Source organism: Nocardia sp. NPDC059691, assembly GCF_042733915.1.
Taxonomy (GTDB): Bacteria; Actinomycetota; Actinomycetes; order Mycobacteriales; family Mycobacteriaceae; genus Nocardia; species Nocardia sichangensis.
The window spans coordinates 113461-169767 of record NZ_JBHWFB010000012.1 but is presented as its reverse complement, the minus strand read 5'-3'; the positions used below and the strand labels follow the sequence as shown (position 1 = coordinate 169767).

Annotated in this window: 55 protein-coding genes and 4 tRNA genes (2 of these 59 cut by a window edge); 39 read left to right on the top strand and 20 right to left on the bottom strand. The window is 67.5% G+C overall.

Features of this window, described 5'->3' with window-relative positions; all coding sequences use genetic code 11:
- On the bottom strand, positions 1-698 hold the 5' portion of the coding sequence (locus ACFV2O_RS25770; RefSeq protein WP_355071999.1) for an ABC transporter permease. The gene continues 136 nt to the left of window position 1, outside the view; only the first 698 of its 834 coding nucleotides appear in the window; its start codon is at positions 696-698; its stop codon lies off the left edge, out of view.
- 70 nt (positions 699-768) lie between these two features.
- The gene (locus ACFV2O_RS25765; protein WP_355072000.1) at positions 769-1761 is read right to left on the bottom strand and encodes an ATP-binding cassette domain-containing protein; all 993 of its coding nucleotides are present in this window, start codon (positions 1759-1761) and stop codon (positions 769-771) included.
- Between the two features lie 77 nt (positions 1762-1838).
- Here ACFV2O_RS25765 and ACFV2O_RS25760 point away from each other — a divergent pair, with 77 nt between their 5' ends.
- Positions 1839-2123, top strand: coding sequence for a nuclear transport factor 2 family protein (locus ACFV2O_RS25760; protein ID WP_379253991.1), 285 nt, complete (start codon positions 1839-1841; stop codon positions 2121-2123).
- Between the two features lie 48 nt (positions 2124-2171).
- On the opposite strand, the gene menE is transcribed toward ACFV2O_RS25760, so the two are convergent.
- The 3 genes from menE to ACFV2O_RS25745 form a co-directional block, all read right to left on the bottom strand.
- Positions 2172-3332 carry an o-succinylbenzoate--CoA ligase gene (gene menE, locus ACFV2O_RS25755; RefSeq protein ID WP_355072003.1) on the bottom strand — a complete coding sequence of 387 codons (1161 nt, stop codon included), beginning with the start codon at positions 3330-3332 and terminating at the stop codon, positions 2172-2174.
- Positions 3333-3669: 337 nt separating this feature from the next.
- A complete protein-coding gene (locus ACFV2O_RS25750) occupies positions 3670-4062 on the bottom strand; it encodes a VOC family protein (RefSeq protein WP_355072004.1) in 393 nt (130 codons plus the stop codon).
- 1 nt (position 4063) lies between these two features.
- Positions 4064-4957: a 1,4-dihydroxy-2-naphthoyl-CoA synthase gene (locus tag ACFV2O_RS25745; RefSeq protein WP_379253990.1), complete on the bottom strand. Its 894-nt coding sequence runs from the start codon at positions 4955-4957 to the stop codon at positions 4064-4066.
- A 187-nt stretch (positions 4958-5144) separates the two neighbouring features.
- On the opposite strand from ACFV2O_RS25745, the gene ACFV2O_RS25740 reads away from it, so the two are divergent.
- The 3 genes from ACFV2O_RS25740 to menD all read left to right on the top strand — a co-directional run bounded on the left by ACFV2O_RS25740 (position 5145) and on the right by menD (position 8128).
- On the top strand, positions 5145-5801 hold the full coding sequence (locus ACFV2O_RS25740; protein WP_379253989.1) for a PaaI family thioesterase: 657 nt from the start codon (positions 5145-5147) through the stop codon (positions 5799-5801).
- A 74-nt stretch (positions 5802-5875) separates the two neighbouring features.
- Positions 5876-6322 carry a DUF6918 family protein gene (locus ACFV2O_RS25735; RefSeq protein WP_355072006.1) on the top strand — a complete coding sequence of 149 codons (447 nt, stop codon included), beginning with the start codon at positions 5876-5878 and terminating at the stop codon, positions 6320-6322.
- A 162-nt stretch (positions 6323-6484) separates the two neighbouring features.
- Complete coding sequence (menD, locus tag ACFV2O_RS25730; protein ID WP_379253988.1) at positions 6485-8128, top strand: 2-succinyl-5-enolpyruvyl-6-hydroxy-3-cyclohexene-1-carboxylic-acid synthase; 1644 nt, start codon at positions 6485-6487, stop codon at positions 8126-8128.
- 5 nt (positions 8129-8133) lie between these two features.
- Here the strand turns inward: menD and ACFV2O_RS25725 are convergent, their stop codons facing one another.
- Both ACFV2O_RS25725 and ACFV2O_RS25720 read right to left on the bottom strand, forming a co-directional pair.
- The gene (locus ACFV2O_RS25725) at positions 8134-8358 is read right to left on the bottom strand and encodes a hypothetical protein (RefSeq protein WP_355072009.1); all 225 of its coding nucleotides are present in this window, start codon (positions 8356-8358) and stop codon (positions 8134-8136) included.
- 129 nt (positions 8359-8487) lie between these two features.
- Positions 8488-8736, bottom strand: a complete 249-nt coding sequence (locus ACFV2O_RS25720) for a hypothetical protein (RefSeq protein WP_379253987.1) — start codon at positions 8734-8736, stop codon at positions 8488-8490.
- A gap of 126 nt (positions 8737-8862) precedes the next feature.
- On the opposite strand from ACFV2O_RS25720, the gene ACFV2O_RS25715 reads away from it, so the two are divergent.
- Positions 8863-9465 (top strand): TIGR03086 family metal-binding protein, encoded by a 603-nt coding sequence (locus ACFV2O_RS25715; protein ID WP_379253986.1) that lies wholly within the window; start codon positions 8863-8865, stop codon positions 9463-9465.
- Here ACFV2O_RS25715 and ACFV2O_RS25710 read toward each other — a convergent pair.
- On the bottom strand, positions 9462-10082 hold the full coding sequence (locus ACFV2O_RS25710; protein WP_379253985.1) for a TetR/AcrR family transcriptional regulator C-terminal ligand-binding domain-containing protein: 621 nt from the start codon (positions 10080-10082) through the stop codon (positions 9462-9464). The two genes, ACFV2O_RS25715 and ACFV2O_RS25710, sit on opposite strands and share 4 nt — an antisense overlap.
- 113 nt (positions 10083-10195) lie before the next feature.
- On the opposite strand from ACFV2O_RS25710, the gene ACFV2O_RS25705 reads away from it, so the two are divergent.
- Positions 10196-11230 (top strand): aldo/keto reductase, encoded by a 1035-nt coding sequence (locus ACFV2O_RS25705; RefSeq protein ID WP_379254090.1) that lies wholly within the window; start codon positions 10196-10198, stop codon positions 11228-11230.
- A gap of 21 nt (positions 11231-11251) precedes the next feature.
- Here ACFV2O_RS25705 and ACFV2O_RS25700 read toward each other — a convergent pair whose 3' ends face one another.
- The 5 genes from ACFV2O_RS25700 to ACFV2O_RS25680 all read right to left on the bottom strand — a co-directional run bounded on the left by ACFV2O_RS25700 (position 11252) and on the right by ACFV2O_RS25680 (position 18527).
- Positions 11252-11602: a hypothetical protein gene (locus ACFV2O_RS25700; protein WP_379253984.1), complete on the bottom strand. Its 351-nt coding sequence runs from the start codon at positions 11600-11602 to the stop codon at positions 11252-11254.
- A 136-nt stretch (positions 11603-11738) separates the two neighbouring features.
- A complete protein-coding gene (locus tag ACFV2O_RS25695) occupies positions 11739-15920 on the bottom strand; it encodes a molybdopterin-dependent oxidoreductase (protein ID WP_379253983.1) in 4182 nt (1393 codons plus the stop codon).
- A gap of 102 nt (positions 15921-16022) precedes the next feature.
- Entirely contained in the window at positions 16023-16727 is a 705-nt protein-coding gene (locus ACFV2O_RS25690; RefSeq protein ID WP_355072019.1) for a demethylmenaquinone methyltransferase, read from the bottom strand.
- A 74-nt stretch (positions 16728-16801) separates the two neighbouring features.
- Positions 16802-17944 carry a glycosyltransferase family 4 protein gene (locus tag ACFV2O_RS25685; RefSeq protein WP_379253982.1) on the bottom strand — a complete coding sequence of 381 codons (1143 nt, stop codon included), beginning with the start codon at positions 17942-17944 and terminating at the stop codon, positions 16802-16804.
- Positions 17945-18053: 109 nt separating this feature from the next.
- Positions 18054-18527, bottom strand: a complete 474-nt coding sequence (locus ACFV2O_RS25680; RefSeq protein ID WP_356962523.1) for a DUF3592 domain-containing protein — start codon at positions 18525-18527, stop codon at positions 18054-18056.
- A 39-nt stretch (positions 18528-18566) separates the two neighbouring features.
- Between ACFV2O_RS25680 and ACFV2O_RS25675 the strand changes: the two genes are divergently transcribed.
- Positions 18567-19073: a DUF2505 domain-containing protein gene (locus tag ACFV2O_RS25675; protein ID WP_355072025.1), complete on the top strand. Its 507-nt coding sequence runs from the start codon at positions 18567-18569 to the stop codon at positions 19071-19073.
- Positions 19074-19116: 43 nt separating this feature from the next.
- Here ACFV2O_RS25675 and ACFV2O_RS25670 read toward each other — a convergent pair whose 3' ends face one another.
- The 3 genes from ACFV2O_RS25670 to ACFV2O_RS25660 are packed head-to-tail and all read right to left on the bottom strand — an operon-like array spanning position 19117 to position 21326.
- The gene (locus ACFV2O_RS25670; protein ID WP_379253981.1) at positions 19117-19554 is read right to left on the bottom strand and encodes a VOC family protein; all 438 of its coding nucleotides are present in this window, start codon (positions 19552-19554) and stop codon (positions 19117-19119) included.
- Between the two features lie 58 nt (positions 19555-19612).
- Complete coding sequence (locus ACFV2O_RS25665) at positions 19613-20041, bottom strand: AraC family transcriptional regulator (protein ID WP_355072027.1); 429 nt, start codon at positions 20039-20041, stop codon at positions 19613-19615.
- A 16-nt stretch (positions 20042-20057) separates the two neighbouring features.
- Positions 20058-21326, bottom strand: coding sequence for a geranylgeranyl reductase family protein (locus ACFV2O_RS25660; RefSeq protein ID WP_379253980.1), 1269 nt, complete (start codon positions 21324-21326; stop codon positions 20058-20060).
- 223 nt (positions 21327-21549) lie between these two features.
- On the opposite strand from ACFV2O_RS25660, the gene ACFV2O_RS25655 reads away from it, so the two are divergent.
- Both ACFV2O_RS25655 and htpX read left to right on the top strand, forming a co-directional pair.
- Complete coding sequence (locus tag ACFV2O_RS25655) at positions 21550-22590, top strand: polyprenyl synthetase family protein (RefSeq protein ID WP_355072144.1); 1041 nt, start codon at positions 21550-21552, stop codon at positions 22588-22590.
- Between the two features lie 158 nt (positions 22591-22748).
- Positions 22749-23630 (top strand): zinc metalloprotease HtpX, encoded by an 882-nt coding sequence (gene htpX, locus ACFV2O_RS25650; RefSeq protein WP_355072031.1) that lies wholly within the window; start codon positions 22749-22751, stop codon positions 23628-23630.
- Between the two features lie 11 nt (positions 23631-23641).
- On the opposite strand, the gene ACFV2O_RS25645 is transcribed toward htpX, so the two are convergent.
- Positions 23642-24106, bottom strand: a complete 465-nt coding sequence (locus ACFV2O_RS25645) for a MarR family winged helix-turn-helix transcriptional regulator (protein WP_356962518.1) — start codon at positions 24104-24106, stop codon at positions 23642-23644.
- A gap of 69 nt (positions 24107-24175) precedes the next feature.
- Positions 24176-24667: a YajQ family cyclic di-GMP-binding protein gene (locus ACFV2O_RS25640; protein WP_039802015.1), complete on the bottom strand. Its 492-nt coding sequence runs from the start codon at positions 24665-24667 to the stop codon at positions 24176-24178.
- A 174-nt stretch (positions 24668-24841) separates the two neighbouring features.
- On the opposite strand from ACFV2O_RS25640, the gene ACFV2O_RS25635 reads away from it, so the two are divergent.
- The 27 genes from ACFV2O_RS25635 to ACFV2O_RS25505 all read left to right on the top strand — a co-directional run bounded on the left by ACFV2O_RS25635 (position 24842) and on the right by ACFV2O_RS25505 (position 52549).
- Positions 24842-24924, top strand: a tRNA-Tyr gene (locus tag ACFV2O_RS25635).
- 550 nt (positions 24925-25474) lie between these two features.
- Positions 25475-25547 (top strand) — tRNA-Thr (locus ACFV2O_RS25630).
- Positions 25548-25624: 77 nt separating this feature from the next.
- A tRNA-Met gene (locus tag ACFV2O_RS25625) sits at positions 25625-25700 on the top strand.
- A gap of 41 nt (positions 25701-25741) precedes the next feature.
- On the top strand, positions 25742-25912 hold the full coding sequence (rpmG, locus tag ACFV2O_RS25620; protein ID WP_011211653.1) for a 50S ribosomal protein L33: 171 nt from the start codon (positions 25742-25744) through the stop codon (positions 25910-25912).
- Positions 25913-26093: 181 nt separating this feature from the next.
- The gene (locus tag ACFV2O_RS25615) at positions 26094-27158 is read left to right on the top strand and encodes a fused (3R)-hydroxyacyl-ACP dehydratase subunits HadA/HadB (RefSeq protein ID WP_356963462.1); all 1065 of its coding nucleotides are present in this window, start codon (positions 26094-26096) and stop codon (positions 27156-27158) included.
- Between the two features lie 222 nt (positions 27159-27380).
- A tRNA-Trp gene (locus ACFV2O_RS25610) sits at positions 27381-27453 on the top strand.
- Positions 27454-27561: 108 nt separating this feature from the next.
- Entirely contained in the window at positions 27562-27960 is a 399-nt protein-coding gene (secE, locus tag ACFV2O_RS25605; protein WP_379253979.1) for a preprotein translocase subunit SecE, read from the top strand.
- A gap of 90 nt (positions 27961-28050) precedes the next feature.
- A complete protein-coding gene (gene nusG / locus ACFV2O_RS25600) occupies positions 28051-28866 on the top strand; it encodes a transcription termination/antitermination protein NusG (RefSeq protein ID WP_379253978.1) in 816 nt (271 codons plus the stop codon).
- A 97-nt stretch (positions 28867-28963) separates the two neighbouring features.
- Positions 28964-29398, top strand: coding sequence for a 50S ribosomal protein L11 (gene rplK / locus ACFV2O_RS25595; RefSeq protein ID WP_043733097.1), 435 nt, complete (start codon positions 28964-28966; stop codon positions 29396-29398).
- 75 nt (positions 29399-29473) lie between these two features.
- The gene (gene rplA / locus ACFV2O_RS25590; RefSeq protein ID WP_067810457.1) at positions 29474-30187 is read left to right on the top strand and encodes a 50S ribosomal protein L1; all 714 of its coding nucleotides are present in this window, start codon (positions 29474-29476) and stop codon (positions 30185-30187) included.
- Positions 30188-30283: 96 nt separating this feature from the next.
- On the top strand, positions 30284-30823 hold the full coding sequence (locus tag ACFV2O_RS25585; RefSeq protein WP_379253977.1) for an NADPH-dependent FMN reductase: 540 nt from the start codon (positions 30284-30286) through the stop codon (positions 30821-30823).
- A 434-nt stretch (positions 30824-31257) separates the two neighbouring features.
- Complete coding sequence (gene rplJ / locus ACFV2O_RS25580; protein ID WP_355072042.1) at positions 31258-31797, top strand: 50S ribosomal protein L10; 540 nt, start codon at positions 31258-31260, stop codon at positions 31795-31797.
- Positions 31798-31853: 56 nt separating this feature from the next.
- Positions 31854-32234: a 50S ribosomal protein L7/L12 gene (rplL, locus tag ACFV2O_RS25575; RefSeq protein ID WP_040696004.1), complete on the top strand. Its 381-nt coding sequence runs from the start codon at positions 31854-31856 to the stop codon at positions 32232-32234.
- Positions 32235-32470: 236 nt separating this feature from the next.
- The gene (locus ACFV2O_RS25570; RefSeq protein ID WP_355072045.1) at positions 32471-33547 is read left to right on the top strand and encodes an ATP-binding cassette domain-containing protein; all 1077 of its coding nucleotides are present in this window, start codon (positions 32471-32473) and stop codon (positions 33545-33547) included.
- 11 nt (positions 33548-33558) lie between these two features.
- Entirely contained in the window at positions 33559-34353 is a 795-nt protein-coding gene (locus ACFV2O_RS25565) for an ABC transporter permease (RefSeq protein ID WP_355072047.1), read from the top strand.
- 3 nt (positions 34354-34356) lie between these two features.
- Positions 34357-35220, top strand: a complete 864-nt coding sequence (locus ACFV2O_RS25560; protein WP_355072049.1) for an ABC transporter permease — start codon at positions 34357-34359, stop codon at positions 35218-35220.
- Positions 35217-36566: an MCE family protein gene (locus tag ACFV2O_RS25555; protein ID WP_379253976.1), complete on the top strand. Its 1350-nt coding sequence runs from the start codon at positions 35217-35219 to the stop codon at positions 36564-36566. The genes ACFV2O_RS25560 and ACFV2O_RS25555 overlap by 4 nt, the downstream gene beginning before the upstream one ends.
- Entirely contained in the window at positions 36563-37639 is a 1077-nt protein-coding gene (locus ACFV2O_RS25550) for an MCE family protein (RefSeq protein ID WP_355072053.1), read from the top strand. Before ACFV2O_RS25555 ends, ACFV2O_RS25550 begins: the two co-directional genes overlap by 4 nt.
- Positions 37639-38649: an MCE family protein gene (locus ACFV2O_RS25545; RefSeq protein ID WP_355072054.1), complete on the top strand. Its 1011-nt coding sequence runs from the start codon at positions 37639-37641 to the stop codon at positions 38647-38649. Before ACFV2O_RS25550 ends, ACFV2O_RS25545 begins: the two co-directional genes overlap by 1 nt.
- 37 nt (positions 38650-38686) lie before the next feature.
- A complete protein-coding gene (locus ACFV2O_RS25540; protein WP_355072148.1) occupies positions 38687-39919 on the top strand; it encodes an MCE family protein in 1233 nt (410 codons plus the stop codon).
- Positions 39916-41154: an MCE family protein gene (locus tag ACFV2O_RS25535; RefSeq protein ID WP_379253975.1), complete on the top strand. Its 1239-nt coding sequence runs from the start codon at positions 39916-39918 to the stop codon at positions 41152-41154. Before ACFV2O_RS25540 ends, ACFV2O_RS25535 begins: the two co-directional genes overlap by 4 nt.
- The gene (locus ACFV2O_RS25530) at positions 41151-42392 is read left to right on the top strand and encodes an MlaD family protein (RefSeq protein WP_355072058.1); all 1242 of its coding nucleotides are present in this window, start codon (positions 41151-41153) and stop codon (positions 42390-42392) included. The genes ACFV2O_RS25535 and ACFV2O_RS25530 overlap by 4 nt, the downstream gene beginning before the upstream one ends.
- A gap of 103 nt (positions 42393-42495) precedes the next feature.
- Complete coding sequence (locus ACFV2O_RS25525) at positions 42496-43236, top strand: hypothetical protein (RefSeq protein WP_356970016.1); 741 nt, start codon at positions 42496-42498, stop codon at positions 43234-43236.
- Positions 43237-43246: 10 nt separating this feature from the next.
- Complete coding sequence (locus tag ACFV2O_RS25520) at positions 43247-43975, top strand: hypothetical protein (RefSeq protein WP_379253974.1); 729 nt, start codon at positions 43247-43249, stop codon at positions 43973-43975.
- A 408-nt stretch (positions 43976-44383) separates the two neighbouring features.
- Positions 44384-47890 (top strand): DNA-directed RNA polymerase subunit beta, encoded by a 3507-nt coding sequence (locus ACFV2O_RS25515; RefSeq protein ID WP_379253973.1) that lies wholly within the window; start codon positions 44384-44386, stop codon positions 47888-47890.
- 102 nt (positions 47891-47992) lie between these two features.
- Entirely contained in the window at positions 47993-51946 is a 3954-nt protein-coding gene (locus tag ACFV2O_RS25510; RefSeq protein ID WP_379253972.1) for a DNA-directed RNA polymerase subunit beta', read from the top strand.
- Between the two features lie 78 nt (positions 51947-52024).
- Entirely contained in the window at positions 52025-52549 is a 525-nt protein-coding gene (locus ACFV2O_RS25505) for a DUF4442 domain-containing protein (RefSeq protein WP_355080069.1), read from the top strand.
- 241 nt (positions 52550-52790) lie between these two features.
- Here the strand turns inward: ACFV2O_RS25505 and ACFV2O_RS25500 are convergent, their stop codons facing one another.
- Complete coding sequence (locus ACFV2O_RS25500; RefSeq protein WP_379253971.1) at positions 52791-53801, bottom strand: aldo/keto reductase; 1011 nt, start codon at positions 53799-53801, stop codon at positions 52791-52793.
- Between the two features lie 100 nt (positions 53802-53901).
- Here ACFV2O_RS25500 and ACFV2O_RS25495 point away from each other — a divergent pair, with 100 nt between their 5' ends.
- Positions 53902-54756, top strand: a complete 855-nt coding sequence (locus ACFV2O_RS25495) for a helix-turn-helix transcriptional regulator (RefSeq protein ID WP_379253970.1) — start codon at positions 53902-53904, stop codon at positions 54754-54756.
- Here ACFV2O_RS25495 and ACFV2O_RS25490 read toward each other — a convergent pair.
- On the bottom strand, positions 54753-55376 hold the full coding sequence (locus tag ACFV2O_RS25490; RefSeq protein WP_379253969.1) for a hypothetical protein: 624 nt from the start codon (positions 55374-55376) through the stop codon (positions 54753-54755). The two genes, ACFV2O_RS25495 and ACFV2O_RS25490, sit on opposite strands and share 4 nt — an antisense overlap.
- Positions 55377-55675: 299 nt before the next feature.
- On the opposite strand from ACFV2O_RS25490, the gene ACFV2O_RS25485 reads away from it, so the two are divergent.
- Both ACFV2O_RS25485 and ACFV2O_RS25480 read left to right on the top strand, forming a co-directional pair.
- Complete coding sequence (locus tag ACFV2O_RS25485; RefSeq protein WP_355080061.1) at positions 55676-56008, top strand: metalloregulator ArsR/SmtB family transcription factor; 333 nt, start codon at positions 55676-55678, stop codon at positions 56006-56008.
- A protein-coding gene (locus tag ACFV2O_RS25480) for an SRPBCC family protein (protein ID WP_356968757.1) crosses the window boundary here: on the top strand, positions 56005-56307 show its 5' portion. It continues 174 nt past the right edge of the window; only the first 303 of its 477 coding nucleotides appear in the window; its start codon is at positions 56005-56007; its stop codon lies off the right edge, out of view. Before ACFV2O_RS25485 ends, ACFV2O_RS25480 begins: the two co-directional genes overlap by 4 nt.

Sequence of the window (56307 nt, the reverse complement as noted above, 5' to 3'; positions counted from 1 at the left end):
TAATACACCGGGTTCACGTGATTGAGGCCCTGCATCCAGCCCGGCATCGTGCTCACCAGCGCGAAGGCGCCGGACATGAAGGTCAGCGGGAACATGATCATCATCGAGATGCCCTGCACGCCCGCCGCGCTCTTGCCGGTGACCCCGACCAGCGCCCAGATCCAGCTGATCGCGAACGAGCAGAAGACGATGACCAGACCCGCCGCGACGACCCCGAGCACACCGCCCTCCGGGCGATAACCGATGGCGACGCCGACGACGATGGTGAGCACGGTGGCGAGGGCGTAGCGCACCATATCCGCCAGCAGAGCGCCGGCCAGCGCCGAGACACGGGCGATCGGCAGGGATTTGAACCGGTCGAAGACGCCCTTGTCCATGTCCTCGCGCAACTGGGTGCCGGTGACGACCGAGGTGAGCACCACGGTCTGCACCAGGATGCCGGGAATCAGGACCGGCAGGTAGTCCTGCACGCTGCCGCCGATGGCGCCGCCGAAGATGTAGGCGAACAGGGCGGTGAACAGGATCGGCTGGATCGTCACGTCGAACAGCTGCTCGGGCTTGTGCTTGATCTTCAGCAGGCCGCGGTAGGCCATGGTGAACGAGTTCGCCGCCGCTTGGACGAGCGGAACGTGGTTGCTCACTTCGGGGATCTTCGTCGGCGCCGTTCGGCGCGTCTCGGTCGCGGTGATGGTGGTCATGGTCGTGCTCCTTCTCTGCGTGCGCGGGATCCGGCGTGGTCACGCAGGCTGCTGCCTGCGGTCCGGACGCTCATGCCGCGCTTTTCGCGGAATCGTCGGTGGTGTCCTCGGCCGGGTGGCCGGTGATGGTGAGGAAGACCTCGTCCAGGCTCGGCTTGGTCACGGTGATCTCATCGATGCCGATCTCCCACTCGCGCAGGCGGATCAGCAGATCGGCGGTGACTCCGGCGTCGGTCAACGGCGCGGTGAGCCGCCCGGCCTCCGGGGTGATCTGCGCTTCGACCCCGAGGAAATCGCCGACGATGCGGCGCGCCTCGTCGAGCTGGCCGCGATCGACCAGCGTCAGATGCAGCGACGAACCGCCCACGGAGGCCTTCAGTTCGTCGGCCGTGCCGTCGGCGATCACCTTGCCGCGGTCGATCACCGCGATGCGGTCGGCCAGTTGGTCGGCCTCGTCCAGGTATTGGGTGGTGAGCAGCACCGTCGCGCCTTCGCGGACGAGGCGGCGGATGGTCTCCCACATCTGGGCGCGGGTGCGCGGGTCGAGCCCGGTGGTCGGTTCGTCGAGGAACAGCAGCGGCGGCGTCGCGATGAGACTGGCCGCCAGGTCGAGGCGGCGTCGCATACCGCCGGAGAAGTGCCGCAGCGGCTTGTTCGCCGCCTCGGTGAGATCGAATTCCTCCAGCAGCTCGGCCGCCTTGCGCCGGGCGTCGACGCGACTCAGGCCGAGCAGTCGGGAGAAGACGATCAGGTTCTCGGTGGCGCTCAGGTCCTCGTCGACCGAGGCGTACTGCCCCGTGACACCGATGAGCGAGCGGACGGCGGTCGGCTCGGCGACCACGTCGTGGCCGAAGATGCGTCCGCTGCCGCCGTCCGGTCGCAACAGGGTCGCGAGCATCCGGATGGTCGTGGTCTTGCCTGCGCCGTTCGGTCCGAGCACGCCGTACACCGAGCCCTGCGGCACCGCCAGGCTCACGCCGTCGACGGCCCGCTGTTCCCCGAACACCTTGACCAGGCCGTCCGCCTCGACGGCGAGCGCTGAAGTTGGTGCGAAAGAAGTCATGTGGACAACTGTGGATGCCTAGACTTGCACGGCTCTTGCGTCGTGCTGTCTTGATTTCCGCCGCTACCCTCACGAATGTGAGCACAGCCGCTGATACGACTGCCGTGACGAACCTGATCATGAAGTACGCGGAACTGGTCGACGCCGGGGATTTCGCCGGTGTCGGCGCGCTGTTCGCCGACGGCGTCTTCGTCGGCAGCGGTACGACGATCAGGGGCCGGGAAGGCGTCGAGAAAATGCAACCCGTGGCGGCAGGCCGCTACCACGACCGCTTCGAACGCGTCGACGGGCAGTGGCGATTCGTGGAGCGCCGGGTTCATATTCACCTGACGGGCGATCTGAGCCGCCACTTGCGCGCCTAGCCATGGCCGGGAGAGCTTCGCCGGACGCGTACGCTGCCCGGCGATCCGCTAGCGGGTCGACTCGGCCAAGAGGTATTCGCGCAGTTTGGCGCGGTCGGGCTTGCCGGGGCCGCGGAGCGGGAATTCGTCGAGGACGGCTAGTTCGCGGGGGGCCGCGATGGAGTCCAGTTCGGCGGAGACGTATTCGCGCAGCTCGGGGAGGCTGGGGGTGGCGCCTGGGGCGGGGATCACCGCGACCGCGACGCGCTGGCCGAGCCGTTCGTCGGGCAAGCCGAGGACGACCACCTCGCTGATGGCCGGGTGGTTGATCAGCACGGCCTCGACCACCTGCGGGATCACCAGCAGGCCGCCGGTCGTGATCGCCTCGTCCAGTCGCCCGGTGATGCTCAATACGCCGTTGTCGAAGGTGCCCGCGTCCTCGGTGCGGAACCAGCCCGGCTCGGCGAAGGCGGGATGGTCGGGCTGATTGCGGTAGCCGGAGGCGATCATCGCGCCGCCCAGCACCACCCGGCCCTCTTCGATACGGACCTTCGTGCCCTCCAGCGGCACGCCGTCGTACACGCAACCGCCGCAGGTCTCGCTCATGCCGTAGGTGCGCACCACGGTGATGCCCGCGGCTCGCGCGCGCTCGTAGACCGGCAGCGGAGTTGCCGCGCCGCCCACCAGCACACCGTCGAGCTCGGCCAGCGCGGTGGCGGCGACCGGCGACTCCAACGCTTTGATCAGCTGGGTCGGCACCAGGGCCGTGTAGCGCCGCTCCCCGCGCATACCCGAGATGGCGCCCGCCAAGGCCTCGGGCAGGAATCCGCCGGACACGTCGAGCACGGTGGGTTCGGTCCCCGCCAGGATGCTGCGCAACAGCACCTGGATACCGGCGATGTGATGGGTCGGCAGGGCCAGCAACCAGTTGCCGGGGCCACCGAGCCGGTCGTGGGTAGCGGTGCCGCTGGCGCGAAGGGCCGACGAGCTGAGCATCGCGCCCTTCGGTATGCCCGTGGTGCCCGAGGTGGTCACCACCAGAGCGATGTCCTCGTCGATCGGCTCGCCCGGCGACAAAGCGTCGCTCAGGCGCCTCGCCTCGCGCCGATCGCTGGTGGGAATGGGGAGCCAGGCGGCCCCGTTACCTTCCAGCGCCTCCCGTAGGTGGGGCATGACGTCGCCGAGACCGGACCCGGTCGGCATCGGCAAGGTACGCAGTTTCTTGGTCATGCCATGCCTCGCCGCTCGCCCGGCTCGGTGGTGCCCAGAGCCGCTGTGCCCATGGCTCGCTCGCTGCACTCCCTCACGGTAGGGATCGTGTCATGCCCGCGCCGCCGCGTGCGGAACGGGTCGGTATGCCGGAGTGGCGCGCCCGTAGCGCGGCCATCCGGTCGGATCGGGGCTCAAGTGGGACAGGCATCGAGACTGCGATTCACTCGTCGGACGGGACACGGACACAGCCGGCCCGGACGTCGGCGGTCGGGTGGCCATCCGAGCGTTATCGTCCTCGCCGGTCGACGCGTTGGCAACTCGGTGCGGCCCGCCGAACTACCGAATGGAACCGTTGCTACGACGCCTGCCAGCGGGAATCCCGCCGGATCGGATGGGCAGGCGGAACCTCCACCAGAACGATCGGCACACCGTCTGGATCGCGTATCCACATCTCGTGCAGACCCCACGGCTCCTCGACGGGGGCGCGATCGATCGCGATGCCCTTCAGCGCCAGTTCCACGGCGGCGGCGGAGACGTCGCGCACCTGGAGCCAGATCGCGCCCTCGAACGACGACGATTCTCCGGACCCGCCGTGCGCGGCCACCTCGATCAGCGACTGTCCCGCGAAGAAGACCGTGCCGCCCGGATACTCCCGCGCGATGGCCAGTTCCAGCCCGTCCCGGTAGAACGCGAGCGTGGCCTGGTAGTCGGCGGGCCGCAGGATGATCCGGCTGCTGAGGATGTCCATGTCAGAAGTACCAGGGGTAGGGGGTCCAGTCCGGCTTGCGTTTCTGCAGGAACGCGTCGCGGCCCTCGACGGCTTCGTCGGTCATGTAGGCCATCCTGGTCGCCTCGCCCGCGAAAAGTTGCTGGCCCACGAGTCCGTCGTCCAGCAAATTGAACGCGTACTTCAGCATGCGCTGCGCCTGCGGGGACTTGCCGTTGATGTCGGCGGTCCACTCCAGCGCGACGTCCTCCAGCTCCGCGTGGTCGACGACCTTGTTCACCGCGCCCATCTGGTGCATCTCCTCGGCGGTGTAGGGGCGGCCAAGGAAGAAGATCTCGCGGGCGAACTTCTGGCCGACCATCTTGGCCAGGTACGCGCTGCCGTAGCCGCCGTCGAAGCTGCCCACGTCGGCGTCGGTCTGCTTGAACCGGGCGTGCTCGCGGCTGGCCAAGGTCAGATCGCAGACCACGTGCAGGCTGTGACCTCCGCCCGCGGCCCAGCCGTTCACCAGCGCGATCACCACCTTCGGCATGAAACGGATCAACCGCTGCACCTCCAGGATGTGCAGGCGGCCCGCGCGGGCCTGGTCGACCGTGTCGGCCGTCTCGCCGGTGGCGTACTGGTATCCGCTGCGACCGCGGATGCGCTGGTCACCCCCGGAGCAGAAGGCCCAACCGCCGTCCTTGGGGCTGGGCCCGTTGCCGGTGAGCAGCACCGCGCCGACGTCCGGAGTCATCCGCGCGTGGTCGAGTGCCCGGTAGAGTTCGTCGACCGTGTGCGGGCGGAACGCGTTGCGCACCTCCGGCCGGTCGAACGCGACACGCACGGTGCCCTGCTCGATGTGCCGGTGATAGGTGATGTCGGTCAGGTTCTCGAATCCCGGAACGGGGCGCCACAGCTTCGGATTGAACGTCACCGGGCAATGCTAGGTCTCGCTTCGCCTGAAAGTCGTGGTCGGGCCCGTAAGCGGCGACGACCCGGGACTTGCGATCCAGCGGCGGCGGAGGCGAGCGGTGCGGTCGAGGTCCCGCGAACCCGGGCATTCGCGCGGGGTTGGCCGGACTTCGATTTGACGGTGTAAAACTACGCGTTACCGTGCAAGTATGAGCGAGCGAGTGAAACCGGTTATAGACCGGAGCGCGGTGGACGGATCCCGGTACGAGAAGCACGGCGGGTTTCCGAAGGTCACACCCGCGAAGGTCGGGCCGAACTTCGGCGGGTTCATCGAAGCCATGCGGACGTTGCAGGATCTCGCGGTGAGCGCGAACGCGCCGGACGATGTCTTCGGGGCCGCGCAGGCCAAAGCCCGCGAGCTGATCGACCTGCTCGAGCCCTACCGCGCCCCCGAGTTGCATGGACCGGCGGGCCGCGCGGTCGAATTGCCCGGGCGGGGAAGCCTTCTGCTGTTGCCGTGGCGGGTGGTCGAGGCGGGCCCGGACGGCCTCGAGATGACGGGTGTGTTCCGCCGCTTCCATCTCGGCGGCAACGGCGCCGCGCACGGCGGTGTGCTGCCGCTGCTGTTCGACGATCTGCTCGGCATGATCGTGCATTACGCCGGACGGCCGATCAGCCGCACCGCGTATCTTCACGTCAACTACCGCAAGATCACTCCGCTCGAGACGGAACTGACGGTTCGCGGACGGGTCGATCGGATCGAAGGGCGAAAAACTTTTATCACCGCCGAATTGCTCGATGAGCAGGGCGATCTCCTCGCGGACTGCGAAGGTCTGATGGTCGAGTTGCTACCGTGGCAGCCGTAGCCGGGTGAATGCTGGCGCGGGCACGTATAGTTGCCCTCGCTCGTTCATCGATACCGATCCGGAGGAACCTGAAAGTGGTTGCAGCACTGTCTGAATCCCTGCTCGACGACGCGAAGCGCCCGGCTTTCCTTGCCGATGCCGTCGAGGTTCTCGACGCCGAGGTGTCGGACAAGGGTGGTGCGTCCGGCCTGGCTGTGAAGGGTGGCTACGCGGCGGTCAAGAAGATCAGCCCGTCCATCGTGCCCGATGCGCTGGAGTCGTTGGCGCCCAAACTGGTCGCGCAGCTGGAGCCGTTCTGGCAGGAGTACACGGCGTCGGGCTCCGGCAAGTTCGCCGATCTGCTCGTCGCCAAGTCCGATGAGGTCGCCGAGGCGTTGCTCGCCGTCACCGACGCCCGGGCCGAGTCCTCCAGCCGTCCTGCCCTGCAGAAGGTCTACTCCTCGATGCGTTCCTCGGCGAAGAAGAACGTCATCGAGGCGCTGCCGCGGGTCGGCGACCTGATCCAGAAGCACGCTGGATGATTTTGTGACTCGCGTCCGAGCGACCGCCGCCGGCGACTTCGTCGCGTACGCGGCGGCACTCGGACGCGAGCCCGGCCGTGGATGGGCCCGTGTGCGACGACACAGTGTGATTGCGAACCTCCCGGCGCGGACTTCTAGTTGACTGTCTGCCAGTCTGGAGGCGTGAACCCGTCTACAGCACAAGCGCAGGTCGTCGTCGACGAACTCGTGCGCGGGGGCGTGCGGGATGTCGTCCTGTGCCCCGGCTCCCGGAACGCTCCGCTGGCATTCGCCCTGCAAGCCGCCGATTCGGCCGGGCGACTGCGCCTGCACATGCGGATCGACGAGCGAACGGCGGGCTTCCTCGCCGTCGGGCTCGCGATCGCGAGCCGACTCCCGGTCCCGGTCGTGATGACCTCGGGTACCGCGGTGGCCAATCTCGGGCCTGCCGTGCTCGAGGCGAACTACGCTCGGGTCCCGCTGGTGGTGCTCAGCGCGAACCGGCCCTACGAGCTGCTCGGCTCCGGCGCCAATCAGACCGTCGAACAGTTCGGCCTGTTCGGCAGCCAGGTTCGCGCCACCATCTCGCTCGGTCTCGCGGAGGAGGAGCCGGGCGACGCCGAGCATCCGCCCTATGGCCGGCAGAACAGCCAGTGGCGCTCGGCGGTCTGCCGGGTGCTTGCGGCGGCGCGCGGTACCCGCTCCGGCAACGCCGGCCCGGTGCACTTCGATGTGCCGCTGCGCGAGCCCTTGGTCCCCGACTTGAAACCGGGTGAGACGGCTCCGGGGGGCCGCGCGGGGGAGTGCGCCTGGACCGACACCCAATACGCCACCTTGGACGTGCCGCTCGATCTCGACCTCACGCCCGACACGGTCGTGATCTCCGGACACGGCGCAGGCTTGCGGCCGGAGCTGGCGAATCTGCCCACCGTCGCCGAACCCACCGCCCCGATGCACGGTCCCGCGCTGCATCCCCTCGTGCTGCCGCTGTTGCGGCCGACGCAGGCGATCATCACCGGCCGCCCGACCCTGCACCGGCAGGTATCGAAGGTGCTCGCCGACCCGGACGTCCGGGTCTACGCGCTGACCACCGGTCCGCGTTGGCCCGACGTGTCCGGCAACGTGGTCGGCACCGGTACCCGCGCCGTCACCGTCGGCGCACCCAGCGCGCAATGGCTCGAGCACTGCCGCGAACTGAACGCGAAAGCCGACCAAGTGGTGCGTGGCGCACTCGCGCGGCACCCCAAGCCGACCGGGCTGCACGTCGCCGCGGTCGTGATGGACGCGCTGCGCGACGGTGACCAACTCCTGCTCGGCGCCTCGAACCCGGTGCGGGACGCGGCGCTGGTGTCGCATCCGCGTCCGGGGATCAGGGTGCTGTCGAATCGCGGCGTAGCGGGTATCGACGGCACGGTGTCCACCGCGGTCGGCGCCGCTCTGCACCACGACGGGCGCACCATCGCCCTGATCGGTGACCTGACCTTCCTGCACGACGCGTCCGGCCTGCTGATCGGGCCGGGCGAACCACGGCCCGCCGATCTGACCATCGTCGTCGCCAACGACGACGGCGGCGGCATCTTCGAACTGCTCGAGCAGGGCGACCCGCAATACGCGGGCGTGTTCGAGCGGGTCTTCGGCACCCCGCACGGCATGGATCTCGCCGCCTTGTGCGCCGCCTATCGCATTCCGCACCGGCAGGTGGATCCGCAGCAGCTGGCCGTCGAGCTGACCGGGCACGCCCATGGCATACGGGTGCTCGAGGTCGCCACCGAGCGGTCCAGCCTGCGGGAACTGCACGCGACGGTGCGGGCCGAGATCCAGCCCTGACCGGGTCAGTAGCCGGATTCGTCCTCGGGTTCGTCATCGATCGGAACCGCGATGGACTGTTCGATCACGTCCGCCGGGTTCGCCTCGAAGGTGTCGCGCTCCGGAGTCGCCCGTCCGACGGCTTCGTCCTGCTCGGGCTCGTCGGCGAGCACCGGCTCCTCCGGATACGCCGGAACGGACTGCTCGGCGAGATCGGCCTCCGGGATCGCGTCGGCAAGGGGATCTGACATCGTGCGCTCCTCTCCGCGTAGGCCTCTCGATCGGCATACCCGTCGTGGCACGCCGCAATCGAGGCGGACGATCAACTCGGACTGCATCGAGGATGCCCGCGGTCCGGGCGTACGGCAAGCACCCGGCGCTCAGTGTTGTCGCGCTTCGCCCACCTGCGCCGCCGTCGCGTCCGCGGGGTGCTCGACCAGCGCGAGCATGCGCCCGGCCATGAACCGCGCGGTCCGCACGGCCGTCCCCGATCGCGTCACTTCGCTGACTTCGACCACGCCTCGCGCGATCCTCACCTCGACCCGCCTACCCGCTCGGGTTGCCGCGATTTCGTAACTGCGGGACCCGTCGCCGACGTCGACGACGATCTCGACCCGATCACCCTTCATCTTTCAATTATCCGCTTTTCCAGGGCTTTTCGCCGCTACAGGTTGATTGCGGAACGACTCGCCGCTCAATTTCGGCGTCTCGCTCCGTCTCTATTTCCGGAGACGTCCCACACCCGAGGAGGCCCGATGAATCCCGAGTTCGATTTCGAGCCCGCGGCCGCCACTCTGGCGACCGTCGTCGGCGGCATCGCCGACGACCAGCTCACGGCGCCGACACCGTGCGCCGACACCACGGTCCGCGATCTGCTCGCCCACGTAGTCGATCTGACCGAGGCATTCCGTCAGTCGGCGACCAAGGAGGCCGTCGGCGGATCCGTCGCGCCCGGCGCCCCTGCCGAGCGCGCCTTGGCAGAGGACTGGCGCGAGCGCATTCCGGCTCAGCTCGATGCCTTGGTGGCGGCGTGGCGGGAGCCGGCGGCCTGGGACGGCGACACGGAGGCGGGCGGGGTGAACGAGCCCGCCCCGGTGATGGCCAGGATCGCGCTGGACGAGGTGGTCGTGCACGGCTGGGATCTCGCGAAGGCCACCGGTCAGCCGTTTTCGTGTGCCGCCGAAGATCTGGCGACCTTGCTGGACATGCTGCGCGGCACACCCGCCGAAGGGGTGCCGGGTCTGTTCGGGCCGGTGGTGCCGGTCGCGCCCGATGCCACCGCCTTGGAGCGAGTCCTCGCTTTCACCGGTCGCCGCGCCGACTGGACCGCGGGTGACCGGGGAGCGGTGCTGGGCTAGTCGGCGGCGGATACGAACGTGCCCGCCCGTACGGCATCGACGGCGGCGCGGGCGGCGCGGTCCGCGACGATGTCGTCGATCGGATCGCCGCTGGCGAGCAGCCGGTAGTAGAGCGGTGCCGACACCGCGGACAGCACCGCGCGTGCGTCGGTGCGCTCGGGCGCTTCGCCGCGCGCGATGGCGGCCGCCACGCAGACCGACCATTCGGTGAGTCGCACGTCGTAGAAGCGGCGCAGGGCGGCTGCGGTGGACTCGTCGCAGGTGGCGGCCGCGATTACGGCGCGGAAGAGCCTGCCTTGGCGGGGATCGGACAGGGTTTTCGCGACCAGGCGGGCATTGGCGGTGAGGTCGCCGAGGAGCGAGCCGGTGTCGGCGTGCGGCAGCGACTGCTCGGCCATGTCGACCAACAGGTCCGCGATCAGGCCGGTGGGTGTGCGCCAGCGGCGGTAGACGGTGGTCTTGCCGACCTCGGCGCGCGTGGCGACTTCGGCGAGGTCCAGGTGGGCGAAGCCGCGTTCGGTCAGCAGGTCGCCCGCGGCGCGCAGGACGGCCGTCCGGACCCGGGCGGTCCGTCCGCCGGGCCGGACGGAGCCGGGGGTCGCATCATCCATGGCCATAACGGTACTCCAGTTTCATTTATGCGCGAAGCGGTGTACCGTTCGAAGTGTTAATGGAACTACAGACCCTTTAGGAGGGTGGTCCAGTGAACGTTCGGATGGTTGAGACGCAGATGGAGTACCGGCGGCTCGGCGCGTCGGGTCTGCACGTCCCGGCATTGAGCTTCGGGGCGGGCACCTTCGGCGGTCGCGGCGAGCTGTTCGGAGCATGGGGCGATACCGATGCCCAACAGGCGCGACGGCTGGTCGACATCAGTTTGGACGCAGGCGTGACCATGTTCGACACCGCCGATGTCTATTCCGACGGTGCCTCCGAAGAAGTGCTCGGCGCCGCCGTGAAGGGCAGACGCGATCGGGTGCTGCTGTCCACCAAGGCGACGCTGCCGACCGGACCGGGTCCGCGGGACGCCGGTTCCGGCCGGGCCAGGTTGATCGGTGCGGTGGAGGGATCGCTGCGCAGGCTGGGCACCGACTACATCGATCTGTTCCAGCTGCACGCCTTCGACGCGGGCACGCCGGTCGAGGAAGTCGTCGCCGCGCTGGACGATCTGGTGCGCGCGGGCAAGATCCGCTATGTCGGCGCGTCCAACTTCGCGGGTTGGCAGTTGATGAAATCCCTTGCCGCGGCGGATCGCAACGGGCTGACCAGGTACGTCGCGCACCAGGTCTACTACTCGCTGGTCGGGCGGGACTACGAATGGGAGCTCATGCCGCTCGGCCGCGACCAGGGCGTAGGCGCGGTGGTCTGGAGTCCGCTCGGCTGGGGCAGGCTCACCGGCAAGATCCGCCGCGGACAACCGCTTCCGGAAGGTAGCCGCCTGCACCGGACCGCCGAGGCGGGCCCTCCGGTGGACGACGCGAAGCTCTACGACGTGGTCGACGTCCTCGACGAGTTGGCCGCCGAAACCGGCAAGACGGTCCCGCAGATCGCGCTCAATTGGCTGCTGCGCCGCCCCACCGTCGCGACGGTCATCGTCGGCGCCCGCAACGAGGAGCAACTGCGCCAGAACCTCGGCGCGATCGGCTGGGAACTCGACGCCGACCAGATCGCCCGCCTGGACAAAGCCAGCGCCACCACCCCGCCCTACCCCTACTACCCGTATTACCGCCTCCCGGACTTCACCCGCCTGAACCCACCCGCGGTGTGAGCAAGTGTCGACCGCGGGCGGTCAGCACCCTCGGATCGGCGTCGCGGTGAAGCCGAACTTGCCGATCGTGATCACGGCCGGACCGTCGATGCGGTCCAGGTCGTACATCGCCTCGCCGAGGTGGGTGGACATCAGGACCATCCACCAGTCCCACGAAGTTGTGGCGCTGCCTCGTGAACCGTCCCGCGCGATACGCCGGTAGTACGCGAGCAGCGTGTCGGGCGAGAACCGCATGGCGATCGGCGGAGTCAGCGCCGCCTCGTCGCGTTCGACAATGTGTGGGATGCCATGAAGTAACTGGATTTTCAAGCCTTCGCAGGTCCCGGCTCGAACGATGGAGTCCGTCAGTTCGTCGTGTGTCGGCTCTTCCACGGCAGCCTCGTCCCCCGGCGGTCGGTGACGGTCGCTTCGAACCCGTCGTGTTTCTCGACGGAGCGGGGTGCTACCGCGTTCCATGATGTGATATATATCACTGAATCGGGCGCTGTGAGCCTGGCGATACGGTCGGTCAGTACACGTCGCGGACGTAGCGCTTCTCGGCGACGAGTTGCTTCTTGAAGGCCAGTGCGCCGTCCTCGTCGAGTTTGCCGTGGATGCGGGCGATGCGTAGGAGCGCCTCGTCGACGTCCTTGGCCATGCGGCTGGCGTCGCCGCAGACGTAGAAGTGGCCGCCGTCGCGCAGCCAGGACCACAGCTCGGCGCCGTGCTCGATCATGCGGTGCTGCACGTAGATCCGTTCGCGCTGGTCTCGGGAGAAGGCCAGGTCCAGCCGGGTCAGGAAGCCGGAACGGAACATGTCCTCCAGCTCGGTGCGGTAGTAGAAATTGTGCGCCGCGTGCTGATCGCCGAAGAACAGCCAGTTGCGTCCGGTGCAGCCGAGGGCCCTGCGCTCCTGGAGGAATCCGCGGAAGGGGGCGATGCCGGTGCCGGGGCCCACCATGATCATCGGCGCGGTCGGGTCGGCCGGAGGACGGAAATGCGGTGCGCGCTGCAGGAAGATCGGCACCGCCGTGTCGGTGAGGTCGGCGCGATCGGCGAGGAAGGTCGAGCAAACGCCGCCGCGCCGCGCCGCCGAGCCGGTGGCCGCCGGGTCGCCGTAGCGCACGATGCCGACGGTCAGCTCCACTTCATCCGGGCTGACCCGCGGACTCGACGAGATCGAATACTGGCGCGGCTGCAGCTTTTTCAGAGTGCCGAGCCACTCCACCAGATCGGCCCGCACGGGGAAATCGCGCAGCACGTCGACGGCCTGCCGATCCCACAGGTAGTTCGCCAGCTCGTTGCGATTGTCTCGGCGCAGCAGTTTGGCGAGTTTGCCGCTGGCGTTGCGCTCGGCGAGGAAGCCGAGCAGATCCTGACCGACCTTGGTGATGTCGAAGTGCGTGCGCAGCGCATCGGCCAGGGGAACTTCGCGCTCGTCGACTTCCACCACGCGGCGACCGTCCAGCCCGGCGGCGGATAGCCATTCGCTGACCAGAGCGGTGCTGTTCACCGGCCAGACGCCCAGCGAATCGCCCACTTCGTACGCGGCGTCCAAGCCGCGCAGATCGAACGCGAAGCGGCGCACCTCCTTCGGTGATCCCGCGGCGGAGAGCAACTCGTTGCGCACCAGTGCGGCACGCAGCGGCGCGGCCCGGGTGAACGGTGCGGTGCGGGTGCGGCCGAGTGCCGGGGCCATGCTCGGCGACTCCACCGTGGCCACCCCGCCGCCACGGGGCGTGGGTCGGCTCGGCGCGGCCGCACCGGTCACCGGCGAATCGGCGGGGTCCTCGGCCGGGCCGTCGCCCAAGGCGGCGAGCACGTCATCGAGCCAGCGCTGTGCCGCGTCTTGGTAGTCGGGTTCACTGTCGACGCGCGAGAGCAATCGGGTCGCGCCCAGTTCGGCGAATTTCTGGTCGAGTTTGCGACCGTAACCGCAGAAGTCGTCATAGGAGGAGTCGCCGAGCGCGAACACGGCGTAACGCATACCGGTCAGCCGCACGACGCTGTCGGCCAGCCGATCCCAGAAATCGGCTCCGTTGTCCGGCGGCCCTCCGTCGCCGAACGTGCTGCTGACCACCAGCACGTCGCCCTGGAGCGCACCCGGATCGCAGGAGTCCAGGTCCGATAGGCGCGGTGTGAATTCGTGCTCGGCGAGATGTGCCGCGACGGCGGCGGCGAACTCTTCGGCGTTGCCGGTCTGCGAGGCCCACAGCACGGTGACCGTGCGAGCGGCGGCGCCCGTGTCCGTCGTGGTCGCCGCACTACGCGAATACATCCCGGCCAGCAGCCCGTCGACCCACAGCCTGGTGTGCGCGGACATCGGCGCCGTCTCCGGAAGCACCGGCTGACCGGTCACCGGAAGCGCTTGCAACGCCGCCAGATAGCCGCTGAGATAGATCCGCTCGGTCTCGCTGAGCGTGGGGGCGGTGCCGCTGTCGAGGCCGAGCACGGCGGCCAGCGGGTGCGCCGCCTGAGCCGCGGGCAGCGCGGCGGGAGCCTGCGGCCGCGGCACGGAAGCCACCCGGCGTAGCGCCACCGCACAGGCCTTGAACTCCGGTTGCAGCGAGGCCGGATCGACCGCGTCGTTGGTGACCGCGTTGATGGTCAGGTATTCGCCTTGCTCGTCGTTCCAGTGGAACGGCACGAAGCAGTCGCCCTGCCGCACCCGGTCGCTGACCTGCACCGGCAGCACCGCACGGCCACGGCGGGAGGCGATCTCGAGCTGGTCGCCCGTGCGCAGACCGAGCCGCTCGGCGTCGGCCGGATGCACCTCGACGAACGGCGTGCCGTTCAGCTTGGTCAGTTTGTCGATCTTGCCGGTCTTGGTCATCGTGTGCCACTGATGCTGCAGGCGACCGGTGTTCAGCAGGAACGGATAGTCGTCGTCGGGCATCTCCTCCGGCAGCAGGTGCGGCCGGGGCCAGAACACCGCGCGGCGGCTCGGCGTGGCGAAGGCCAGCCGGGGCCGGTGGCCGTTCTCGTCGACGAACAGCGTCTGGCTGACGCCGTCGTTGACGTAACGGATCGGGTTGCGCCTGCGGTCCGGCTCCGCGCACGGCCACTGCATCGGCCCTTCGCGCAGCGCCGCATAGGTCACGCCGCGCAGGTCGTAGCCGGTGGCGGGATTCGCGAACCGCTTGATCTCGTCGAACACCTCGGCGCTGGAGGCGAAGTCGAAGCCGGGGAAACCCATGGCGGTGGCGACGTCGGCGATGATCCGCCAGTCCGGCCGCGCGTCGCCGATGGGCGGGACCGACTGCTGCAGCAGGGTGAGGTTGCGTTCGGAATTCACCATCACCGCGTCGGCTTCCGCCCACAGCGTGGCGGGGAGCAGCAGGTCGGCGTAGGCGTTGGTCGCGGTCTCGGTGTAGGCGTCCTGGGCGATCACCAGTTCGGCCGCCTCCAACCCAGCGATAACGGTCTTCCGGTTCGACACCGTGGCGACGGGGTTGGTGCAGATGATCCAGGCCGCTTTGATCGTTCCTTCGGCCAGTTCACGGAACATCTCCACCGTGCCGGGTCCGGCTTCGGTGCGCAGGGTGCCGGGCGCCAGTTCCCACGCGGTCTCCACGAACGTGCGGTCCTCGGCGGAGAGCAGGCTGCGCTGGCCGGGCAGGCCGGGGCCCATGTACCCCATCTCGCGCCCGCCCATCGCGTTCGGCTGCCCGGTGAGCGAGAACGGCCCGCTGCCGGGACGGCAGATCGCGCCGGTGGCCAGGTGCAGGTTGCACAGCGCGTTGGTGTTCCAGGTGCCGTGTGTGGACTGGTTGAGTCCCATCGTCCACAGCGACATCCACTCGCCCGCCGCGCCGATCCATTCGGCCGCGGTCCGGATGTCGGCCTCGGCCAGTCCGGTGATCTCCGCCACGCGCTCCGGCGGATAGTCGGCCAGGAACTCCGGCATCGCGTCCCAGCCCTCGGTGTGCTCGGCGATGAACTCCGCGTCGATGTGGCCGCCTGCGACCAGCAGGTGCAGCAACCCGTTGAGCAGCGCGAGATCCGTGCCGGGCGCGATCTGCAGGAACAGGTCGGCGCGCGCGGCGGTCTCGGTGCGGCGCGGGTCGACCACGATGAGCTTCGCGCCCGTCTTCAGGCGATCGGCCATCCGGAGAAAAAGGATGGGGTGGCAGTCGGCCATGTTCGCGCCGATGACGAAGAACAGGTCCGCGTGCTCGAAGTCGTCGTAGGAGCCGGGCGGCCCGTCCGCGCCGAGCGACTGCTTGTACCCGGTGCCCGCGCTGGCCATGCACAGCCGCGAGTTCGCCTCGATGTGCACCGTACGCAGATAACCCTTGGCGAGTTTGGTCGCGAGGTACTGCGCCTCCAGCGACATCTGCCCGGAGACATACAGCGCGATCGCGTCCGGACCGTGTTCGTCGAGAATCGCGCGCAACCGAGTGGCCGCCTCGTGGACGGCCTCGTCGACGGGGAACGGCACCGGAACCTGGCCGCGCTCGAAGCGCCGGTAGGCGGTCTCCATCCGTCCGGGAGTGCGCATCAACTCCGCGTGGGTCGCCCCCTTGGTGCACAGCCTGCCGGCGTTCGCCGGATGCAGTTTGTCACCGCTGACCTTGGCGATCACCGGCTTGCCCGCGCCGTCGGCGGCGGTCGACACGGTTATCCCGCAGCCGACGCCGCAGTACGAGCACGCCGTTCGGGCGGTGCCGTCGCCGCGGCCGGTCACTGGATCGGTCATGTCTCCGATCATGCGGACCGCCGATTGCGCCGGATTTACCTCGCGTTATCGCCAGGTGACATTCCTCCTCACCGCTCCCGGATGGGTCGGTGAGGTGTGATCCAGGTCTCCGGCTCAGTCCAGCTTGTAGGCGCGGTGCAGGGCCACCACGCCCCCGGTGAGGTTGCGCCACTTCACCGACGACCACCCGTTCGCCGCGATCCGCATCGCCAGCCTGCGCTGATTGGGCCACTCCGTGATCGATTCGGCCAGGTAGACGTAGGCTTCGGGATTACTGCTCACCACGCGCGCCACCTTGGGCAGCGCTTTCATCAGGTACTCCAGGTACACCGTGCGGAACACCGGCAGCACCGGCGCGGAGAACTCGCACACCACCAGCCTGCCGCCGGGCTTGGTGACCCGCAGCATCTCGCGCAGGGCGAGGTCGGTGTCGGCCACGTTGCGCAGCCCGAAGGAGATGGTCACCGCGTCGAAGGAGTCGTCGGCGAACGGCAGCGCCATCGCGTCGGCCGCCACCATCGGCACGTCGCGGAACCGGCCCGCGCTGAGCATGCCCTTGGAGAAGTCGGCTGCGAGGCACCACGCGCCGGATTTCTGCAATTCCAAGGTGGATACACCGGTGCCCGCCGCGAGGTCGAGCAGCCGCTCGCCCGGCCGTGCCGCCAGCGCCTTGCGGGTCGCCCAGCGCCAATAGCGATCCTGTCCGGCGGAGATCACCGTGTTGGTCAGGTCGTAGCGCCGGGCGACGCCATCGAACATCGCCGCGACTTCGCGCGGCTGCTTGTCCAACGAGGCCCGGTTCGATTGCGTTTTCGGCACGGGAAGACCCTAACTCGCGGTCTGATACGAACCGAGCGCGGCGCGTGGATACCTCCGTCACGCTTCGGCCGGGTTCATGCCGTATGCGGCAACCGAATCCGCGCGCCGGTCACTTCGGTGTAGTGGCCCATCAACTCGGTGCAGATGGCGGGCCAAGTCCGCGACAGCACCGACTTCCGCGCCGCCCCGGCGAACCGGGTCCGCAGCTCCGGATCGTGCAGCGCCCCGACAGCACTGGGCAGCAACTCGCTGAACCGGTCCACCGGAAGCAGATAGCCGTTGCGGCAGTGGGCGATCAGGTCGCGGGGACCGCCCGCGTCGGGACCGATCACCGGGACACCGGAGGCCAGCGCCTCCTGCACGCCCTGGCAGAACGTCTCGTGTTCGCCCGCGTGCACCATGACGTCCAGACTGGCGTACGCCCGCGCCAGCTCGCCGCCGCCGAGTTCGCCGGTGAACACCGCGGTCGGCATCAGCCGGGCCAGCCGCTGACGCTCCGGCCCGTCGCCGACGATCACCAGCTGGATGTCCGGGTCGGCGGCCAGCACCGCGAGCCGCTCGACGTGCTTCTCCGGCGCGAGTCGCCCCACGAAGCCCACCAGCAGGCGGTCCCGGCCCGCGAGCCAGGCGTCCCGCAGTTCGGCGGAGCGGGCGCTCGGCGTGAACCGCGCGATGTCGACGCCGCGCCCCCAGCGGTGCACGCGCGGGATGCCGTGCCTGGCCAGGTCCTCCGCGGCGGCCCGGGACGGGGCGAGCGTGCGGGTGGCGCCCTCGTGGATGCGCCGGGTCCAGCCCCAGGCGGCACGGCTCGCCAGCCCGAGCCCGTAACTCTTGGCGAAGCCGGCCACGTCGGTCTGATACACCGCGACAGTGGGCAGATCCAGCCGCAATGCCGCGCCGAGGCCGCCGGCGCCGAGCAGGAACGGAGAGGCCAGGTGAACCACCTCGGCGTCGAAGTCCTCGATGGCCGAGACGATGCCCGGCTGGGGCAGCCCGACCGGCAGCGAACTGACCTTCGGGACCATGACCGCGGGTACCCGGTGGACCGGGAAACGCTCGTAGTGGCGCGGTGCGGCGGGCTGTCCGCGGGGGGTGTCCGGCGCGATGATCAGCGCTTCGTGCCCGTTCCGGTCCAGGTGGTCGAGCACCCGCAGCACCGAGTTGACCACGCCGTTCATGTTCGGCAGGAACGACTCCGCGACGATCGCTACACGCACGCTCCCAGCGTGACCGCTACACCGCGCCACGCCGCCACGCCGAAGTGAAGCGCACGGAAAGATCCGGCGAACTATCGGAACCCCGACCGCTTTCCCGGTGACGCGGATCTCAGGCCTGCGGCGCGGGCCTGACCACCGGCGCGGGACCGCGCCTACCCGCGCGGAAGAGCAACCACAGCGCGGGCAGCGCGAGCAGCCACACCACGACGATCACCGACAACGCGGGCGGAATGGCGACGCGCACGTCACGGCCCTCCACCCGCACCAGGTCCGGGTCGCTGCGGCGGTACTCCACACGAATCCGCTCGCCCGCGGTCAAGTTGGTGGGATAGAGCACGCCGACCTTCGGATTGTGCGTCTCGCCGTCCGGTGTGACGTACATGACCGCCGAGCGCAGCCGTCCCGCCGAGAGCACCTCGGCCGTCGTGCTGCCCTTGTCCGAGCTGATCAGATAATCGTTGCGCCACGCGGCCAGCACCAGCAGCCCGACGAGCACGCTCACCGCCGTCGCGGCGATCAACACGCCGATCCTGGCCCGTCGCAGGCGGATCGGCCGCCTGGTGAACTGGCTGGTTTCCGACACCGCCACAGGCTACCGATCGGCTCGGCTACGGTGGCGGCCATGTCCCGAAAATTCAGCTTCACCGTGCCGTACACAGTCCCGGTCGAAGATCTCCACCGGGCACTCATCACCGACGACGTCTGGCGGTCCCGCTTCGCCGAGGCGGAGACGGCGACAGTCGACCTGTCGCATCCCGACGGCGCGGGCACCATTCGCATCCATATGACCGAGAAGGCTCCCGAGGACAAGGTGCCCGCGCTGGTCCGCAAGGTGCTCAGGAGCGAACTCACCTTCTCCCGCACCGACAACTGGCAGCCGCTGGTCGGCGAGGTCGCCAAAGGCACCTTCGAGGTCTCCACCGGCGGCATCAATACCGCGATGTCGGGGTCCTACGAGATCCGTTCCACCGCGGAAGGTTCCGAGATCGAGGTCGTCGGCACCGTGCGGGTGAAGGTTCTCGTGGTCGGCGGCGCGATCGAGCCACTCGCCGAGCAGTTGCTCCACCGAGTGCTGAAGGGTGAGCGCAAAAGCATCGAGGACTGGCTGTCCGCCGAGTCGACCGCGTGAGCGCGCGCGTTGCCCCAGCGCGCCGGGGCAACGCCGTCGCGGCCTAGGCGAAGGCCTGCGGCGAGAACTCCTTCGGCTCCACCAGGACCAGCCAGTTTCCCGAATTGTCCCGGATGATCGCCTCGGTCCCGTAGGGCCGTTCGGCGGGCGGCTGCACGAACTCCACCCCTTTGGCGGTGAGTTCCTCGAAGGTCTTCTGGCAGTTCTCGGTCCGCAGGCCGAGCGAGCCGTGCGTGCCGTTGGCCAGCGCCCGCCGGACGGCGTCGGCGTAGTTCTCGTCCAGCGGCGGGCCGGGAAGCATAAGCGTGATCTCCAGCTCGGGGTGCGCGGGATGCGCGACGGTGACCCAGCGGAAACCGTTGTCGCCCATCGTGACATCGCTGGTCTCGATGAAGCCGAGCTTGTCGACGTACCACTCTTTCGCGGCGGTTTGGTCCGTCACGTACACCGTCACCAGGGAAACGTTCGTAATCGTCGTCATGCGGTCCACGCTATGGCGGGCGCGGGGCCACCGTCTTCTCCGAAATTGCGCCGTTCGGTCAGCCTGGCGGCTTGCGGTCGGAGAGCCCGTGCATGAAAACGAAACAGCCGGGGATACGCGGAGCGCCGTCGGCGAACTTCGCCTGGTATTCCGACGGCGTGACCCCGACCAGCTGCCGGAACTTGCTGCTGAACGAGCCGAGGCTGCTGTAGCCGACCAGCATGCACACCTCGGTGACCGTCAGATTGGTCGAGCGGAGCAGGTCCTGGGCGCGTTCGATGCGCCGCTCGGCCAGGTACACGGCGGGGGTGCGGCCGTAGACCGCGGCGAACGCGCGCAGGAAGTGGTATTTCGACACCCCGGCGGCCGCCGCCAGTTCCTCCAGATGCAGCGGGTCGGCGTAATGGCGGTCCGCGAGGTCCCTGGCTCGGCGCAGATGCGGGAGCAGATACAGCGCGGGCAAGCCGCGCGCTCGTTGTCCGCCCATCGCGCCGCCCTCGTCCCTAAGCGAACGGCGGACGCTCGTCGAAGCGCAGCGATGCCCGGCCCGCCATCCGCCACGCCCGCGCGGTCAGGTCGACGTCCTCGTCGGTCACCAGATTGCCCATCACCCGGACCGCGGTGCGCTGCAAGTACTTCGACCGCATCACCGGGGGACCGCCCAGCGGCACCATGCGCGGGTGCGTGGCCAGGCCCGCGATCCGCCGGGCGACCGAGAACGTGCGTCCGTAGCGGGCGCGCAGGGTCTGCGGCCAGATCGTGGTGAAGTCGGGCTCGTCCAGCAGGCCGGCCAGCATGTGGCCGCCCTCCAAGCCGTAATCGATGCCTTCGCCGTTCAGCGGGTTCACACACCCCGCCGCGTCGCCGATCAGCACCCAGTTGCGCCCCGCGACGTTCGAGACCGCCCCGCCCATCGGCAGCAGGGCCGAGGCGACCGCGCGCAGCGAGCCCTCGAATTGCCATTCCTCGGTGCGCAGCGCGGTGTAGTGCGCCAAGAGCGGCTTCAACGCGATGTGCGAGGGGCGACGTTCCGTGGCCAGCGACCCCACACCGATGTTGACCTCGCCATTGCCGAGCGGGAACACCCAGCCGTAGCCGGGAACCAGCTCGCCGGAGGCGTCGCGCAACTCCAGATGCGAGGTGATCCACTGGTCGTCGCTGCGACCGGACTTGATGTAGGCCCGCGCGGCGGTGCCGTAGGCGTACTGCCGATGCCAGACGCGGCCGAGCAGCCGCCCGATCGGCGAACGCACCCCGTCGGCGACCACCAGCGTCCGGCAGGCGATGGTGCGCGTGCCGCCCGCCGTGCGCACCGTCACACCCGTGACCCGGTCACCCTCCCGGGTGACATCCATTACCTTCGTCCCGTCCACCATGCGCGCGCCCGACTTCACCGCCGTCTCGCGCAACTTGTCGTCGAGTTCGGTTCGGGGAACCGCGCTTCCGTACGTGGGGAAGGAACCGCCCGGCCAGTTCAGCAGCGCTTCGCGGCCGAAGCCGGTCATCCGGAGGCCGTGGTTGACGACGTGCGCGCGCACCCACTCGCCGAGCCCCAGCTGCTCCAATTCGGCGGTCGCACGCGGGGTGAGCCCGTCACCGCAGGTCTTGTCCCTGGGAAAAACGGCGGAATCGACGAGCACTACGTCCCGTCCGGCCCGCGCCGCCCAGGCCGCCGACGCCGATCCGGCCGGGCCCGCGCCGACGACCAGCACCTCGGCCCGGCTGGGCAACGCGTCCTCGTCGGGCGCGGGACTCGCTTCCGGTGAACCCATGCGGTCCATACTCGCAGGGCCGTCTCGCCGATGTCGACGGCGGTCGCGCTCGCGTCGTGGACGGTCACCATCGAGGCGGTGCGGCAGTGGACGATCCGCCACAGAGTGACGGTGTTCATGGGCCATCCGACGGGGACACGCTAGGTTCTCTACCGTGGGGTCGGACGCATCGCTGGGAGAAGGAATGAGCACATCGGCCATGAGCGAGCGCAGCGAGCGAATCATGGACACGGCGCACGGCGGGCACAGCGAAGCCGGGAGCGACGCGGGCACGGTCGTGGCCGGGGTCGATCTCGGTGACGTCGGGCTGGCCGACACCGTGCGCAACGGCTTGGCTGACGTGGAGAGACTCCTCGTCGACGAGCTGTCCGACGGCGCGGAATTCCTCCAGGAGGCGGCGCTGCACCTGGCCAAGGCCGGCGGCAAGCGATTCCGTCCGCTCTTCACCATTCTCACCGGACAGCTCGGCCCGCGCCCCGCCGATCCCGCTCTGGTCACCGCGGGCACCGTCGTCGAACTCGTGCACCTGGCGACGCTGTACCACGACGACGTGATGGACGAGGCCCCGATGCGCCGCGGCGCGCCGAGCGTCAACTCGCGGTGGGGGAACAACATCGCCATCCTCGCGGGCGACTACTTGTTCGCGCACGCGTCCCGGCTCACCTCCACCCTCGGTCCCGACGCGGTGCGCATCATCGCCGAGACCTTCGCCGAACTCGTCACCGGTCAGATGCGCGAGACCATGGGCGCCCGCGAATCCCAGGACCCCGTCGAGCACTATCTGCGCGTGGTGTGGGAGAAGACCGGTTCGCTCATCGCCGCCGCAGGCCGCTTCGGCGGCACCTTCTCGGGTGCGGATGCCGAGCACGTGGAGCGACTGGCCCGCCTCGGCGACGCGGTCGGCACCGCCTTCCAGATCTCCGACGACATCATCGACATCTCCTCCGCCTCCGAGCAGTCCGGCAAGACCCCTGGCACCGACCTGCGCGAAGGTGTGCACACGCTGCCGGTGCTGTACGCGCTGCGCGAGGAGGGCGTCGACGGCGACCGGCTGCGCAAGCTGCTCGCGCGTCCGCTGGAGACCGACGACGAGGTGAAAGAGGCGCTCGACCTGCTCGCCGACTCCCGCGGCATGGCGCTGGCCAAGGAGAAGCTCCAGGGCTACGCCGACCTCGCCTACGCCGAGCTGTCCGCCCTGCCCGGCGGCCCCGCGAACGACGCGCTGGAGCGGCTGGTCCGCTACACCATCGAACGCGTGGGTTGAGTGGTCCGCCGCTCATGAGCCGGGGCGCATGTCGGCGCGGATTGATTTCCGCCGGCTGATTTCGGCTTGGCGCGGATTCATCGGAACTTTGCCTGGAGCTTCTATCGTTTATCTGCTGTAAGGCGACTCGGTGAACGGGGGAGCGGCAAGGGAGACGTATGCACGGGCACGGGTTTGCGAACGGGCTGAAGACCTTCGGGCTGATGGTGGGCCTGTCGGCCCTGATCGTGTTCATCGGCGCGCTGTTCCGCAACCCGACGATCCTCGTCGTCGCGATCCTGCTCGCGGTGGGCATGAACGCCTACGCGTACTTCAACAGCGACAAGATCGCGTTGCGGGCCATGCACGCGCAGCCGGTCAGCGAGCTGGAGGCGCCGGTCATGTACCGGATCGTGCGCGAGCTGGCCACCATCGCGCGCCAGCCGATGCCGCGGCTGTACATCAGCCCCACGAACGCGCCCAACGCCTTCGCCACCGGACGCAATCCGCGCCATGCCGCGGTGTGCTGCACCAGCGGCATCCTGCAACTTCTCGACGAGCGGGAACTGCGGGCCGTGCTCGGCCACGAACTGTCGCACGTCTACAACCGCGACATCCTCATCTCCTCGATCGCGGGTGCGCTCGCCGCCGTCATCTCGGGCCTGGCCAACCTGGCCGTCTACGCGTCCATGTTCGGCGGCAACCGCAACGGCGAGGGACCGAACGTGCTGGCCGTGCTGCTGGTGTCGTTGCTCGGCCCGATCGCGGCCACGCTGATCAAGCTGGCCGTCTCCCGCTCGCGCGAATTCCAGGCCGACCAATCCGGCGCCGAACTGACCGGCGACCCGCTGGCCCTCGCCTCCGCACTGCGGAAGATCGAACGCGGCGTCCACACCGCCCCACTACCGCCCGAACCGCGGCTGGCGTCGCAGTCGCATCTGATGATCGCCAACCCGTTCCGTCCGGGTGAGCGGGTCGCCCGCTGGTTCACCACGCACCCGCCGATGAACGAGCGCATCGCCCGGCTGGAGGAGATGGCGGGCGGTCCCCGCCGGTACTGAGCCCGGCGGCCTCAGTCGTCCGAGGCCAGTTGGTCTTCGTAAGCGCGGAACGTATCGACGAACAACTTCCGCTGTTCGGCCGTGAGCGGCTCGAGCACCGTACGCCAGGCGCGAGCGCTGCGTCCCAGCCATTTGTGCACGGATCGCTCGTGCGCCGATGCGATGGCGACGATGGTGCGTCTGCGGTCGTCCGGGTCGGTGCCGCGTTCGAGCACACCCTGCTTGCTGAGTTCGCCGACCATGAGACTCACCGTCGTCGGCGCCACCTCCAGCCGGGCGGCCAGGTCCGTCACCGTGGTCGGGCCGTCGAACACCAGGTTGGCCAGCAACGACAGGTGCCGCGGCGCCAGCGAGAAGGATTCCAGCTCCGGGGGAACGCCCAACTTCTTGGCCCGTCCGACCACGCGCGGCATGAGCAGCAACAACGTGCGGATGCCCTCGTCCACGCCGAGTCCGGCCCGCTCCTCGGTCGACATGCAGTCCCCTCTAGCACCCTCGTAAACACGCTGAACGCGACCGACCCGGCCGCGCTGCGGACCCGGAGCTCAGCGGTAGTTGACGAACTGCAGCGCGATCCCGAAATCCTCGCCCTTCAGCAGGGCGATGACGGCCTGCAGATCGTCGCGTTTCTTGCTGCTCACGCGCAGCTCGTCGCCCTGGATCTGCGCCTTCACGCCCTTGGGGCCCTCGTCCCTGATCTTCTTGGAGATCTTCTTCGCGTGCTCGGAGTCGATGCCCTGCACCAGCGAACCGGTGATCTTGTAGACCTTGCCGGAGGAGACCGGCTCACCCGCGTCGAACGCCTTCAGCGAGATGTCGCGGCGGATCAGCTTCTCCTTGAACACCTCCAGCGCGGCCTTGACGCGCTCCTCCGCCTCCGCGGTGAGGACGATCTTGTCCTCGCCGGACCATTCGATCGACGCGCCGGTGCCGCGGAAGTCGTAGCGGGTGTTGAGTTCCTTCTCCGCCTGATGCAGGGCGTTGTCGACCTCCTGCCGGTCGACCTTGCTCACAACATCGAAAGACGAATCAGCCACGCTGCGCTCCTGTTCTGATGGTCCGACGGGTGAGTTGAACCGGACGCTTCCAGCCCCCGTCAGTTCTACCCGGAGACCCGAGGGTAGTCGCGTCGCACGGCCGATAGCCAGCCGGTTTGCATTCAGGGTGCGGGTTCGATGTATTCTGCTCAGCGCGCGAAACAATGCGCGAAAGGCAGGTTGCCCGAGCGGCCAATGGGAGCAGACTGTAAATCTGTCGGTGAAAGCCTACGTAGGTTCGAATCCTACACCTGCCACTCCGCTCACTAGGCGAGCCCTGTACGCAGAAAGCGCGTACAGGGCTCGCTTCGTAATGTCTTGTGGGGGTGCAACCCCCACGCCCCGCCCGGCGGGGCTTCGCCCCCCCGGACCCCCCCTTCCAGTGGTTGCGTTGGTCACATGCGTTTCGTTTGATTGTGGTATTGCGTGTGAACCCGACAGCCCTGTGATCGCTCACTCTGTTCGTCGATCGATTGCCGAGTGGCGGCGATTTCGATCACTTCACGTCGGCGATTTCGATCGGCGCGTATCTCGGATGACGCTGCAGTTCTGTGCTCACGCGCGGGGGCGGTCGCGGATGGCTTCCTCGCAGCGCTCCACGGCGTGGTCGTTTGCGCGCTCAACGCGGTCGGGAGCGGCGCTGGCTTGCGTGCGAGCTCCGGCTACGCGTGCATCGCCGTGTCCGCGCGGGCGAAAAATGTACCTCTGACCACTCGGTTTGGTAGTGGGAGCGGTGAGTGTGTAACCTCGTTCAAGACTTCACCGCGCTGAGGTCGAGTGTTTGGGGCTCGGTGCGGAAGTAGTCATGCCCCCTTAGCTCAGTCGGCAGAGCGTTTCCATGGTAAGGAAAAGGTCAACGGTTCGATTCCGTTAGGGGGCTCGCCGGATTGCCGGTGGTGACCGACTCGGCATCGCTCCCGATAGTGCGGGCTCGGCACCATGGCAATGCGACGCCGTGGCGGTGTAGCTCAGTCGGTAGAGCAAACGACTCATAATCGTTGTGTCGCCGGTTCAAGTCCGGCCATCGCTACCACAACCGATCAAGCCCATCAGGTACCGGAAAGAAGGCATATCGTGGCCGCGAAGTCCACCGATGTCCGGCCAAAGATCACCTTGGCCTGCGAGCAGTGCAAGCACCGCAACTACATCACCAAGAAGAACCGGCGCAATGATCCGGACCGCCTGGAGCTGAAGAAGTTCTGCCCGAACTGCGGCACGCACCGGGCGCACCGCGAATCCCGCTAGTCATCCACGCGTGAACTACCGCGTGGTGTAGCGCCGGGAGTCGCTCCCGGTATCTCGGGCCGTGGCACCGCGAGGGCCGGACAATTGTCCGGCCCTGACGCATTTCACGGTGTGGGTGCGGTGGTGAGCGCTCCACAGACTCCGGGTGACGGGGTCAGATAGGTACAGTCCTCCCGTGACAATCAACACCGGTACAGACGAAGCGGTCCAGACGAGCGAGGCGCTCGACCCCGCGGCGAACGCCGCGGCGATGGTCGGTCACCACTACCGCGTCGACGACTACTACGAGGTCGGCCGCGAGAAGGTGCGTGAATACGCCCGCGCCGTGCAGGACTACCACCCGGTGCACTGGGACGAGGACGCGGCGCAGGAGTACGGGTACGACAACCTGCTCGCGCCGGTTACCTTCATCTCCCTGGTCGGAATTCTCGCCCAGCGCAAACTGTTCGAAGAGGTCGTCACCGGCTACGACCTCAGCCAGATCATGCAGACCGACCAGATCCTCGAGTTCCATCGCCCGATCAAGGTCGGCGACCAGCTCACCTGCGATGTCCACCTGCACTCGTTCCGGCAGGCATTCGGCGGCGACATCATCGTGACCAAAAACATCGTCACCGCGCAGAACGACGAACTGGTGCTCACCACTTACACCACCCTCGTCGGCCGCAGCGGCGGCGATATCGACCCGAACCTCAACGCCGCCGTCCGGAACGTGCTCATGCACGGCATCGGCGAGGACGCGCCGGGGCATCGTCCGCGCTCGCTCGCGGTGACCCAGGCGCCCGCGCCGGTCGTGCCGCCCGTGGACGGTGTGCGCACCAAGCACGCCATCGGGTTCGAGGACGTCTCGGTGGGTGACGAGCTGCCCACCCGCGTCGTCCGGCTCACCCGCGGCGATCTGGTGAACTACGCGGGCGTCTCCGGTGACGCCAACCCGATCCACTGGAGCGACGAGGTCGTGAAGCTGGTCGGCCTGGAGAACGTGGTCGCGCACGGCATGCTGACCATGGGCCTCGGTGGCGGTTTCGTCACCTCGTGGCTGGGCGACCCGGGCGCGATCAAGGAGTACAACGTCCGCTTCACCAGCCCGGTCTACGTCGGGTCCGACGAGGCCGCCGAAGTGGAGTACACCGGTAAGGTGAAGTCGGTCGATCCGGAGACCAAGACCGCGGTCGTGGCCATCGTCGCGAAGGCGGCGGGGAAGAAGATCTTCGGCCGCGCCACCGCGACGGTGCAGCTGGCCTGACCAGGGACAGCGACCCGGATTGGCTAATGGCGCGGACGGTAACGTACACTCAGGTTTCTGGGGTCGCCAGCCGCTGCGCGCTGCTCTGAGGGGCTGGTTCCAGGCGATCCGCGAGGATTCGCCGACGGGGCCGGCAACTGCCGGAGCGGCGCGCGTGTTGTGTGACACCAGGGCACAACTGAATATCGAACAGTGGTTGGACAGTCAACACCGTCCGACCAAAGGGGCGTAGCTCAACTGGCAGAGCAGCGGTCTCCAAAACCGCAGGTTGCAGGTTCAAGTCCTGTCGCCCCTGCCCTGGATGCCAGCGACGAGAGAGGATCGACGTGAGCGAGCGTAGCGAGCGAGCCATTGGCACAGCGCGCATCGCGCACGACGGCACCGAGCTCAGCGAGGAGAAGGCGTGAGCGACGAGCGGGACACTCGCCGCGGCGCACATGCCGCCCACGAAGGCGACGACACCGCCGCAGCGACACGGCCGAGCGGAAAGCGGTCCGCGCGGCGGACCCGTGCCGGGTCTTCGGAGGTCGACACGGGCGCTATTGCCACGCTCGACCGTCCGTCGCGGAAGGCAACCAAGGCGACCGATCGGGCCGAACGCAAGAAGTCGGGTAATCCGTTCAAGCGTTTGCTCAAGTTCCTGCGTGAGGTCATCGCGGAACTGCGCAAGGTGATCTGGCCCAACCGGAAGCAGATGGTCACCTATACGAGCGTTGTTCTGGTGTTCGTGATCTTCATGGTCGCGTTCATCAGCGGGTTGGATCTGGCGTTCATCAAGGGTGTCAACTGGCTGTTCGGCTAGCTGAACGACGCCGACGCCGGTAGCCGATCCCGGGCGGAGACGGGTGGAGTGATTTCGCCGCGCGCCCGGCCCGGCACGCAGAGGATGTACGTGACGACACAGGAAGCGAGTGCCCCAGTGAGCACCCCGGAGAACGACACACACGACAAGTTCCCGGCCGACGACACGGTGGCCGAGCCCACCGACTCCGTCGAGGAGTTCGCGACCGACGAGCCCGCGGTCGAGGAATCGGAGCCCGCTGAGTCCGCCCCTGCCGCCGCCGTCGACGCCGAGCCCGCCGACCCGGTCGCCGAGATGAAGGCGGCGCTGCGGCGCGCTCCCGGCGAGTGGTACGTCATCCACTCCTACGCCGGTTACGAGAACAAGGTGAAGGCCAACCTCGAGACCCGCGTGCAGAACCTGGACCTGGAGGACTACATCTTCCAGGTGGAGGTGCCCACCGAAGAGGTCACCGAGATCAAGAACGGGCAGCGCAAGCACGTCAACCGCAAGGTGCTGCCCGGTTACATCCTGGTCCGCATGGAGCTGAACGACGAGTCGTGGGGCGCGGTGCGCAACACCCCCGGCGTCACGGGTTTCGTCGGCGCCACTTCGCGCCCGTCGCCGCTGTCCATCGATGACGTGGTGAAGTTCCTCGTTCCGGCCGCACAGCAGCAGAAGAAGCCCGCCGCGGCAGCCGCTGCGGCGACTCCCGAGACCGCGGGCGGCGAGATCGCGCCGAAGCCGGTCATCGAGGTCGACTTCGAGGTCGGCGAGTCGGTGACCGTCATGGACGGCCCGTTCGCGACGCTGCCCGCCAGCATCTCCGAGGTGAACGCCGAGCAGCAGAAGCTGAAGGTGCTCGTGTCGATCTTCGGCCGCGAGACCCCGGTCGAGCTGGCGTTCACCCAGGTCGCGAAGATCTAGACCAGCTCTGTCGGCGGCCGGGTGAATCCGGCCCCGGGCGAGGATCGCAACACCAGACTTGCAAAGAGCAAGGGACACCAACACCTAGGAAAGAAAGATGCCCCCCAAGAAGAAGAAGCTCGCCGGGATCATCAAGCTTCAGATCCAGGCCGGCCAGGCGAACCCGGCCCCTCCGGTCGGCCCGGCGCTCGGTCAGCACGGCGTCAACATCATGGAGTTCTGCAAGGCGTACAACGCCGCGACCGAGTCGCAGCGCGGCAACGTCATCCCGGTCGAGATCTCGGTGTACGAGGACCGGTCGTTCGACTTCAAGCTGAAGACCCCGCCCGCCGCCAAGCTGCTGCTCAAGGCCGCAGGCGTGCAGAAGGGCTCGGCGGAGCCGCACCGCAACAAGGTCGCCAAGGTGACCATGGACCAGGTGCGCGAGATCGCCAAGACCAAGCAGGAAGATCTGAACGCCAACGACCTCGAGCAGGCGGCCAAGATCATCGCGGGTACCGCGCGTTCGATGGGCATCACCGTCGAGGGCTGAGCGGAACCGCTCCCCGGTGGGAGGGCCGGCCAGGCCCGATAACCACGTCTGAACTACCAACAAGGACAGAGAATCATGGCAAAACGAAGCAAGGCGTACCTCGCCGCGGCCGAGAAGGTCGATCGCACCAAGCTCTACTCCCCGCTGGCCGCCGCGCGCCTGGCGAAGGAGACCGCCACCACCAAGACCGACGCGACCGTCGAGGTCGCCGTGCGTCTCGGTGTGGATCCCCGCAAGGCGGACCAGATGGTCCGCGGCACGGTCAACCTGCCGCACGGCACCGGTAAGACCGCCCGCGTCATCGTGTTCGCCGCGGGCGAGAAGGCCGCCGAGGCCGAGGCCGCGGGCGCCGATGCCGTCGGCGCCGAGGACCTGATCGAGCGGATCCAGGGCGGCTGGCTGGACTTCGACGCCGCGATCGCCACCCCGGACCAGATGGCCAAGGTCGGCCGGATCGCGCGTGTCCTCGGCCCGCGTGGCCTGATGCCGAACCCGAAGACGGGCACGGTCACCACCGATGTGACCAAGGCCGTCAACGACATCAAGGGCGGCAAGATCAACTTCCGTGTCGACAAGCAGGCAAACCTGCACTTCGTCATCGGCAAGGCGTCCTTCGACGACAGCAAGCTGGTGGAGAACTACGGCGCCGCGCTGGACGAGATCCTGCGGGCCAAGCCGTCGACCGCCAAGGGCCGCTACGTCAAGAAGGTGACGGTCTCGACGAACACCGGACCGGGCATCCCGGTGGACCCGAACCGCACCCGCAACCTCTTGGAAGAGGACGCGTAAGCAGCAGCGAGCCGCGGCAACGGCGGGAACGCATTGTGCGTTCCCGCCGTTGCGCGTTCGAGGACTAATCCGCCCGACGGCGTGGTTGGGGTGGATGTGACCGTCGTTCTGTTGATCTCCGGTAGTACTCGCGCCGCCTCCACCAATTCCGCCGCACTACGAACCGTCTCGGCGATCGCCCCGGACGGTGTCGAAACCGTCTGGTACGACGGGCTCGCGGACCTGCCCGCTTTCGCTCCGGACGACGACGGCACCGCTCATCCCGCGGTAGTCGCGCTCCGCGAACAACTTTCGCGCGCCGACGCCGTGCTGTTCTCCACGCCTGAATACGCGGGTACTTTGCCGGGCAGTTTGAAGAACCTGCTGGACTGGACGGTTGGCGCGGGTGATCTCTACGGCAAGCCGGTCGCTTGGATCACGGTCGCGCCGGTGGGTCGCGGTGACGGCGCGACCGCCACACTGCGCAGCGTGCTGGGTTACGTCGGAGCCGATATCGATCCGGATGCCTGCCGACGACTCCCGGTGCCGCGCGAGGGTGTCGGCCCGGACGGACTGGTCGCCGACCCTGAGTTCCGGTCCGGCGCCACGGCCGTGTTGCGCGGTCTCGCGCGGCATGCCGCGACCGCGACTTCGTGAGAAACACCACTCGCCGACGCGGACCGCGGCATCGCATTCCAGGCGGCGCACGGATGTGCGCCGCGGAAAAGTGAGTCGCGGCACAACGATTCGACGGCCGAGTGGTTGCGATCGGACGTCTGCCGGGGCCCGTTTTGGCAGATGGGAACCCATGCAGGTACATTGGAAGTCAGTTATCGACGAGTTCGATCGCTACCCAATCCGTTCTACCGAAGACCGTTGGTCGCCGATCCCGTATGGGTTCGGTCGAAGGTCCGGCGACATTGCCGGCGGCCCACGCAGGGAGAGCCGAGGCTGGGAATTGATCCGGATACGCACCGGATCGGTTTTCTGTTGCGCCCCGGAACGCTCTGCGTTCGGGGCGTTTGTTTTGTCGCCGGCCCCTGATCGGTAGTTCGCGTATACGAACCGACCAATCAGAGAGGAGGCGAAGTATGGCAAAACCCGAGAAGGTCACCGCGGTCGAGGAGATCGCGGAGCAGTTCAAGAGCTCGACGGCCACCGTCGTCACGGAATACCGTGGCCTGTCGGTCGGCAAGCTCACCGAGCTGCGGCGCGCGCTCGGCGCCGACGCCACGTACTCCGTCGCCAAGAACACCCTGGTCAAGCGTGCCGCCGCCGAGGCGGGCGTGGAAGGTCTCGACGAACTGTTCGTCGGGCCGACCGCGATCACCTTCATCACGGGTGAGCCGGTCAACGCGGCCAAGGCCCTGAAGACCTTCGCGAAGGACAACAAGGCGCTCATCATCAAGGGCGGCTACATGGACGGCGCTCCGCTGTCCGTGTCCGAGGTCGAGCGGATCGCCGACCTGGAAACCCGCGAGGTGCTGCTGGCCAAGCTGGCGGGCGCGCTCAAGGGCAACCTCACCAAGGCCGCCGGTCTGTTCAACGCTCCCGCCTCGCAGGTGGCCCGCCTGGCCGCCGCGCTGCAGGAGAAGAAGCAGGCCGAAGAAGGCGCACCGGCCGCCGAGTAAGACCCGTGCGGCACGACTCGCCCGCATAGACATCAACTACCGAAAGGAACACAACAATGGCCAACGTTGACGAACTGCTCGAGACCTTCGGCAACATGACCCTGCTCGAGCTGTCGGACTTCGTGAAGAAGTTCGAGGAGAAGTTCGAGGTCACCGCGGCTGCTCCGGTCGCCGTCGCCGCCGTCGGCGGTGCCGCCGCTCCGGCCGAGGCCGCTGAGGAGCAGGACGAGTTCGACGTCATCCTCGAGGGTGCGGGCGACAAGAAGATCCAGGTCATCAAGGTGGTCCGTGAGATCGTCTCCGGCCTGGGCCTGAAGGAAGCCAAGGACCTGGTCGAGAGCGCCCCGAAGCCGATCCTGGAGAAGGTCGCCAAGGATGCCGCCGAGGCCGCCAAGGCGAAGCTGGAAGAGGCCGGCGCCAAGGTCTCGGTCAAGTAATTCACGACCGAACACGCCGAACGGGCGGTCCCCTTTGGGGATCGCCCGTTCGCGTTTTTGGCAATCCCGCCGCTATCGCCGATACCGAAAGGATTGCGGAGTTACTACGCAGTCAGGTTGGGGTGTGCCCGATCTGTCCCATGAGTTACAGTGACCGAACCCACACGTGACGGACCGCGATGACCGAGCGCGCGGTTCGCCGGTGGGCAGCTCGCTGAGAATTTGTGGAGGTTGGCGTGGGCGTCGAGGTCAGGACCGAGAGTGTGACCAAGTCTTTCGGTTCCCAGCGCATTTGGCAGGACGTGTCGTTGACGTTGCCTTCGGGTGAGGTCAGTGCGTTGCTGGGGCCGTCGGGTACCGGTAAGTCGGTGTTCTTGAAGTCGCTGATCGGTCTGCTGCGCCCGGAACGTGGTTCGATCTTCATCGATGGCACGGATATCACGACGTGTTCGAACAAGGAGCTGTACGAGATCCGGAAGTTGTTCGGCGTGTTGTTCCAGGACGGTGCGTTGTTCGGGTCGATGAACCTGTTCGACAACGTGGCGTTCCCGTTGCGGGAGCATACGAAGAAGAGCGAATCCGAGATCAAGAAGATCGTGATGGAGAAGCTGGAGTTGACCGGTCTGCTCGGGGCCGAGGGCAAGCTTCCCGGTGAGATCTCCGGTGGTATGCGGAAGCGTGCGGGGTTGGCGCGGGCGTTGGTGTTGGATCCGCAGATCATTCTGGTGGATGAGCCGGACTCGGGTCTGGATCCGGTGCGTACCTCGTATCTGTCGCAGTTGTTGATCGATATCAACGCGCAGATCGACGCGACGATTCTGATCGTGACCCACAACATCAATCTGGCGCGGACGGTGCCGGACAATATCGGGATGTTGTTCCGTCGTCAGTTGGTGATGTTCGGTCCGCGGGAGGTGTTGTTGACCTCCGAGGAGCCGGTGGTCAAGCAGTTCCTCAACGGGCGGATGATCGGGCCGATCGGTATGTCGGAGGAGAAGGACGAGGCGCAGATGGCGCGCGAGCAGGCGTTGGTGGACGCCGGGCATCATCACGGTGGCGCGGAGGAGGTCGAGGGGATCATTCCGCAGATGCGCGCGACTCCGGGGATGCCGGTGCGTCAGGCGGTGTTGCGGCGGAAGGAGCGGGTGCGCGAGATCATGCATACGCTGCCGCATGCCGCGCAGGTCGCGATCCGTGAATCACTTGACGACAACGACGATACGCAGGTGATGGCATACAACAGCGGCGACCTGGCTAATTATCAAGGTGGTGCTTTCGACACCACCGTGCGACACAACACAACTAACGGGTAACATCTGCGATCGTGAATTCGACCCTGGCGCGATTGCGAACTCCCCTGGAGTCGGGGTTTGCCCAGGCCGGCAACATCTTTGCGCTGCTCCTGGACGTTTTGCGAAAGACTTTCCGCCGCCCCTTCGAGTGGCGGGAGTTCATCGAGCAGTCGTGGTTCATCGCGAGTGTCTCGATCCTGCCCAGCGCGCTGGTCGCGATTCCGTTCGGCGCGGTCGTGGCCTTGCAGACCGGCTCGTTGATCAAGCAACTCGGCGCGGAATCCTTCACCGGCGCGACCAGTGTGCTGGCAACCGTCCAGCAGGCGGCTCCCGTCGTGACGGCCCTGATCATCGCGGGCGCGGCCGGGTCGGCGGTGGCCGCCGATCTCGGCTCGCGGACCATCCGCGAGGAGATCGACGCGATGGAGGTGCTCGGCATCGATCCGGTGCGAAAGTTGGTGGTGCCGCGCGTACTCGGCATGATGCTGGTCGCGCTGCTGCTCAACGGACTGGTGTCGGTTGTCGGCATCGCGGGCGGGTACTTCTTCAACGTCCTGCTGCAGGGCGGCACTCCCGGCGCCTACCTGGCGTCGTTCTCCGCCCTCGCTCAGCTGCCGGACCTGTGGATCGGTGAGATCAAGGCGGCGGTATTCGGTCTGCTCGCCGGCGTCATCGCCGCGTACAAAGGGCTGCATCCCAAGGGGGGCCCGAAAGGAGTCGGTGACGCGGTGAACCAATCCGTGGTGATCACGTTCATGGTGCTGTTCTTCGTGAACCTCATCCTGACCATGGTGTACCTACAGGTCGTCCCCGCCAAGGGTGCCTGACAGATGGCCACGTCATACCGAACCCCGGTCGCCAAGTCCATGCGCCGGGTGGGTGAAGTCGCTCGTATGCCGCTCAACGTCATCGATCGCGCGGGCGAGCAGATGTCGTTCTACTCGCGGGCCATCGCATGGATCCCGCGGACCGCGGTGCACTACCGCAAGGAAGTCATGCGGCTGCTCGCCGAGGTCACCTTCGGCACCGGCGCACTGGCGGTGATCGGCGGCACCATCGGCGTCATCGTGTTCATGTCCGGCTCCGTCGGCGTCGTCGTCGGCCTGCAGGGCTTCAAGGCCCTCGACGCGCTCGGTAGCTCGGTGCTCACCGGCTTCCTCACCGCCTACATCAACACCCGTGAGATCGCGCCACTGGTCGCCGCGCTCGCGCTCTCGGCGACGGTCGGTTGCGGTTTCACCGCGCAGCTCGGCGCCATGCGGATCTCCGAGGAGATCGACGCGCTCGAGGTGATGGCGGTACCCAGCGTGCCGTTCCTGGTGACCAGCCGCGTGATCGCCGGGTTCCTCGCGGTGATCCCGCTCTACATCGTCGGGTTGCTCGGCACGTTCATCGCGTCGCGGACGATCAGCATCTGGTTCAACGGGCAGTCCAGCGGGTCCTACGACCATTACTTCAGTTTGTTCCTGCCACCGGAGGACGTGCTCTATTCGTTCCTCAAAGTGCTGGTCTTCGCGTTCGTGATCATCATGGTGCACTGCTACTACGGGTTCCACGCCACCGGCGGGCCCGCCGGCGTCGGCGTCGCGGTCGGCCGCGCGGTCCGCGCCGCGATCGTCCTGGTGAACGTGCTCGACTTCTTCCTCAGCCTCGCGATCTGGGGCACCACCACCACGGTGCGGGTGGCCGGATGAGCCGCACCCAAACCTGGCGCTCCACCGCGAAGCTACGTACTCGGGCGCTGGGGATCGCGTTCTTCGTCGTGGTCGCGTTGTTCCTGTGGACCACCATCGCGATCTACAACAAGCAATTCGTGAAGACGGTGGACGTCGATCTGATCACCGACAGCGTGGGCAACGCGCTGACTCGCAACGCGGACGTGAAGGTACGTGGCATCACGGTCGGCGAGGTGCGCTCGAGCAGTTCCGAAGGCGGCGAGGTGACCTTGAACCTGGCCATCAATCCGGACAAGGCGCAGCAGATTCCCGTCAACGCGACCGCGCGCCTGCTGCCCAAGACGCTGTTCGGCGAGCGCTACGTGGACCTGGTGATCCCGGAGCAGCCGAGCCCCCAGCATCTGACCGACGGCGTCACGCTGCACCAGGACGTCAGCGGCAACGCCATCGAGTTGAGCAAATTGCTCGACGATGTGCTGCCCTTGCTCCAGGCCATCCCGCCGCAGGATCTCGCGGCCACGTTGGGCGCGCTGTCCCAGGCGCTGTCCGGGCAGGGCACCGCGCTCGGCCAGACCTTGGACAAGCTCGACGACATCTTCCGCCAGGTCAACGTGGTGCTTCCGGACCTGCGGGCCGACCTGCGCAGTTTCGCCGAGGTGGCGGCCACCTACTCCGACGCGGCGCCGCAGCTGATCCAGGCCCTGGACAACCTGCGTACCACCAACGCCACGATCGTGCAGCGGCGCACCGACATCGATGCCCTGTACGCGACGCTGACGCCGACCTCGGCCACCACCACCGAGTTCCTGCTCGCCAACCGCGACAACATCGTCGACGTGGCGGCCGACTCCCGTCCCGCGCTGGAGCAGCTGGCCTACTACTCGCCGAACTACGCCTGCGCGCTGGCGAACTTCGCGCAGCTGAAGCCGCGCATCGACCGGATCTTCGGCAAGGGCACCGACAACCCGGGTTCCCGAGTGACCATCGAGCTGACCAACACCCGCGGCAAATACCTGCCCAACCAGGACGAACCGCGCTGGCTGGACACCAGGGGGCCGTGGTGCATCCCCGAGATGCCGTTGGGCGTCGATCCCGGCCAGTACACCGGCGGCCCGAACAATGACGGCTCCTACGCCGTCCCGAGTCGTAACCCCGGTGACCAGCAGACCGGTCATCTGGAGCCGCCGCAGTTCGGCGTCCACCCGGCGAGCAAGATGCCGACGATCGCCGGTTCCCCCATGGAGCAGCAGTCGCTCGGCGCGATCTACGGCGCGGCCAACGGTGTCGCCCCGGATCAGGTGCCTGGCTGGGTGACCAGGGTCGGCGCGCCCGCGTTCCGCGGAAGCGAGGTGAGCGTGCGATGAAGCAGCAACTGCGCGGCCTGGGCGGGCCGTTGACCAAGCTGGTCATCTTCGTCGTGGTGACCTTGTTCGTGACCACCGTGCTCGCGTTGTCGATCGCCAACTACAGCGGCGGCGGCACGCATTTCAAGGCCAGGTTCACCGACGTCACCTCGCTCAATCCCGGCGACGAGGTCCGCATCGCGGGCGTGCGGGTCGGCAAGGTCACCGCTGTCTCGATCGTCGACAAGCGCCTGGCCGAGGTGAAATTCGACCTCACCGACCGAGACTGGCTGCCCGCGTCGACCACCGCGACGATCAAGTACCGCAACCTGGTCGGCCAGCGCTACATCGCGCTGGAGCAGGGGACCGGGGAGCAGGGACGGAAGCTGAACAAGGGCAGCACCATCCCGCTGGAGCACACCAGGCCCGCGCTGAACCTGACGACGCTGTTCAACGGTTTCCGGCCGCTGTTCCGTACGCTGACCGCCGACGACGTGAACAAGCTCTCCTTCGAGATCATCCAGGTCTTCCAGGGTGAGCAGGGCACGATCCACGATCTCGTCGCGACCACGGCGAACCTGACCAACAAGATCGCCGACAAGGACGCCGTGATCGGTGAGCTGACCCGCAATTTGACCGCCGTGCTGGACACCGTCAATCAGCGTGACGACCAGTTCGATCAGTTGATCGTGAACACCGAAGCGTTGATCAGCGGCCTCAACGCCAATCGCGACACGATCGGCCGTTCGGTGACCTCGCTGGCCAACCTGACCTCGGCGACCTCCGACCTGCTCGTCCCGGTGCGTCCGACCCTGCAAGGGTCGATCGCGGGTCTGAGCCAGTTGACCGGCACGCTCGACGAGCGCCAGGACGAGGTGAACGAAGCGCTGACCAACCTGCCGCTCAAGATGGAGAAGCTCGGGCGCGCCGCGAGTTACGGCTCCTGGTTCCAGTTCTATCTGTGCGGCATCGACATCGTCGTCGGGCCGGGCGCCGTCGACGCGCCGCAGCTCAACCTGCCCGCAGGACTGCCGACGATCAACCAGCCGCTGTACACCAACGCCGCGCCGCGCTGCCACGGGAAGGCTCGCTGATGGATGATCGCATTCTGCTCGGCAAGCGCAGCCCGGCGTTCCTGGGCGCGCTCGGCCTCGCCGTGGTGCTGTTGGTGACGGTGTCGGCGTTCTTCCTGGATCAGCTGCCGATCATCGGCGCGGGGACCAAGTACACCGCGGAATTCCGTGAGGCGGCGGGCCTGAAGAAGGGCAACGAGGTCCGGGTGGCCGGCGTCAAGGTCGGGTCGGTGTCCGACGTCCGGCTCGACGGTGACCGGGTGCTCGTGGACTTCCGCACCAAGGACACCTGGATCGGCAACGACACCACCGCGTCCATTCAGATCAAGACGCTGCTCGGCCAGAAGTACCTCGCACTCGATCCTCGAGGCTCGAAGCCGGCCGATCCCAGTTCACGGATCCCGCTCTCGCGCACGGTCTCCCCGTACGACGTGGTGGACGCGTTCACCGACGCCGCGCGCACCATCGATCAGATCGACACCACGCAGCTGGCCAAGAGCATGCAGGTGCTGTCGGACGCCTTCGAGACGACGCCGCCGGAGATCCGCGGCTCCATCGACGGCGTCGCCCGGCTGTCGGAGACGCTGGCCAAGCGCGATCAGGAGTTGAAGAAGCTGTTCGCCGCGACCAGGCAGACCACGCAGATACTCGCCGACCGCAACGCCCAGTTCGAGCGGCTGCTCGCCAACGGCGGCCAGTTGCTCGCCGAACTGAACGTCCGCCAGCAGTCCATCAGGCAGTTGCTGTCGGGCGCCAAGACGGTCTCCGCGGAGCTGAGCGCGCTCGTGCACGACAACGAGGAGCAGATCGGGCCCGCGCTGAAGAATCTGCGCGCCGCCATCGACCTGCTCAACGACAACCAGCAGAACGTCTCGAAGACGCTGGAACTCGCGGCGCCGTTCTACAGCCTCTACGCCAGCGTGCTCGGCACCGGGCGCTGGTTCGACGCGGTGATCGTCAACGTGGTGCCGCCCGCACTGCCCGAAATCCCCGGCTACCGTCAGCCGATCCGCACCTTGGGAGGTAACTGACGTGGCGGACAACTGGCGTAGCGATCCGGTCGGCGCGGTGCGCGGCTCCAGCCGTGGCGCAAAGGTCGGCATCGCGCTGGTCGTCGTGCTGGCCGTGCTGGTGGCTGTGGTGCTGTGGTGGCTGTTCGACCGGTTGACCACAACCAAGATCACCGCCTACTTCGATCGCTCGGTCGGCATCTACGAGGGCTCGGACGTGCGCGTTCTCGGCGTGCCGGTCGGCTCGGTCGCTTCGGTGGAGCCGCAGGGCGATCAGGTCAAGATCGTGATGAGTGTGGATCGCAAGTACGACGTGCCCGCGGACGCGCGAGCCGCGCAGATCACGCCGTCCATCGTGTCGGATCGCTACATCCAGCTCACCCCGGCCTACACCGGCGGCCCGAAGATGGCGCGGAACGCGACCATTCCGCGCGAGCGCACGGCCACGCCGGTGGAAGTCGACCAGCTGTACAAGAGCATCACCGAACTCTCCGACGCGCTGGGGCCCAACGGCGCCAACGCCGAGGGAGCGGTGAACGAGCTGGTGCGCACCGGCGCGGCGAACCTGTCGGGCAATGGCGAGGCGCTGGCCAACAGCCTCACCCAGCTGTCCAGGGCGGCGCGATACCTGTCGGACGCCCGCGGCGACATCTTCGACACGGTCAAGAACCTGCAGGCCTTCATCACCATGCTGGCCCAGAACGACCAGCAGGTCCGGCAGTTCAACACCCAGCTGGCCGACCTGTCGTCCTTTCTCGCCGACGAGCGGCAGAATCTCGGCGCGGCACTGAATCTGCTGTCGATCGCGCTGGGTGACGTCGCCCGCTTCATCGACGACAACCGGGACCTGATCGCGAGCAACGCCGACAAACTGACCCAACTCACCAAGACGCTGTCGGATCAGCGCAACGACGTTGCCGCCCTGCTGCCGGTCCTGCCGCTGGCGTTGAGCAACCTGATCAACGTGCACAACGCCGAATCGGGCACCCTCGACATGCGCGCGAACTTCCCCGAACTGCAGGACCCGTTCGGCGTGGTGTGCAAGATGCTCGACCTGTCCAAGCTGATGCCCGGCGATCCCAAGTTCGAGGCGCTCGGCAGGCAGATGCGGCCGATCCTCGACCACTGCAAGGAGATCACCGACCAGATCACCTCCGGGGTGCAGACCCCGACGCTGAACCTGCCGTTCGGCATCCTCAGCGGCGAGAACCAGCAGCGCGATCCGGTGCCGGGCACCGTGCCCGGCACGCCGTCGGACCGGCTTCCGCCGTCGCAGGGAGGGGCGCGATGAGCACTCGAATCCGTTCGCTCGTACGCGGTTTCGGCGCGGCGCTGGCGTTGGGCCTGACCGGCGCGCTGATCACATCGTGCGCCTCCGACGGCATCTACAGCGTGCCCCTGCCCGGCGGCGCCGACGTGGGCGAGCATCCGATGCACATCGACATCCAGTTCGACGATGTCCTCGACCTCGTGCCGCAGTCGGCGGTCAAGGTCGAGGGCGTGCCGGTCGGCCGGGTCGAGAAGATCAGCATCGGCAAGGACCAGTGGACCGCCACGGTGCGCACGGTGGTCAACTCGTCGGTGAACCTGCCCGCGAACGCGCGGGCCGAGGTCCGGCAATCGAACCTGCTCGGCGAGAAGTTCATCGAGCTCTCCAAACCCGCCGCCGAGCCGGAGTCCACCCGGCTGGCCGACGGCTCGGTCATCCCGGTCGACCGCACCCGGCACGCCACCGAGGTGGAGCAAGTGCTCGGCGCGCTGTCGCTGCTGCTCAACGGCGGAGGCGTCGCGCAGTTGCAGCCGATCGTCACCGAGTTGAACAAGACCCTCGGCGGCCGCGAGGAGCGGGTGCGCTCGTTGATCGAGCAGGCGAACACGCTGATCGACGGCCTGAACCAGCAGGTGGACGACATCACCCGGGCGCTGGACGGTCTCGACGTGCTCAGCAGCCGGGTGAGCAAGCAGACCGATCAGATCGGCAAGATCCTCGACGAACTGCCCAAGGGCATCAAGATCCTGGAAGAGCAGCGCCCGCAACTGGTCGCCCTGCTCGCGCAGTTGGACCGGCTCGGCGAGGCAGGCTTCGACGTGCTGAACACCGCGAAGGACGACCTGATCCGCGACCTGACCTCGCTGCGGCCCACGCTGCAGGAACTCGGCCGGTCTGCGCCGGATCTGGTCACCGCGGTTCCCTTGATCCCGACCTACCCGTTCCCCGATTCGGCGCTGGAGAGCACCTTCGGCGGCAGTGTGAACACGTGGTTGTCGGTCGACCAGCAGATCGGTGTCACGCTCAGTAACCTGGGTGTGGGCAAACCCGATCCGGTGTACATCCCGCCGGTCGGTCCGCCGGTGCCGGTGAACCCGACCAACCCGTACTACAACGGCAACGGTCCGCGGCCGGGCTGGCCTACGGTGTCGATCCTGCCGCTGCCGCCGCTGATGGCGCAGCCGCCCGCGCCAGGCGTGCCAGGTCCGGTCGGGGCGATTCTCGAGCAACTCGGCGTAGGGAGTGGTCCGCGATGACACGTCTGGTGCGGTGGCAGCTCATCGCGTTCGTGGTCATCGCGGTGCTCGGCGTCGTGTACGTCGGCGGCAAGTACATCCGGCTCGACCACATGTTCGGGCTCAACCAGTACACGGTGAAGCTGCGCGCGGCGCAGACCGGCGGCATCTACAAAGGCGCCGAGGTGACCTACCGCGGCGTCCCGGTCGGCCGGGTCGGCGAGCTGGAACTCACCGGTGAGGGCGTGGTGATGAACCTCGTCATCGACTCGAGCGCGCCGAAGATCCCGGCGTCGGCGAAAGCCGTGGTGGCCAACCGGTCCGCGATCGGTGAGCAGTACGTGGATCTGCAGCCCGATTCGGACGCCGGCCCGTTCCTGCGGGACAACTCGGTGATCACCTCGGCGACCCTGCCGGTGTCGGTCGAGCAACTGGTGTCCAGCGTGGACACCTTCGCCAGCTCGGTGGACCTGACAGCGCTCAACACGACGGTGCGCGAACTGGGCAAGGCGTTCGACGGCAAGGGCGACGATCTGCAGGTGCTGATCGACTCGCTGAACAAATTCACCGAGACCTTCCATCAGACGCTGCCGCAGACCATCCAGCTGGTCCGCGACGGCAGGGTCGCCCTCGGCACGCAGGCCGAGCAGTCCGCGCAAATCCGCGAATTCAGCGACGGCCTGGACAAGCTCACCGCCCAGTTGCGCTCCAGCGACCCCGACGTGCGCAGGCTCATCGGCACCGGAACCGACGCGGGCGAGCAGATCGGCGCGCTGCTCGAGCAGAGCGGCGGCTCGCTCACCCAGGATTTGTCCAATCTGCGGCTGTTGTTGCAGGCGATCTCACCGAAGTTCTACGCGATCAAGCCGTTGCTGCAGATGCTCCCGCAGCTGTCGATCGGCGGTTCCTCGACCGCGCCCGGCGACGGGACCAGTCACTTCGGCCTGGTGCTCGAGACCAACAATCCGCCCGCCTGTACGGTGGGCTACGAGGGCACGCATCGGATTCTCGAACAGATGAAGGCGCAGAACCCGAACTTCGACGACACGCGCGACGAGTTCCCGTTCAACAAGGACGCCAAATGTCTTGTGCCATTCGGTAATCCGACCGCCGTCCGGGGTGGCGAACGAGCCGATCTCGCCGATCCGGCCATCGTCCAGCCCTGGGACTCCAACCCCAAAACCGATCCGGAAAAGCTGAACCTGACTCCGGTGGCCGTGCAGTTGTCGACCCTGCTGGGGGTCACGCCGAAGCGGTGACCAGGAGCAATGACGTTAGGGTGTCTCGCGTGAGTGACTGGAGCGAGCGAACCACGGGCATGCCGTGGAGCGCGACCGAGCCGACCGACGGCGAGGCGCTGTCGTGACCGCCGATCTGACCAAGCGGTCCGATGCGGCGGCGCCGGACGCGCCGGACACCGTGACGACAGCGGCGGAAACGCCCACGGCGCAATCCGACGCCGGTGATCGGAAAGTCACCGACCGGGCAGGCGCCGAGTCCGCTCGCCTCGGTGGTGCGTCCGTGCTCAGCCGGGTGGTCCTCGTCTGCTCGGCCGTGCTGCTGGTCATCGCTCTGGCCGGCGCCGCATGGTTCGGCGCGGGCTGGGTACGGGCCGCGTTCACCGACGGCCCGCGCGCCGAGGCCAGGGACACCGCCCTGGACGCCGCGCGCCAAGCCGCGCTCAACATGACCTCGATGAACCTGGACGACGTGCCCGGCTCGCTGGCGCTGGCCCGGTCCTCGATGACCGGAGCGTTGCTGGACTCGGCCACGAAGAACAAGGACCAGGCGGAGCAGATGGCGCAGCAGAGTGGGGTCGGGATGACCTCGAAGGTGCTCGGCTCCGCGCTCACATCGCTCAACAGCGAGGAGGACAAGGCTTCGGCGCTGGTCGTGCTGCAGGTCACCGAGAAGGGCAAGGACAAGCCGCCCGCCGACTACCGCTACACCTGGACCGTGGACCTGGCCAAGGACGGCGAGGTCTGGAAGGCCGAGCAGATCTCCTCGCTCAGCCAGCCGGTGTTGCTGAGCGGCGGCCCCGCCGCGCAGCCGACCGCGCCCGCGGCCGACCAGCCGCCCGCCGCGCCGAAGCCGGGATCGTAGGAGGACACCCATGACGTCTCGCCGACCGGTCAACCGGGTCACCTCCAAGCGCAGGCCCGGCGCGGAACCGCCCCGTACCGCGTCCTCGCGCACCGAACGGCCCACACAAGCCCGCAAACCGCGTGTGGCGGGCGTTTCCCGGCCCGCCGCGGAATCGGATAACCCCCGCGCCGAACAAAGCCCTGCGGGCGCCTCTCGATGGCGCGAGATCGTCTCGCGCGGCAAGGACCGTCCGCGGCGCACGACCGGACGGCCGCGCTGGGGCGTCAGCGCGGCCCTGCTGATCGCCGCGCTCCTACTGGGGGGTTTCGCGTGGCTCGCCGCGCAACAGCCCGGCGTGGACACGTCGAATCAGGCCTACGTGGACAACGAGGCCACCCAAGAGGTGCGCGCGGCCGCCGACAACGCGCTGCGGACCGTCTACGCCTATGACGTGAAGAAGATCGACGGCTATCGGGACACCGCGAAGCAGGTGCTCACCGGAAAGATGCTCGCCGATCTGGACAAGTACGCCGACACCACCATTTCGGCGGTCAAGCAGGCGCAGACCAGTGCCGACGCGAAAGCCGATCCGATTGCTGTGACATTGCTCACCGACGATCGCGCCGAGTTGATCGTCAATCTGGTGGTGAGCGCCACCAAGGACGGCGTGGCGCAGCAGAGCGTCTCGGGCCCGGTTGTCCTGCACATGCAGAAGGTGGGCGGTCGCTGGCTGGCCAGCGACATCGTGGACCAGTAACGGCTACCACATCGGCCGGGATGACGCAGCGCGGCAGGCGATCTCGCCGGCGCCCCGGCCGGGCCTGCCACTTGACGAGTTTCGCCCGAACCGTCACGCTATTCACAACAGCGGCAGCTGTCACAGTGGCTTCCAGTGCACCGTGGGTCAGGACGCAGCCAGCGGATTCGGCCCGGCGCGGCAGCCATGCGGACGATCACACGGGTGGTACTTTGACACCCCCGTGTACTTGGGTGTAGGTTTGGACGTTGCGCTGGCTGCCTCCTGTCCATACCTCGATTTGCACACGTAAGTTCACCCTTCCGGTGTTACTTCCGTTGTTGCCTGTTCGAGTTTCGTTCGGGTAGTAACCAGCGGAATTCGTAGCAGACAAGCGACGGTCGCGGACCACCACGCGACGCGCATGAGGTGCTGGAAGGACGCATCTTGGCAGTCTCCACCCAGACCAAGGCAGTTGCCGGAATCCCCGGAGCCCCGTTGCGGGTGTCTTTCGCGAAGATCCGTGAACCCTTGGAGGTGCCCGGGCTTCTCGATCTACAAACGGAATCGTTCGCTTGGCTGATCGGTTCGCCGGATTGGCGTGAGCGCGCGGCGGCTCGCGGCGACGTCGGCCTAGTCGGTGGCCTCGAGGAGGTACTCGAGGAGCTTTCTCCGATCGAGGACTTCTCCGGCTCCATGTCCCTGTCCTTCTCCGATCCGCGCTTCGAAGAGGTCAAGGCCTCGATCGATGAGTGCAAGGACAAGGACATGACGTATGCGGCTCCGTTGTTCGTGACGGCGGAGTTCATCAACAACAACACCGGTGAGATCAAGAGCCAGACGGTCTTCATGGGTGATTTCCCGATGATGACCGATAAGGGCACGTTCATCATCAACGGCACCGAGCGGGTCGTGGTGTCGCAGTTGGTGCGTTCGCCGGGTGTCTATTTCGACCACAGTGTCGACAAGGGCACGGAGAAGGACTTGCACAGTGTGCGGGTCATCCCGAGCCGTGGCGCGTGGCTGGAGTTCGATGTGGACAAGCGCGACACCGTGGGTGTGCGCATCGACCGCAAGCGCCGCCAGCCGGTCACCGTGCTGCTCAAGGCGCTGGGGTGGACCACCGAGGAGATCGTCGAGCGCTTCGGCTTCTCCGAGATCATGATGTCGACCCTGGAGAAGGACAACACCGCCGGTCAGGACGAGGCGCTGCTGGACATCTACCGCAAGCTGCGTCCGGGCGAGCCGCCGACGAAGGAGTCCGCGCAGACCCTGTTGGAGAACCTGTTCTTCAAGGAGAAGCGCTACGACCTGGCGCGCGTGGGCCGGTACAAGATCAACAAGAAGCTCGGCATCCACCTGGGCGAGCAGGTCGTCGGTTCGGTCTTGACGAAGGAAGACATCGTCAACACCATCGAGTACCTGGTGCGCCTGCACGCGGGCGACAAGCTCATGACCGCCCCCGGCGGCGTCGAGGTCCCGGTGGAAGTGGACGACATCGACCACTTCGGCAACCGCCGTCTGCGCACCGTCGGCGAGCTGATCCAGAACCAGATCCGGGTCGGCCTCTCCCGTATGGAGCGCGTGGTCCGCGAGCGGATGACCACTCAGGACGTCGAGGCGATCACGCCGCAGACCCTGATCAACATCCGCCCGGTCGTCGCCGCGATCAAGGAGTTCTTCGGAACGTCCCAGCTGTCGCAGTTCATGGACCAGAACAACCCGCTGTCGGGCCTGACCCACAAGCGTCGTCTCTCGGCGCTGGGCCCGGGTGGTCTGTCCCGTGAGCGCGCCGGTCTGGAAGTCCGTGACGTCCACCCGTCGCACTACGGCCGCATGTGCCCGATCGAGACTCCGGAAGGCCCGAACATCGGCCTGATCGGTTCGCTGTCGGTGTACGCGCGGGTCAACCCGTTCGGCTTCATCGAGACCCCGTACCGCAAGGTCGTCGACGGCCGGGTCACCGACGAGGTGGTCTACCTGACCGCCGACGAAGAGGACCGCCACGTGCGCGCCCAGGCGAACTCGCCGGTCGGCGCGGACGGCCGCTTCCTCGAGGATCGGGTCCTGTGCCGCCGTGGCAACGAGGAGAACGAGCTCGTCGCCGCTAGCGAGGTCGACTTCATGGACGTCTCGCCGCGCCAGATGGTGTCGGTCGCGACGGCGATGATCCCGTTCCTCGAGCACGACGACGCCAACCGCGCCCTGATGGGCGCGAACATGCAGCGTCAGGCGGTTCCGCTGATCCGTTCCGAGGCGCCGATCGTCGGTACCGGTATGGAGTTGCGCGCGGCGGTCGACGCCGGTGACGTGGTGGTGAACGAGAAGGCCGGTGTGGTCGAGGAGGTCTCCGCCGACTACGTCACCGTGATGGCCGACGACGGCACCCGCAAGAGCTACCGGATGCGCAAGTTCAACCGGTCCAACCAGGGCACCTGCTCCAACCAGCGTCCGATCGTGGACGAGGGCCAGCGGGTGGAGCGCGGTCAGGTTCTGGCCGATGGTCCGTGCACCGAGAACGGTGAGATGGCTCTGGGTAAGAACCTGCTGGTGGCGATCATGCCGTGGGAGGGTCACAACTACGAGGACGCGATCATCCTGTCGCAGCGGTTGGTGGAGGAGGACGTTCTCACCTCGATTCATATCGAGGAGCACGAGATCGATGCTCGCGACACCAAGCTGGGTGCCGAGGAGATCACGCGGGATATCCCGAACGTGTCCGATGAGGTGCTCGCGGATCTGGACGAGCGTGGCATCGTGCGCATCGGTGCGGAGGTGCGTGACGGTGACATCCTGGTCGGCAAGGTCACGCCGAAGGGTGAGACCGAGCTGACGCCGGAGGAGCGGTTGCTGCGGGCGATCTTCGGTGAGAAGGCGCGTGAGGTGCGGGATACCTCGTTGAAGGTGCCCCACGGTGAGTCCGGGAAGGTGATCGGTATCCGGGTGTTCTCCCGGGAGGACGACGACGATCTGCCGCCGGGTGTCAACGAGCTGGTGCGGGTGTATGTGGCGCAGAAGCGCAAGATCCAGGACGGTGACAAGCTCGCGGGCCGTCACGGCAACAAGGGTGTCATCGGCAAGATCCTGCCGACCGAGGACATGCCGTTCCTGCCGGACGGTACCCCGGTCGACATCATCCTCAACACCCATGGTGTGCCGCGTCGTATGAACATCGGCCAGATCCTGGAAACCCACCTGGGCTGGATCGGCAAGGCAGGCTGGAATGTCGACGTCGCAGGCGACGGCACCCGCCCGGATTGGGCGCAGGCGCTGCCGGAGGAGATGCTGGGCGCTCCGGCCGACTCCAACATCGCCACGCCCGTCTTCGACGGCGCGCGGGAGGAGGAGCTGACCGGTCTGCTGTCCTCGACGCTGCCCAACCGCGACGGTGAGCGCATGGTCAACGACGACGGCAAGGCCACGTTGTTCGACGGTCGTTCGGGTGAGCCGTTCCCGTACCCGGTGGCGGTCGGCTACATGTACATCCTGAAGCTGCACCACCTGGTCGACGACAAGATCCACGCGCGTTCGACCGGCCCGTACTCGATGATCACCCAGCAGCCGCTGGGTGGTAAGGCGCAGTTCGGTGGTCAGCGTTTCGGTGAGATGGAGTGCTGGGCCATGCAGGCCTACGGTGCGGCGTACACGCTGCAGGAACTGCTGACCATCAAGTCCGACGACGTGGTCGGTCGCGTGAAGGTCTACGAAGCGATCGTCAAGGGCGAGAACATCCCGGAGCCGGGCATTCCGGAATCGTTCAAGGTCCTGCTCAAGGAACTCCAGTCGCTGTGCCTCAACGTCGAAGTGCTGTCGTCCGACGGCGCCGCGATCGAGCTGCGCGAAGGCGAGGACGAGGACCTGGAGCGCGCCGCGGCGAACCTCGGCATCAACCTGTCGAGGAACGAAGCCGCCACCGTCGACGATCTGGCGAACTAGGCGGTCGGCCGGATGCCGTCACGGCATCCGGCCTCCCGCAACGGATTACCCAACTAGTGAACTTTTGCTCGAATTCGACCCGCACAGGGGAAAGGAAGTTACGTGCTAGACGTCAACTTCTTCGATGAACTCCGGATCGGCCTGGCCACCGCCGAAGACATCCGTCAGTGGTCCTACGGCGAGGTGAAGAAGCCGGAGACCATCAACTACCGCACGCTCAAGCCGGAGAAGGACGGCCTGTTCTGCGAGAAGATCTTCGGTCCCACCCGGGACTGGGAGTGCTACTGCGGCAAGTACAAGCGCGTCCGCTTCAAGGGCATCATCTGTGAGCGCTGTGGCGTCGAGGTGACTCGCGCCAAGGTGCGCCGCGAGCGCATGGGCCACATCGAGCTGGCCGCTCCGGTCACCCACATCTGGTACTTCAAGGGCGTGCCCTCGCGCCTGGGCTACCTGCTCGACCTGGCGCCGAAGGATCTGGAAAAGATCATCTACTTCGCCGCCTACGTCATCGTGGCGGTCGACGAGGAGCTGCGGCACAACGAGCTGTCCACGCTCGAGGCCGAGATGGAGGTCGAGAAGAAGGCGGTCGCCGACCAGCGCGACGCCGACCTCGAGGCCCGCGCTCAGAAGCTCGAGGCCGACCTGGCCGAGCTGGAGGCCGAAGGCGCCAAGTCCGACGTCCGCCGCAAGGTCAAGGACGGCGGCGAGCGGGAGATGCGCCAGCTCCGCGACCGTGCCCAGCGTGAGCTGGACCGGCTGGAGGAGATCTGGAACACCTTCACCAAGCTGGCGCCCAAGCAGCTCATCGTCGACGAGGTGCTCTACCGCGAGCTGGTCGACCGCTACGGCGAGTACTTCACCGGCGCGATGGGCGCGGAGTCCATCCAGAAGCTGATGGAGAGCTTCGACATCGAGGCCGAGGCCGAGTCGCTGCGCGAGACCATCCGCACCGGCAAGGGCCAGAAGAAGCTGCGCGCGCTCAAGCGGCTCAAGGTCGTCGCGGCGTTCCAGGCCAACGGCAACTCGCCGATGGGCATGGTGCTCGACGCCGTTCCGGTGATCCCGCCGGAGCTGCGCCCGATGGTCCAGCTCGACGGTGGTCGCTTCGCCACCTCCGACCTGAACGACCTGTACCGTCGCGTGATCAACCGCAACAACCGCCTCAAGCGACTGATCGACCTCGGCGCGCCCGAGATCATCGTCAACAACGAGAAGCGGATGCTGCAGGAGTCGGTCGACGCCCTGTTCGACAACGGCCGCCGCGGCCGTCCGGTCACCGGACCGGGCAACCGTCCGCTCAAGTCGCTGTCCGATCTGCTCAAGGGCAAGCAGGGCCGCTTCCGTCAGAACTTGCTCGGTAAGCGCGTCGACTACTCGGGCCGTTCGGTCATCGTCGTCGGTCCGCAGCTGAAGCTGCACCAGTGCGGTCTGCCCAAGCTGATGGCGCTGGAGCTGTTCAAGCCGTTCGTGATGAAGCGCCTGGTCGACCTGAACCACGCGCAGAACATCAAGTCGGCCAAGCGGATGGTGGAGCGGCAGCGGCCGCAGGTGTGGGACGTCCTCGAAGAGGTCATCGCCGAACACCCCGTGCTGCTCAACCGCGCGCCCACCCTGCACCGTCTCGGTATCCAGGCCTTCGAGCCGCAGCTGGTGGAAGGCAAGGCCATCCAGCTGCACCCGCTGGTCTGTGAAGCGTTCAACGCCGACTTCGACGGTGACCAGATGGCCGTGCACCTGCCGCTGTCGGCGGAGGCGCAGGCCGAGGCTCGCGTGCTGATGCTGTCGTCGAACAACATCCTGTCGCCCGCCTCGGGCCGCCCGCTGGCCATGCCGCGTCTGGACATGGTGACCGGCCTGTACTACCTGACCCGTCTGGAAGAGGGCGCGAAGGGTTCCTACCAGCCGGCCACTCAGGACGGTCCGGAGCAGGGCGTGTACTCCTCGCCCGCCGAGGCGCAGATGGCGGTGGACCGCGGTGAGCTCACCGTGCGTTCGCTGATCAAGGTCCGCTTGACCGACCAGCGTCCGCCGAAGGAGATCGAGGCTCAGCTGTTCCCGGAGGGCTGGCGCCGCGGCGACGCGTGGACCATCGAGTCCACGCTGGGCCGGGTGCTGTTCAACGAGCTGCTGCCGGTGGACTACGCGTTCATCAACGAGCAGATGCCCAAGAAGCGCCAGGCGACGATCATCAACGATCTCGCCGAGCGTTACCCGATGATCGTGGTCGCGCAGACCGTCGACAAGCTCAAGGACGCGGGCTTCTACTGGGCCACGCGTTCCGGCGTGACGGTCTCCATGTCCGACGTGCTCGTGCCGCCGGAGAAGGCCGAGATCATGGAGCGCTACGAGGCGCAGTCGGATCAGATCGAGAAGAAGTACCAGCGTGGTGCGCTCGATCACCAGGAGCGCAACAACGCCCTGGTGAAGATCTGGCAGGAGGCGACCGAGGAGGTCGGTAAGGCGCTGCGCGCGCACTACCCGGCCGACAACCCGATCATCACGATCGTCGACTCGGGCGCCACGGGTAACTTCACCCAGACCCGTACCCTCGCCGGTATGAAGGGCCTGGTGACGAACCCGAAGGGTGAGTTCATCCCGCGGCCGATCAAGTCCTCCTTCCGTGAGGGCCTGACGGTTCTGGAGTACTTCATCAACACCCACGGCGCTCGTAAGGGTCTGGCCGACACCGCGCTGCGCACCGCCGACTCGGGTTACCTGACCCGTCGTCTGGTGGACGTCTCGCAGGACGTCATCGTGCGCGAGCACGACTGTGGCACCGAGCGCGGCATCGTGGTGCCGATCGCGGAGAAGCAGCTCGACGGCTCGATCATCCGCGACGCGCACGTGGAGACCTCCACCTATGCGCGCACGCTCGCGTCCGACGCGCTCGACGCGCAGGGCAACGTCATCGTGGGCAAGGGCGCCGACCTCGGCGACCCGGCGCTGGAGGCGCTGCTCGAGGCGGGTATCACCGAGGTGAAGGTCCGCTCCGTGCTGACCTGCACCACCGGCACCGGCGTGTGCGCGACCTGCTACGGCCGCTCGATGGCGACCGGCAAGCTGGTCGACATCGGTGAGGCCGTCGGTATCGTCGCCGCGCAGTCCATCGGTGAGCCCGGTACCCAGCTGACCATGCGTACCTTCCACCAGGGTGGTGTCGCGGGTGACGACATCACCGGCGGTCTGCCCCGTGTGCAGGAGCTGTTCGAGGCGCGCGTGCCGAAGGGCAAGGCGCCCATCGCCGAGGTCTCCGGTCGCGTGCGGCTGGAGGACGACGATCGCTTCTACAAGATCACCATCATCCCGGATGACGGTGGCGAAGAGGTTGTCTACGACAAGCTCTCGAAGCGGCAGCGTCTGCGTGTGTTCAAGCACGACGACGGCACCGAGCGTCTGCTCTCCGACGGTGACCACGTCGAGGTCGGCCAGCAGCTGCTGGAAGGCGCGGCGGATCCGCACGAGGTGCTGCGCATCATGGGCCCCCGGCAGGTTCAGGTCCACCTCGTCCACGAGGTCCAGGAGGTCTACCGCTCGCAGGGTGTGTCGATCCACGACAAGCACATCGAGGTCATCGTGCGCCAGATGCTGCGTCGCGTGACGATCATCGACTCGGGCGCAACGGAGTTCCTGCCCGGCTCGCTCACCGAGCGCGCCGAGTTCGAGGCCGCGAACCGTCGCGTCGTCGCCGAGGGCGCCGAGCCCGCGGCGGGTCGCCCGGTGCTGATGGGTATCACCAAGGCGTCGCTGGCCACCGACTCGTGGCTGTCGGCGGCGTCCTTCCAGGAGACCACCCGAGTCCTGACGGACGCGGCGATCAACTGCCGCTCCGACAAGCTCATCGGCCTCAAGGAGAACGTGATCATCGGCAAGCTGATCCCGGCCGGTACCGGTATCAACCGCTACCGCAACATCCAGGTGCAGCCGACCGAGGAAGCTCGTGCCGCCGCGTACGCGGTGCCGTCCTACGACGACACCTACTACAGCCCGGACAGCTTCGGTCAGACCACCGGCGCCGCGGTTCCGCTCGACGACTACGGCTTCAGCGACTACCGCTGATCCGTCAGCCGTAAGCATCCGGCCCCCGCTCCGTTCTGGAGCGGGGGCCGGATTCGTTTCGCGCGCGGTGGACAACCGGTGGGGAAGCCAGTAAAAGTAGAACAGGTTTCAGTTCTGCTCCTGGAGGTGGCGGTGGACGGCGTGGCGTTGGCGGATCTGGTGGTGGCCGGGTTCCGGAAGCTGGGGTTCATCCAGTACGCGGGGGTGGAATGGGAGGAGTTCGCGGCGGGGCGCAATGTGGTGTCGGTCGTGCCGCGGGCGGAACACCTGAACCACAACGGGGATCTGCACGCCGCCGTGTTGTTCGGGATGGCGGAGACCGCCGCGATGGGCGCGTCGGTGTCGGGAATCGTCGACCTGATGGGGGATACGTTCATCGTCGCCAAGGACGGGCGCATCGAGTACAAAGCCCGGGCGAAAGGGGAAGCGGGGCCGTTTCGCGCTACTTCCGCGTTCTCGGGCGAGACGCTGGCGAAGATGCGTGCGGACATCGAGGCGAAAGTGCCGCTCGAACTCGAAGTTCCGGTGGATATCGCCGACGCCACCGGAAAGACCGTGGCCGCAGCGGTGTTCACGGCCGTGCTGCGTCCGCGCCGGACGTGATCGCGCCCGGAGATGCTCGGAGCTACCGTGCTCCACGGTGCGTGACCGGCGCCGCGGGCCGGGCGCGCGGACGCACGCACGCCGGTTTTATGGAGAACAGCGGAATAGTGGGGGTCGCCCGGACCGCTGTCGTGGCGAGGCCGTCGGGACTCGCGTCCCTCGCCGTGCCGCTGCCGTCGATTTCGGCATCGGGGGTCAGGGCACGGGTGGTCCGGGGCGCGGCCGCGCTCCGGACGTGACCTCACCGCTCGCTGTCGAGCATCGCCATCTGTGCCGTGGCGTAGCGTTCCCCCGCGACTCGGTCTGCGGGCACGGCCGACTCGATGGTGGACAGCTCCTCGTCGGTTAGCGAAAGATCAAGGGCGCGAACAGCTTCCGACCAGCGCTCGCGTCGGCGGGTGCCGATGAGCGGCACGATGTCCGCGCCGCGGGTCAGTGCCCAGGCGATGGCCAGTTGCGCCACCGAGGCGTCCTTGCGCGCCGCGATCTCGTTCAGCGCGCGGACCAGCTCCAGATTCCGGTCCAGGTTCTCGCCCTGGAAGCGCGGGCTGTGTGCGCGGAAATCGGTCGGGTCGAAGGTGGCGCCGGGCTGGATCGCATCGCTGAGCAGACCGCGTGAGAGCACGCCGTAGGCCGTGACGCCGATGCCGAGCTCGCGGCAGACGGGCAGGATGCGCTCCTCGATGCCCCGCGAGATCAGCGAATACTCGATCTGCAAGTCCACGATGGGATGCACGGCCGCCGCGCGCCGGATGGTTTCCGGGCCGACCTCGGACAGGCCGACATGGCGGACGTATCCGGCTTCGATCAGCTCGCCGATGGCGCCGACGGTGTCCTCGATCGGCACGTCCGGATCCAGCCGGGCGGGTCGGTAGATGTCGATGTGGTCGACGCCGAGCCGCCGGAGGCTGTAGGCCAGGAAATTGCGCAGCGCGGCGGGACGGTTGTCCATGCCGACGAAACCGCCGTCGGGGCCGCGCAGCGCGCCGAACTTCACGCTCAGCACCACGTCCTCGCGGGGACGTTCGGCGATGGCCTTGCCGATCAGCATCTCGTTGTGGCCCGCGCCGTAGAAATCGCCGGTGTCGATGAGGTTGACGCCGGAGTCCAGCGCCGCATGGATGGTCGCGGTCGATTCGGCGTCGTCGGTCGTACCGTACGCGCCGGACATGCTCATAGCGCCGAGGCCGATCCGGCTGACGGTCGGACCGGTGGCTCCCAGCCGCACTTCGTCGATCTTCGTTGTCGTCATGGGACCAGCCTGACCCGTGCGGGACCGCCGCGGGAGAGATCGTTTATCGGGGGAGTGGCGATCCCTGGCTGAGCACGCCGTTTCGGGGGACAGTGAAGACATGGACCGCCCCGAACTCGCCGACTTCCTGCGCCGTCGCCGGGAGCAGCTCACGCCCGCCGACGTGGGATTGCCGCCCGGCATCCGGCGGCGCACGCCGGGGCTGCGCCGCGACGAGGTCGCCCTGCTCGCGGGCATCTCGACCGACTACTACACCCGGCTCGAGCAGTCACGCGGTCCGCGTCCGTCCACCCAGGTGCTCGCGTCGCTCGCGCGCGCCCTGCGTTTCGACAACGACGAACGCGACCACCTCTACCATCTGTGCGACCACGCCCCGCCGGGCCGCGAGACGACCGACAAGCACGTGGGCCCCGGCCTGATGCACTTGCTCGCCAAGCTCGACGACACCGCGGCCACGGTCGTCACCGATCTCGGCGAGGTGCTCGTGCAGAACCGGATGCACACCTTGCTGGTCGGCGATCACGGCGAACGGCGCGGCTGGGACCGGTACTACGCCTACCGCTGGTTCACCGACCCGTCCGCGCGCGCGACCTTCCCGGAGGAGGATTGGGACCGGCTCAGCCGCCATCACGTCGCGGATCTGCGTGCCACGGCCGCGCGCCGGGCAGCCGATTCGGACGTGATCGAGTTCGTCGCGCGGCTACGCTCCGTGAGCGTCGAGTTCGACCGGCTCTGGAACGAACACGAAGTAGCCGTGCGGCTTTCGGATATCAAGCGCATCTTGCATCCGCAGGTCGGGCTGATCGACATGGTCTGCGAAACGTTGCTCACACCCAACTCCGCCCAGCGCCTGCTGGTCTACCTCCCGCGCCCCGGCACGGACGCGGCCGAGAAGCTGGACTTGCTGCGGGTGATCGGCACGCAGCAGTTGACGCCCGTCGACCGGCTCGACTAGGGCGCGGTGACGTACTCGAGCGCCGCGTCGACGGCGGGCTGTCCACCGCCGATGACGTACCCGGCCATCGCGCCGATCGCGGCGCCCGCGACCGCGGCGACGGGCACCGTGATGAAGTCGATCACGAACAGGCCGAGCGGGAATCCGACGATGAAGCCGATGGCGGCGCCGATTCCCGCGCCCGCCAGGATGGTCGGCATGACCTTCTCGGCCTCGGCGTAGAACCGCTCCTGGGCGCTGACGTCGCGCAGCGGCGCGTCGGCCATGGCGATCGGCGCGACGGTGAGCCGATGTCCCGCGTCCTCGAGTACGGGCCGCAGGGACACGCGCTGGTCCCCGATGCGCAGCGTCATCGGTAGCGCGGCGACGATCTGGCCGTCGCGATCGGCGACCGTCACCACCCGGTCGTCGTGGGTCAGCTCGAACGTTCCGTCCTGGAGGGTCGCCACCGCAGCACGGCGATCCTCGCTGGCGGCGACCTCGTAGGCGACCTGATGGAACGTGCCGTGCAGGTCGAGCGGCGCGTCGGCGGGCGCGGGCTGCGCGTGCGCGGCGCTCGTGGTGAGTGCGGTGGCCGCCAGCGCAACCAGAGTGGTCGCGGTGAATTGGGAGATCCTCATCGTGCTCTTTCCGTGTCCCGCCCCGTGTCCGGTTCGTCCGGACAAGATACCGCTCGACGGGCTCGATCAGAAGGGTTGAGCGACAGTTCATCACCGATTGCGGCGGCGAAAGTATCTGTCGCACTTCGCCGGCGGGTGCCTGTAAAGCGGGAATCGGACGCGGGGGGCGGGCTTCGGCCCCGGCGTCATCCGGTCGGCCGCCGTCTCGTGGTTTGTCGGCCGACCATCGGTCGAGTGCCGGATCCGGGCGATGCGATTCCCTCTTGACGTCCGCGCCGCCCTGCGCAACACTGAACTAGATGGTTCAGTATGACTTCTTGGACGCCTCCTTCGGAGCGCTCGCGGATCCCACTCGGCGTGGCATCCTCGAACGCCTCGGCAGTGGGCCCGCGACCGTCAGCGAACTGGCGGAGCGCTTCGAGATGACGCTCACCGGCATCAAGAAGCACATCCAGTTGCTGGAGGCGGCGGGCATGGTGGTGACGGAGAAGCGCGGCCGGGTGCGGTACTGCCGCCTCGGCGAGAACGTCTTCGACCGCGAAGTGGCCTGGATGCAGGGCTACCGGCGGATGGTGGAAGCGCGGCTGGACCGTCTCGGCGAATTCCTCGGACGAACGGAGCAGGAGCGATGAGCACAACCACGAACGACGCTGTCATCACGGCCGACACCGACCGCGCGATCCACATCGAGCGGGTCTTCGACGCCCCGCGCGAGCGGGTGTGGGCCGCCTACAGCAGGATCGAACAGCTCGCCCAGTGGTGGGGTCGCGGCAACCGGCTCGACATCGAGCGCTGGGAGTTTCGTGCCGGCGGGCACTGGCGTTTCATCGAGCACGCCGAGGGGGAGACGCACGGCTTCGAGGGCCGCTTCCGCGAGATCACCCCGCGGGAGCGCATCGTGTACTCGTTCGAGTGGGATGGGATGCCCGCC

What these genes read in the sequence shown, in the direction of transcription:
- ACFV2O_RS25720 (WP_379253987.1), bottom strand. Translation starts at nt 8,736, where the DNA reads ATGAAGGGTGATCGGGTCGAGATCGTCGTCGACGTCGGCGACGGGTCC.
- ACFV2O_RS25645 (WP_356962518.1), bottom strand. Translation starts at nt 24,106, where the DNA reads ATGTCGACCGAGGAGCGGGCCGGACTCGGCGTGGACGAGGGCATCCGC.
- ACFV2O_RS25660 (WP_379253980.1), bottom strand. Translation starts at nt 21,326, where the DNA reads ATGGGTTCACCGGAAGCGAGTCCCGCGCCCGACGAGGACGCGTTGCCC.
- ACFV2O_RS25675 (WP_355072025.1), top strand. Translation starts at nt 18,567, where the DNA reads ATGTCCCGAAAATTCAGCTTCACCGTGCCGTACACAGTCCCGGTCGAA.
- rplJ (WP_355072042.1), top strand. Translation starts at nt 31,258, where the DNA reads ATGGCAAAACCCGAGAAGGTCACCGCGGTCGAGGAGATCGCGGAGCAG.
- ACFV2O_RS25550 (WP_355072053.1), top strand. Translation starts at nt 36,563, where the DNA reads ATGAAGCAGCAACTGCGCGGCCTGGGCGGGCCGTTGACCAAGCTGGTC.
- ACFV2O_RS25560 (WP_355072049.1), top strand. Translation starts at nt 34,357, where the DNA reads ATGGCCACGTCATACCGAACCCCGGTCGCCAAGTCCATGCGCCGGGTG.
- menE (WP_355072003.1), bottom strand. Translation starts at nt 3,332, where the DNA reads ATGACCAAGAAACTGCGTACCTTGCCGATGCCGACCGGGTCCGGTCTC.
- ACFV2O_RS25710 (WP_379253985.1), bottom strand. Translation starts at nt 10,082, where the DNA reads ATGGCCATGGATGATGCGACCCCCGGCTCCGTCCGGCCCGGCGGACGG.
- ACFV2O_RS25495 (WP_379253970.1), top strand. Translation starts at nt 53,902, where the DNA reads ATGGACCGCCCCGAACTCGCCGACTTCCTGCGCCGTCGCCGGGAGCAG.
- ACFV2O_RS25715 (WP_379253986.1), top strand. Translation starts at nt 8,863, where the DNA reads ATGAATCCCGAGTTCGATTTCGAGCCCGCGGCCGCCACTCTGGCGACC.
- ACFV2O_RS25670 (WP_379253981.1), bottom strand. Translation starts at nt 19,554, where the DNA reads ATGACGACGATTACGAACGTTTCCCTGGTGACGGTGTACGTGACGGAC.
- ACFV2O_RS25485 (WP_355080061.1), top strand. Translation starts at nt 55,676, where the DNA reads ATGGTTCAGTATGACTTCTTGGACGCCTCCTTCGGAGCGCTCGCGGAT.
- ACFV2O_RS25750 (WP_355072004.1), bottom strand. Translation starts at nt 4,062, where the DNA reads ATGGACATCCTCAGCAGCCGGATCATCCTGCGGCCCGCCGACTACCAG.
- ACFV2O_RS25530 (WP_355072058.1), top strand. Translation starts at nt 41,151, where the DNA reads ATGACACGTCTGGTGCGGTGGCAGCTCATCGCGTTCGTGGTCATCGCG.
- rplK (WP_043733097.1), top strand. Translation starts at nt 28,964, where the DNA reads ATGCCCCCCAAGAAGAAGAAGCTCGCCGGGATCATCAAGCTTCAGATC.
- ACFV2O_RS25555 (WP_379253976.1), top strand. Translation starts at nt 35,217, where the DNA reads ATGAGCCGCACCCAAACCTGGCGCTCCACCGCGAAGCTACGTACTCGG.
- ACFV2O_RS25655 (WP_355072144.1), top strand. Translation starts at nt 21,550, where the DNA reads ATGGACACGGCGCACGGCGGGCACAGCGAAGCCGGGAGCGACGCGGGC.
- ACFV2O_RS25765 (WP_355072000.1), bottom strand. Translation starts at nt 1,761, where the DNA reads ATGACTTCTTTCGCACCAACTTCAGCGCTCGCCGTCGAGGCGGACGGC.
- ACFV2O_RS25725 (WP_355072009.1), bottom strand. Translation starts at nt 8,358, where the DNA reads ATGTCAGATCCCCTTGCCGACGCGATCCCGGAGGCCGATCTCGCCGAG.
- rplA (WP_067810457.1), top strand. Translation starts at nt 29,474, where the DNA reads ATGGCAAAACGAAGCAAGGCGTACCTCGCCGCGGCCGAGAAGGTCGAT.
- ACFV2O_RS25545 (WP_355072054.1), top strand. Translation starts at nt 37,639, where the DNA reads ATGGATGATCGCATTCTGCTCGGCAAGCGCAGCCCGGCGTTCCTGGGC.
- htpX (WP_355072031.1), top strand. Translation starts at nt 22,749, where the DNA reads ATGCACGGGCACGGGTTTGCGAACGGGCTGAAGACCTTCGGGCTGATG.
- ACFV2O_RS25535 (WP_379253975.1), top strand. Translation starts at nt 39,916, where the DNA reads ATGAGCACTCGAATCCGTTCGCTCGTACGCGGTTTCGGCGCGGCGCTG.
- ACFV2O_RS25500 (WP_379253971.1), bottom strand. Translation starts at nt 53,801, where the DNA reads ATGACGACAACGAAGATCGACGAAGTGCGGCTGGGAGCCACCGGTCCG.
- ACFV2O_RS25520 (WP_379253974.1), top strand. Translation starts at nt 43,247, where the DNA reads ATGACGTCTCGCCGACCGGTCAACCGGGTCACCTCCAAGCGCAGGCCC.
- rplL (WP_040696004.1), top strand. Translation starts at nt 31,854, where the DNA reads ATGGCCAACGTTGACGAACTGCTCGAGACCTTCGGCAACATGACCCTG.
- ACFV2O_RS25665 (WP_355072027.1), bottom strand. Translation starts at nt 20,041, where the DNA reads ATGGGCGGACAACGAGCGCGCGGCTTGCCCGCGCTGTATCTGCTCCCG.
- ACFV2O_RS25740 (WP_379253989.1), top strand. Translation starts at nt 5,145, where the DNA reads ATGAGCGAGCGAGTGAAACCGGTTATAGACCGGAGCGCGGTGGACGGA.
- ACFV2O_RS25490 (WP_379253969.1), bottom strand. Translation starts at nt 55,376, where the DNA reads ATGAGGATCTCCCAATTCACCGCGACCACTCTGGTTGCGCTGGCGGCC.
- ACFV2O_RS25695 (WP_379253983.1), bottom strand. Translation starts at nt 15,920, where the DNA reads ATGATCGGAGACATGACCGATCCAGTGACCGGCCGCGGCGACGGCACC.
- ACFV2O_RS25705 (WP_379254090.1), top strand. Translation starts at nt 10,196, where the DNA reads ATGGAGTACCGGCGGCTCGGCGCGTCGGGTCTGCACGTCCCGGCATTG.